Origin of the sequence: Pedobacter soli, from assembly GCF_900101435.1 — a bacterium.
Taxonomy (GTDB): Bacteria; Bacteroidota; Bacteroidia; order Sphingobacteriales; family Sphingobacteriaceae; genus Pedobacter; species Pedobacter soli.
Genome location: NZ_FMZH01000005.1, coordinates 1 through 57,671, shown reverse-complemented (window position 1 = coordinate 57,671; position 57,671 = coordinate 1). Strand labels below are relative to the sequence as shown.

The window sequence follows — 57,671 nt, the reverse complement described above, 5'->3', positions numbered from 1 at the left end:
GCCTTTCTGCAATCCGATTACATATTCATCGGCAGCAGCTTTATTTTCGGTACACTCGGTAAACAATACTTCCGAGTAATTGGTAAAACCTTCGTGCACCCACATATCGGCAATATCTTTTGAGGTAATGTTATTGCCAAACCACTCGTGACCGCTTTCGTGGATGGTGATGAAATCCCATTTTAAACCATGTCCGGTGCCGCTTAAATCCCTGCCCAGATAGCCTTGTTTAAACTGGTTACCATAAGCTACAGCACTTTGGTGTTCCATGCCCAGGTGTGGTGCCTGAACGAGCTTGTAGCCATCTTTATACCATGGGTAAGGACCAAACCAGTATTCGAAACATTTTAGCATGGGTTTAACATCGGCATCCCAGTGCGGGCGTGCTTTGGCGCTGTCGGTTTGCAGAGCCCAGTAATCGATGGTCAGCTTTCCGTTTTCACCGTTATAGCTATCTTCCCAATGGGCGTATTTGCCAATGTAAAAGCTAACATCATAGTTGTTGATCGGGTTGCCCACAAACCAGTTGTACTGCTTGTAGCCGTCAGGTTTATCAACAGTATTCCTTAACCGGCCGTTAGATATTTCCTGTAAAGTATTGGGAACAGAAATACTAATGAGCATACTGTCTACCTCATCACTCTGGTGATCTTTATTTGGCCACCAGCAGCTGGCGCCCAAACCCTGGCAGGCTACAGAAACGAAAGGATTGCTGGCGCTGTCTTTCTTGAAAATGAAACCGCCATCCCAGGGTGGTGTTTTGGCTACAACAGGGTTGCCTGAATAAAAAACGGTGAACTTATCCTTACTTCCTTTTTTTACTGCCTTAGGGAAGGTTACAAAAACCGCATTGTATTCTCTTTTAAAAGGGAGTTCGGTGCCTTTGTACACTACTTTTTCTACTTTAAGGTTATCGAAAAGATCGAACTGCAGTTTGGTGAAATCCTGTGTGGCTGTGAAAGCAAATTCATTGCTGCCGCTAACTGATTTCTGGTCGATATCAATTTTCACATCTAAATGGTAATAATTGATATCGTAACAGGTACGCAGCGGGGTGAGGGTTCCACGCAGACTGTCGGCACGCGAGTTGACCTGGTTTTTGCCCAGCATTTGCGCCTGCAAACCTGAGATGCTGCAAGCCAGGGCTAAAATGGTGAATAGTTTTTTCATTTGTTTTTTATTTGGCAGTTGGCCGCGCCCCGGTTCGTGATGACACGAACCGGGGCGCGGCCACACCTATCTATTTAATTACATCAACTTCGATAAAGCTGTCGTTAAACACGGTTTGTGTGGCTTTAATATAATCGGCTTCGGTTGCTTTATAAGGGTTATCTACAAATTTTTGTGGGTTGCGGGCAAACAAGGGGAAGGCTGTACTTTGCACCTGAATCATGATGCGGTGTCCTTTTTTAAAGGTGTGCAATACATCCTGCAGCCTGAAATTTACATCGGTTTTTTGGTTCGCTACCAAAGCTTCGGGCTTTTCGAAACTGTTACGGAAACGTGCCGGCATTACTTCCGAACGCACCATTTGCCAGTAGTTGCTTAAAATGATGTTTTTGTTCGGTATGTAAGGGTTGTTAGGCTCATCGGCAGGGTACACATCAATTAACTTCACAATGAAATCGGCATCGGTACCTGTGGTTGCAATTTTAAGGTGCGACATGATTTCGCCACCTAAAGTGATATCGTTATCCAATACATCGGTCTGGAAAACCAAAACATCAGGACGGCGGCCGGCAAAACGCTGATCTTCGCTCATGTAATTGTGCGGAGTGAAACCAAGCGTAGTAGTTAAATCTTCGGTATATGGAACTGGTTTTAGCGGATCGCTGATGTAATTAACCGAGCCTGTTGCAGCCGGAGCGGTCATGCTCAGCTTACCATCGGCACCTAAATACAGTTTTTGTTTGCTGGCTTTTTCGGTAGGCCATTTGCTAAAGGTTTCCCATTCTTTTTTACCGGTATCGAACATGTAAGCCTCAGGTAAGCCAGAATTTGGATCGCCATTGCCTTTTAAAAAGTGGTTAAAGAATTTGGCTTCGATATTTTTTTGGTAGAAGGTAGCAATGCTATCGCCAAAATACACATTGCTGTGCATGGTGTGGCCGGTTTCGCGGCTCCATCTGCCGTGGCCAAATGGTCCCATTACGATGGTGTTGTACGCATTTGGGTTTTTCTTTTCGATAGTTTTGTAAATGTTTAGCGGACCGGATAAATCTTCGGCATCGTACCAGCCACCAACTACCATTACAGCAGGCTTAACGGTACTGTAGTGCTTTAACAGACCCCGTTTTTGCCAAAACTCGTCGTAATTGGGATGATTTACAGTTTCCTGCCAGAAAAAGTTGTCTTTATAATATTTATCGGCATTGGTTAACGGGCCAAGGTCTAGCGCAAACTGGTAGCCATCTTTGGTTTTAGGGTTAATTAACTGGTGATTGTACCAGGCCTTAGAAGTAGTATCTGTTTTTTGTACCCCAAATACCGGGAAGGTAGAAAAGTAACTCTGTAAAAATGAGCCGTTGTGGTGGAAATCATCGAAAAAGAAATCAGAAATGGGTGCCTGTGGTGAAGATGCTTTTAAAGCAGGGTGATTACTTAAAATACCAGCTGCGGTGTAAAAACCAGGGTAAGAAATACCCCACTGACCAACTTTACCATTGTTGTTGGCTACATTTTTAACCAGCCAATCGACGGTGTCATAAGTATCTGAGCCTTCATCTACATCTTTTTTGGTTTTTTTATTGTCGATCACTGGTGTCATGTTGGTCCAGGTGCCTTCACTTTTCCAGCGGCCACGTACATCCTGATAAACCACAATGTAACCCTCTTTCATCATCAGTTCTGAAGGACCTAAACGTGCAGGGAATTTATCTTCGCCATAAGGTGCTACGCTGTAACAGGTACGCTGCATAATCATGGGATATTTTTTGTTCTTAGCCGCGTCTTTAGGGGTGTAAATGGCGGTAAAAAGTTTAACGCCATCGCGCATGGGAATGTAAACTTCCTTTTTGGTATAGTTAGCTTTGGGATAATTGGCATCGCTTTGCGCATAGGCAGAAGATGCCGAAAGCAGGATGATCAGGAGTTTAAAGTATTTCATTTTTTAAGAATAAGTAAGTTGGTTTGCTTTTGGTTCGTGGAGAAACCAACAAAGCGGGTTATGTTTATTTTATTGAGATTAAAGTTAGTATTAAATTTATTTATTTGGCTTCGATCCTGCGCTCCGGTTCGTGTCCGCTTCATCGGTTCGTGCGGACACGAACCGAGGGACAGACAAAATTTATTTCAACACTGAAACCGTAATAAACGAGCTATTGTGCACGTCGTGGTAAATTTTATGGGTTGCTTTCTGGAAATCGCCAGGCTCTGCCTGGTAAATATCCATAAACTTTTGCGGGTTGCGATCGGCCAGTGGGAACCATGAGTTCTGAATTTGGATCATGATTTTATGTCCTTTTTTAAAGGTGTGGGCCACATCAGGCAAAGGATAGTTTACCTTGGTGATTGCTCCGGGTACGAAAGGCTCGGGTTTTTCAAAGCTGTTGCGGTATTTGCCGCGCATAATTTCACCACGTACCAGCATTTCGTAACCACCCATAATCAGGTTTTTAGGGTTAGGTACGGGGTTTGGCGCATCTTCGGGGTACACATCAATCAGTTTTACCACATAATCGGCATCAGTTCCGGTAGTAGAAACAACTAAGTTGGCCAAAACAGGGCCGGTTAACGTAATATCTTCGGTTAAAACGTCGGTTTGGTAAGTTTTTACATCGGGTCTGCGGGCGGCAAAGCGCTGATCATCGATCATATACTCGCGGGTACGTTTGGCCTGAATACCATCCTGATAAGGTACGGGATTATTCGGATCACTTACATATTCGTCCCAGCTATCGGTACGACCAACTTTTTCAAAAGCCAGTTTTCCGTTAGGTTGTAAATACAGGTTTTTAGTTTCTACTTCCTGAGGTGGCCAGGTGCTGAATTTCTTCCAATCGTTGCTTCCTGTTACAAAGATATTGGCTTCGGCAGGGTTAAAATCGCCTTCGCCTTTTAAGTAATGTTTAAAGAAAGGTAATTCGAACTGTTGCTGGTAATCGACACTGGTGGTTTTGCCAAAATTAATATCGCCCAGGTAAGAGCCATCGCTGCGTACCCAACCGCCGTGAAACCACGGACCTGCTACCAGAATATTATTGGCATTGGGGTTTTGTTTCTCAATGGCTTTGTAAGTGGCAAAAGTTCCGTAAGCATCTTCGGCATCGAAGAAACCACCAACTACCATCACAGCAGGTTTAACGTTGGTTAAATGAGGGGTAATTAAGCGGGCTTTCCAGAAGGTATCGAGGTTGGAATGTTTAAACAAATCGTTCCAGAATTTAATGCTGTCGGCAAAGTAACGGTCTTTTAAATTTTTAACCGAACCGGCTTCTAAATAAAAACGGTAGTTATCCTGAATGGGGAACTGAAAACCTTTAGGGCCTTTATCAGGTGTAATGGGTTTAGGACGTGGAACCCCAAAGCTACTCATAAAGCTGAAGGCATCCATTAGAAACAGTGTGCCGCGGTGGTGAAAATCATCGCCCACAAACCAATCGGTAACGGGTGCCTGTGGCGAAACGGCTTTCAGTGCCGGGTGGGCATTGGGCAATGAAGTAGTTGAATAAAAGCCCGGATAAGAAATGCCGTAAATGCCGGCATTACCATTATTGCCTTTTATGTTTTTAACCAGCCAGTCAATGGTATCGTAGGTGTCGGTGCTTTCATCAATCGCGGTTTTGGTTTTTTTACCTGTAACCTGCGGGCGGATGTCGGCAAAGGTACCTTCACTCATCCAGCGACCGCGTACATCCTGATAAACAAAGATGAAACCTTCGCGCATCATGGCCGGGAAATTACCCAAACTCAACTTGTACTGGTCTGCGCCATAAGGTGCAACGGTGTAAGGTGTGCGGTTAATTAAAAACGGATATTTTTTGGATTGATTTTTGGGTATATAAATGGAGGTGAATAGTTTAACCCCGTCACGCATGGGGATCTGGCGTTCTATTTTGGTGTAATTTTCTCTAACATACGCCGAATCGCTCTGCTGGGCCAACAATTCATTTGAAATAAACAAACAGACAAGGAGACTGAAAATTCTGGAAAAGCTCATTTAAGTTTAGTTTTTAGGAATAAAATTTAAAGATAGCAGATTAGTGTACGATTCTGAAAAAACATCCCGTAAAAGGTTTGTAGCAAAGAAAAGTGCATTCGTCATCGCCATATCAAAATTTAGTTAAATATTGTTAAGGGATAATCTTTTGAGAATTTTCATCGTCATATACATAATCGAATTAAACACAAAGTAATGAACAGGTTATTAAATAAAGGATTGGTTGTTTTCGCTGCAGCAGCGATGATTACAACTTTAAGTGTAGGAAGTGTTTCTGCCCAAAGGCCAAGCAGGAGTGGTGGTTCTGGTGGTGGCCATTCGGGTTCAATCGGACCTTCGAGAGGAGGAGGTTCCATTTCCCGTCAGCCATCTATGCAGGCGCCAGGCCGTGGTAGCTTTTCACCAGGCAGGGTAGGTGTTCGGCCAGAACGTCCGGGATATAGCTACAACAGGCCGGGGTATCGCCCAGGGGTTGGCTATCGTCCGGGTTACAGATCAGGTTATGGTTACCGCCCAGGCTTTGGCAGACCTTATTACAGGCCATATTATAGCTATTATAATTTTTACCGTCCGTTTTTAGGTTTCAGAATTGGTGTACTGCCTTATGGCTATTATCCGTTTTGGTTTGGTGCCAATCAGTTTTATTATTCTGGCGGATTGTTTTACCAACAAAATAATAGTCAATACGAAGTGGTAACCCCACCGGTTGGTGCCGAGGTGCCAAATTTACCATCAGATGCCAATCAGGTGACTATTAATGGTGTAGATTATTATGAGTACAAAGGGGTGTATTATACCCAGAAAGAAAATGCTGATGGTAAAACCGTATATGTGGTAGCAGGAAAAGATGGTATTTTAAACACCACTGATGGTCCGGTTGATACGCACCAGATTGGGGATATTATTAATCAATTGCCTGAAGGTTGTCGTGAAGTAACCATTAAAAACGAAAAGTATTTTGTTTCGCCCGATGATGTGTATTACGAAGAGGTAGTAGATGGCAATAACATCAGTTACCGGGTAATTGGCAAGTTGTTTTAGGTATTTTTTATCATTTATATTGTGCAGCCAGATGGTAACATCTGGCTGTTTTTGTTTGCTGAATATATTAGTTTATGGATCAGTGTCGGATGGAAACATCCGACACCACTGAAAATAAATTCAGGGTGACGCATATTACAGGCGCTCAAAAATCGATACTTTTACAGCCTAAATATTCGGATTTGAAACCTGTATCTCAACTGCTTATTGTTTATGCTTTTTTGGCTGTTGTGCTCTCTTCCTGCTCGGCGACAAGATATGCCGCAAAGCAAAAGGAAACCAGCATTTCATCAATTAATTTTTTAGATGAATATGTAATGCCGTTAAACCAAAGCTTTCAGCAAACAGTTGTTGGCGGTTTATCCGGGATTGATTATGATCCGGCCAATAATCAATATTATCTCATTAGCGATGATCCTTCGCAGTTAAGCCCGGCGAGGATTTATACTGCTCAGATCGGCATTAAAGATAATAAGATTGATACGGTGCAGGTAACGGGTGTAACTTTCATGCTTCAGCAAAATGGAAAACAATATCCGCAATATCGCTCAGATAAAACATTAAAGGCAGATGGGGAGTCGGTTCGCTACAATCCCAGATTGAAAAATCTTATCTGGAGCAATGAAGGCGAGCGCTTATTGAAAAACGGCGATACGATTATTGTTCAGCCGGCTTTAACTTTTATTTCTACAACCGGAAAGTTTTTAGATACCATACCCATGCCTGCTGGCTTTCACTTTACAAAAACCGAAAGCGGGCCACGTAAAAATGCTTTGTTTGAAGGCTTAACCTATGCCGATAATTACCAAACCATTTATGCAAGTTTAGAAGAACCACTTTACCAAGACGGCCCGCAGGCAGCTTTCGAATTTGATAAAGCACTTACCCGCATTTTAAAGTTTGATGCGGTAACGAAGCAAAACACAGCGCAGTATGCCTACAATCTAGGCGCTATGCCGGTTAAACCAACGGTAGAAAACGATTGGAATGTAAATGGTATTTCAGAAATATTAGCCGTAAACAACCATACCTTGCTGGTAATGGAGCGCGCCTGGGCTAAAGGGCATGACGACCATACGTTTATTAAATTATTTCTGGTTGATTTGAATGGTGCGGAAAATGAAATCAATAACCAGGGTTTTATCCAAAACCCACCTAAGCCTTTAAAAAAGAAATTACTTTTTGATTTTGATACGCTCAACAGGCACATCGATAATTTTGAAGGCATCACCTTCGGCCCGAAATTACCAAACGGCCACCAGTCGCTTATTTTCTGTGTGGATAATAATTTCGGTAAAACACAAACCCAGCAGTTTTTCCTGTTCGAGGTTATTCCTTAGTTACAATTTATAATGAGTAAAATAAAAGCATTGCTGTTTGATTTAGACGGTACGTTGATTGATTCGGAGAAATTTCATTTCGATTGCTGGAATACATTTTTATGCCCGTACAATGTTCAAATTGATTTTAAAGACTGGTTGAGCAATTATGCGGGAATTCCGCTGCCAAAAAATGCAAAAACGATAATAGACCGTTACAAAATTGATGAAGACCTGGATGGCTTTATTGATAGAAGGGAGAAAGTAACCTTTGAGGGTTTTAGAACTACCGATATCCTGTTAATGCCACATGCCTTAGATTTTGTACAGTTTGCTTACGAAAAAGGACTTACGCTTGCAGTGGTTACAGCCAGCCCGAAATTGGATGTCGAAGCTGTTTTTGCACGCAATGGTCTGGCAAAGTATTTCAGTTTGTTTATCACACGGAGTGATGTAAGTAAATCAAAACCTGATCCGGAAAGTTATAACCTGTGTGTGGAGCGCCTGGGTTTGCAAAAGGACGAATGCCTGGTTTTTGAAGACACCATTAACGGTGTAAAATCGGCTATGGCTGCGGGTATTACCTGTTTTGCAGTACAGGCCAATGTGCGGGCGCACCAAAAGTTGAGGGTAGCTGATGAACTTTTCCTGAGTTTTGCTAATGCAAAGGAATTTATGCTGCAAAAGGAGTTGATTTAAAGATTGATCAGTTAAGCGCTGCTGATCGGTTTTCTTTTAACGTTTTTTATCTAAGCCACTGGCATATTGGTAAACTGCATTATAAATATCGAAAAACCTGGATTCTTCTTTATCGCTGAGAGAAGTATTGAAAAATAAGATCACACCTATTTTTTTGGATAGATCAGCAAGCATAAAAACCCTTACCCCCGGGTCCGATCCATTGTGCCCAATCCTGGTGGCTCCCAATTTGGTAGCCCAAAAAATCCCTGAATTGAGTTTGTTTAACAATATGTTCTCGGGTTTATTTTGTGCATTAAACTGAAAACGTAACATTTCATCCACACTTTTTTTCTGCAATAACTTTGCATGGCCGTAGGCTCCGTTGTTTAGCAAAGCAATAAAAAAGTGTGATAGTTCTTCAACAGAAGTGCGAATGCCACCATCGGGATAAGTTGTTCCTTCGTACCAGGGGATCTGATTGATGGTATCGCCTTGTTTTTGATACAACCTGGCATGTTTGTTCGTGTCGATTTCTGCCAGCGACCAACCTGAATGGCTCATCTTTAATGGATCGAAAATGTGTTTTTTACCATAATCGCTCAATTTTTCTCCTGTTCTTATTTCTAAGATATAACCTGCCAAACCAGTGGCGATGTTAGAATAATTGTATTCACTTCCGGGTTTGGATTTTAAAAAATTTTCCTTTGAATAGTATTTGCCGTCTTTTGAAAAATAATTTTTTATAAAGGTTGCGAGGGCTTCTGGCTTCGATCCATTATAAAAATATGTGCTATCCATATAAAAAGGATAACGGTCGTTTAAACTGGAGGTGTGGGTTGCCAATTGTCTTAAGGTTATTTTTTCACCCGGATAATCAGGGTTAATGATTTTAAACGGTAAATAGGTGTTGATATCCTCATCTAAGGAAACTTTTCCCTGTTCAACAGCTTTCATCAGGCATACACCTGTAAAGGTTTTACTTACGGAGGCAATATTCATCACTGTTGATGAGGTAAAAGGGACTTTATTTTTTTTATCGGCATAACCGTAACTTTTCATCCAATCAACTTTTTTATTGAGAATGATGGCTGCAGACATGCCAACTATCCCTGCATCGCTCATTTTTTTTTCCAATAAACTGTCTATGTTAATTTTTGCAGAAGATTTGTTAGTCTCCTGGGCAAGCAAATTTTGATAGCTTAGTAAAGCTAAACCGAAAAGGGCAATGAGGGTTTTGGTTTTCATATTTGGTTCTTTAGGTTATTCGCCGAGTAATCCCTGTGCAGTTGCGTTGCTGATTAATTCGGCAACATTTTTAGCGTGCAATTTTTGTAACAGGTTTTTCTTATGGTTATCGACGGTAAACTTACTCAGGAACAGCTTTTCAGCAATTTTTGATGCAGTTAAGCCTTGTGCAACCAGTTTCAGGATTTCGCTTTCTCTTGATGTGAGTTTTGCAAAGCCCCACCTTGTTTTTATAGGCGATTTTGATATCACCTCTGCAACTCCTTTACTAAATGTTATTTTGCCCGAAAATGCTTCATTAATGCAATTACTAATCTCGTCTATCGATGCATTTTTAAGGATATAACCATTTGCCCCATTTTCTAAAATTTTGGCAATGGCACTCCGTTCCTGATGGTTACTTAAGGCAATTACAATGGTATCTGGAGCTATTCTTTTAATTTCCTTACACAATATCATGCCGTTAATATCGGGTAGTATAATATCGATCAGAATAACATCAACATGATTGTTTTTAATGTAAGTAAGTAGCTCCTGTCCGGTTGTAAAGCTTGCAATAATGTCAAATCCACTATTTTTACCCAATAATTTCGTTAATCCCTCTATAATAATAGGGTGATCATCTACAAGCACGAGTGTTGGTTTATGCATTAACATTGAGTTCTATATTTATGGATGTACCGGATTGATTGATACGGGGACCGATTTCTATTTTTCCATTTAAATAAGCCACGCGGCTTTTAATATTTCCCAACCCGATACCTGTTTGCTCTTTTTGTAGGTTAGGGTTAAATCCTTTGCCATCATCGTCAAGGGTAATAAAAAATATATTTTTGTTTTGGGTGCATTGCAGGAGTACATTTTTGGCTTCCGCATGTTTTACCACATTGGTTAATAGTTCTTGTACAATACGGTAAATGGCCAGTTGTGTTTGTTGCGGTATGGCATTTTCAATTTTGATGAAATGATAATCAACGGTTAATTTCTGTGAGGTAAGCGATTCGCATAAATCTTTAAGAGCTGCTTCAAGGCCTATACTTATCAGCATTTCGGGCATCATGTCGTGTGCTATGCGCCTAAGCTCACTAATGGAGTGGTCTAATTGCTGTATAACATGCGCTAGTTCTTCAGTCTGGTTTTCGATAACCAGATCGCTAAGGTTAAATTTTACAACGGCCAGGATATTGCCTAAACCATCATGCAGTTCTCTGGCTATCCGGTAGCGCTCGGTTTCCTGTCCTGTAATCATGGCCTTACTTAGTCTGATTGCTTCGGTTTGTTCTGCCCGTTTTTTCTGATTACGGTAGTAATAAATGCCAAAGAAAAGGATGGATAAGATAAATAATATCGTGGTTCCGAACAACCAGTTCAGCAGCCGGCTATTTTTGGCCGATAAATTTGCCTTTTGATTGGCTGTGTTCAGTTCTGCAATTTTCTTTTGGTTTTCTGCTGTTCTGAATTTTATTTCCAGTGTATTTATTTCTTCTTTTAACTTTGATTTATTTACGCTATCTCTTAAAAGGGCATACTTTTTTAACCATTTAAAAGCTTCTGGTAAATTATTAAGTAGTTCAAAGCTTTCGTAGGCTTGCTTGTAATGATCTACTTTGTTTTCGGTAAATGTCTTGTCGTCACTTTTTATGATTTCTAAAATAATATCTTTAGCCTCTTGATAGTTTCTTTGTGCAATGAGCAGGTTGTATTTCTGGTTCAAAAGATCGGTACGTTCCTTATCAAGATTTAATGCTTTTGCAATTTTCAAGCCTTCATCCAAAGCTTTTAACGACTTGTTATATTGTTTTACTTTTAATAGGTAAAAACTTTCAAATGCACATAAGTAAATATAGGATGGGGTGTTGGTATGAGCTTTCAATAATAACTTAGCTTTGTTGATCAACAATCTTGCTTCATCGAATTTATCTCTTGTCATACTGTTTCGTGCACTATTATTGTACACCCTGGCCATGTGTATGTCATCTGTTTTAGTGCTTTCCAATAGGCTTATGCTTTTCTTGTAATAAGTTGATGCTTTTTCACTCTGCGCACTATGGTCAAAAAAAACAGCAACAGCGTGGTAGGCTAGCCCTTCCATTGAAGGATCCCCTGCCGCTCTGGCCAAGGGAATTACCTTATTCAAAATTAATTTTACTGATTCTTGCTCCTTATTTTCCCTTGATAAAAGAATAGAATAGTTATTCCACAACTTGGCTCTTATAAGATTGCTTTCTTTCGTTTTGATATATTCGAAAATACGATCTGCTTTTAATAAATATTTTTTTGCATCTGTAGTGCGGTTATTCTGATATGCGACATTTGTACCCGCAGAATATAAGTACAAGGCATAGAGGTAGTGAGAGTTTTTAATGTGTTTTTTTCCCTGGGCAAGAAAATAACTTGCCTTTAAAGTATCTCTTTCTCCTGCCCAATACCTGGATAAGCTAAAATTAGCTATAGCCTTCACACTATCAGTACCCGCATGTTGAGCTAGATTCTGTAAACTGTCTGGATATCTTTTATCACTAACCTGTAGCTGGCCGAACACCGGTACACATCTAAATAGGAAAAGCAAACCAAATAATAATAACTTTCTCATCTGATAACATTATAATATCAATTATGTGGTTAAGGGGATGAGCACGAATGCCGTAACCGTAATTTAATTTATTGTACAGTCTAATTTATGTGAAAAGAAGCACAAAATATAGCTATAAATCACTATACAGAAAAATGGCTATTTGTGGTTATTAATGACGCTAATCTGAAATTTAACTTTGATACAGATAATCAGGGATGCCGAAAACTGTTGATAAGAGTAGGCCTGTTGAAAAAACAAATATCTATGAAAAAGTTAAGTTTAATCATATGCTTATTAGCATTTAGTGCCGTGGTTTTTAGTGGTTGTAAGAAAAAAGATGGTACAGGTTCAGGAACAGACCTTAATAAACCCTATAAGGTAAAATTTGTCGGTACAGTAAGTGCCGGATCAAAAATTAGCTCTGCGGTAGTTGTATGGGGCGTAAATAATACTGCTTTTAGCTCATTATCTGGCACTAGCTGGACTAAAGAATATGATTTAACTGAAAAGGATTTAAGAGCATTTACAGATAACCCAACAAAAAACATTGGTTTTAGTATTCAGGCTGATGGTAAAGATGCCAACGCTACAGCAAAAGTCGAAATCTTCGTAAACGGCACTTCAGTTAAAGTGGCCAATGGTTCAGGTGCCACCCTTTCTCCAGATGCTACTTACATTTTTGACTAATTAACAAAAGGTATTTATTCGCTTCAAAGGTTGTAGCGCTGACCTGGCGCTTCAACCTGGTTTTTTTTGCTTAATTCATTATCATAACTTATGAAAAAACAATTACTTTTTATTGCACTTTTCCTTTTTACAGCCATAGCAAGTATGGCCCAGTCTAAATCTGCTTTCAACAAAGGCGATAACCTATTTAATGTTGGCGTAGGGATCGGTAGTCCGTTTTTTGGAACGGGTTATTCCTCGTCTTTACCGGTTAATCCATCAGTGAGTTACGAAATTGGGGTGTCTGATGCCATTAGCGTTGGCGGACAGGTATCTTATGCAAGTTCTAAATACGATGGCTATAACTATACTTTTAAAGAAAGTGCCATTTTCTTCGGGGCAAGGGGTTCGTATCACTTTAATGAGCTGCTTAAGCTTAACCCAAAATTCGACCTGTATGGTGGTGCCAGCTTGGGTTATGTTACAGTAAGTATAAGCGATAATCAAAGCACTATTACCGGTACAGCAAGTGGTTTTGGTTTCGGATTGTACGCCGGCGGAAAATATTACCTGGGAAAAGGTACAGGCATTTATTCAGAACTGGGTTATCAGAGTCTTTCCTTTTTAAATGTGGGTATTGCATTTAAATTTTAAGGCAAACAACTGCCTTTACCAATAGGCCAATGTAAAAATAAAAGTTACGGTCACTTTTATTAAAGGGGTACGGGTTTTCTAAACCTGAAAAAAGTTGCAGGAGAAGTAAAAGCTGAATTGGAGAAGTAGTGCTTCAGTGATTTCAATAAAGGGATTATTGATCAAATAAGCAGATGAGTAATACCTTATTAAACTGTTTTTATTGTCAAAATGATGAATAGGTTAATATTTTTAAGTTCCATGTTATTCTTCTCTGTTTTAATATCCCATGGCCAGGAAAAAATAAAGTTACAGGGCTTAGTTAAAGACAGTGTAACCCAGGAAATAATTACCTATGCAACAGTGAGCCTGTTTAAAAAGGAAGATCCGAAATCGGTGGTTATCAATACATTTTCAGATAGTAAGGGGCAGTTTGTGCTGAACAGCGATACCGGAAACTATGTTCTCGCTATAGATGTGATGGGCTATAATAGGTTGACCAGAAATATTAAGGCTTACATGGGAATGTTGGCCGAACTGGGTGCTTTTTTGTTAAAACCATCTGCCAATCAATTACAGCAGGTAACCATTACGGGCCAAAAACCATTGATAGAGCAAGACAGGGATAAACTGATTTATAATGTGGAGCAGGATCCGGCAGCCAAGGGAGAAAGCCTGACTGAAGTTTTTAGGAAAATACCTATGCTTAGTGTGGATGGGGAAGGTAATGTGCGGTTAAACGGGCAGGGTAATTTTAAGGTATTATTGAACGGACGCGAAACGGCAATGTTTGCCCAAAGTGTAAAAGACGCACTTAATGGATTTCCGGGTGCTGTAGTATCAAAAATCGAGGTCATTACCTCACCCTCTGCCAAATATGATGCCGAAGGTATTGGCGGGCTGATCAATATTATTACCAAAAAAGCAATATTCGGGTATAATGGTTACCTGGGGCTGCATTACTCTAGTATAAATTATTCTGCCAATACTAATTTGAGTTTCAGGAAAGGGAAATTCGCCGTTACTGCTACCTATTTTCTTAGCGGAAACCATAACAATAAGGCGCAGGTAACCAGCGAAACTTTACCCTTACAAGCGGCTGCTTACAAAAGAAGATTTCTTGAAGGCGAGCGTATTACGAACCGTTTCTCGAACAGCGGGATTTTCGAAATGAGCTACAACATCGATACATTGCAAACCATTGTGCTTTATGCCAATGTAGATGGAGGTAACAACAAGAACAGGTTTACACAAAATATTACCACCAGTTTTGTAGATAAGCTGGAACAGGTGGATTTTTTTACACAAAATGTAAGGAATAATTTTCCTTCATACGGGCTTGGAAGCGATTTTATCAGAAAATTTAAAGGAAATCCGGATACAGAACTAAGCTTTAGGTTTAATGGTCAGTTTAATAGGAATGATGGATTAAATACGAGTAAACTCGATATGGCCAGCGCCGATTTATTCAGGCAGAACGATAGTTATTCTAAAAACAGGGAGTATACACTGCAAACAGATTTTATACAACCTTTTACTAAAGCACTTAAATTGGAAACCGGTGCGAAATTTATTTTCAGGGATGCAGATGCCGACTATTTAAGTTTGAGCAGAACAGATGAAAGTTTGCCTTTCGAACCTGATTACTCAAATTCGGATAGTTTTGCTTATAAACAGCAGGTATACAGTGGTTATAGTTCTTTATCATTTGCCCTGCATAAAGTTAATTTCCGTACAGGTTTGCGTTTGGAGTATACTACAGTTGAGTGTGATTTTTTTAGTTCGAAAACTACGGTAAAAAAGGATTACACCATACTCATTCCCGATTTTTCGATGAATACCAAAATATCCAAAAATTACACAATCATTTTTGGATACAATAAGCGTTTACAAAGGCCATATATTAATGCACTCAATCCATTTATCAATAATAACGATCCGCTGAATATTTCTTTTGGTAACCCCGATCTGGATGCACAGACCATCCATAATTTATCTTTCCAGAACAGGTTGGCTAGCGGGAATAATTTTATTGCATTGGCTTTAAATGCCTCTTATTCAGGAAATATGATTGTACAATACACCACTTTTAATGAAAACAACGGTGTAAGTACTACTCAATATGGAAATACGGGAAGAAACAGGGAGCTAAGCGCAATGTTTACATCTGCTATTTCGTTAAAAAAGCTTAATTGTGGCGTATATACCACTGTGCGTTATAATAAAATTGAGAATACGGTAATTTTAACACAGCATGAGGAAGGCTTTAGCGGCCAGGTGGGAGGATTTTTCTTTTATAAGCCGGTTAAATCATTTTCATTAAGCGGAAGCGGAGGCATCTCCAGATTGCCACCTAGTTTAATTAATACCTTAAAGGCAAATCCTTATTATCAGGTGAATGTGGGCTATAAATTCTTTAATGATAAATTAAGTACAACAGTTAATTTCAATAATTTTTTCAGTAAGTCGCTTACCAACAGGTCGTACACCGAAGATGTTAACTTCACAACCAATTCTACAACCACCATTCCATTCAGGGTTGTTTTTGTTGGAGCTACCTATAATTTTGGCAAACTCAAAGAAAACCTGTCGAAGAAAAAAGGCGTTAATAATGATGATTTGATAAACAATTAATTTTTTGAGATGCACTTCAATGTTTGGTCGTGATTGGAGGGCTGGTAGAAATACCAGCCTTTTTTATGCAAATAAGGTAATGCTATTTCGTTTAGTTTTTAACAGGTTGCAAGCTTTAATCATTTTGGGGTAAAGCATTTACTGTTGGCTAATAGCACTTTCAGCTTTTAACCTTTTTTCCCTACATTTGACCAATCAAAATTCTCAAGAAATTATGCAATACGATGTCGTTGTTATCGGTTCAGGACCGGGCGGTTATGTAGGCGCAATCCGTTGTGCTCAGTTAGGTTTAAAAACTGCAGTTGTAGAAAAATATAAAACTTTTGGAGGTACTTGCTTAAACGTAGGTTGTATTCCATCAAAAGCTTTATTAGATTCTTCAGAGCACTACCACAATGCTGCTCATACTTTTACTACCCATGGTATCAACTTAAAAGATTTAAAGGTTGATATGAAACAAATGATCGCCCGTAAAGACGATGTTGTTGCTCAAAATACAGCCGGTATCACTTATTTATTCAAGAAAAACAAAATCGATTCTTTCGAGGGAGTAGGTTCTTTTGTAGATAAAAATACCATTCTGGTAACCAAAGCTGATGGAACTACCGAAACCTTATCGGCTAAAAATGTAATTATTGCTACTGGTTCAAAACCAACCGCTTTACCGTTTTTACCAATCGATAAAAAACGCATCATTACCTCAACTGAGGCTTTAACCTTAAAAGAGGTGCCTAAAAGCATGGTTGTTATTGGTGGTGGTGTTATTGGTTTAGAATTGGGTTCGGTATATGCTCGTTTAGGTACCAAAGTTTCGGTAGTTGAATTTTTACCTTCAATTATCGGTACCATGGATGCTGGTTTAGGTAAAGAACTTCAACGTGTGTTAAAGAAAACTTTAGGCATGGAGTTTTACATGGGCCACAAAGTTACCGGTGCTACTACTAAAGGTAAAACAGTTACTGTTACTGCCGATAGCCCTAAAGGCGAAAGCATTTCTTTAGAAGCAGATTACTGTATTGTGGCTGTTGGCCGTACCGCTTATACAGAAGGTTTAGGTTTAGATAAGATCGGTATCACTGTTGAAGAAAGAGGTAAAAAAATCCCGGTAAATGAGCATTTAGAAACTTCAGTTAAAGGTGTTTACGCTATTGGCGACGTAATTACAGGCGCAATGTTAGCCCATAAAGCCGAAGATGAAGGTACTTATGTGGCCGAAACTATTGCCGGACAAAAACCGCATATCAATTATAACCTAATCCCTGGTGTGGTGTATACCTGGCCAGAAGTAGCTTCTGTTGGTTTAACCGAAGAGCAGTTAAAAGAAAAAGGAATTAAATACAAAGCAGGTTCGTTCCCTTTCAAAGCCAGCGGGCGTGCGAAAGCGAGTATGGATACCGATGGTTTCATTAAAGTATTGGCCGATGCCGCTACTGATGAAGTTTTAGGTGTACACATGATTGGTCCGCGTGCTGCAGATATGATTGCTGAAGCCGTTATTGCAATGGAATTCCGTGCATCTGCAGAGGATATTGCACGTACCTGCCATGCACACCCAACCTATACCGAAGCGTTAAAAGAAGCTGCTTTAGCCGCAACTGATAACAGGGCTATACACATTTAATCAAAAAGCATCATACTGAAATTGCTTCAGTATCTGGTTAATAAATCTTAAAATCCCGGTATTTATATCGGGATTTTTTGTTTAGTTTTTTATCCGTCATCCCAAGGTAGATCTCTCCCCTGCCCGAGACAGGCGGGCGCTCCACTACATTCCGGTCGAGATTCTGCTTTAGCTTTAGTCTTTCCGCTTTAGTCTTTTTACTTTGGTCTTTATTCTTTCAGCTTTCCACTTTCTTCGGGCATGCCCCAAGCTGCGCAAGGGTCGGGCTATCCGTTCCAATCTTTTGTTTGGCTTTCGGCTGCGCTCAAGCTTGCAACAAAAGGATTTACACTGCTATCCCTCATGCAAAAAACCAGCGCAACTAATAAACTGCCGGCTCCATGCTCTTTGCTTTAGTCTTTCAGCTTTGCTTTGGTCTTTATTCTTTCAGCTTTCCGCCTTTACACATTCTTAACCAAATGATAACCTACACTGCTTGAAAAACAGCGTTATACAAATTTATTTTGCGGTTCAGATAATAAACAAACCATGAACTGTAAAAAACTATTTGGTGCGATCCTGATTGCATCACTGGCATTTGCCGCCTGTAAGAAAAATCCAACCGACGAACCGATTATAGATCCGCCAACTGAAGCGGTAGTTCCCGAAAAAATCGACAGCTTTAAAGAAATTGCTTCAATTGATCTGGGTGGAGAATTTGCTTCAGAAATTTCTGCCTACGATCCGTTAACCAAACAATTGTTCGTAGTAAGTAACGATGGCGGAACCAAGGTAGATGTGGTGGATATGAGCAAATACCCTACAGTTACCAAATTAAAAACCCTTACTTATCCAAATAACGCCGGTATTAACAGTGTGGCGGTAAGCAACGGTTTATTGGCAATTGCTTTAGATGGAGCCGATAAGCAGGGAAATGGCGATGTAGTAGTGTTAAAAACCTCCGATTTATCAGAAGTTAAAAAGATTACCGTAGGTGCTATGCCTGATATGGTAACTTTTAGCCCTGATGGGAATTACATTTTATCTGCCAACGAAGGCGAACCAAATCTGGCTTACACCGTTGATCCTAAAGGAAGTATTTCAATTATCAATGTCAAAGATAATTATTCGGTAAAAACGGTAGATTTCTCAGCTTTCGAATCGCAAAAAGCTACATTACTTGCCGGTGGTTTCAGAATTTATGGCTACAACGCAAGCTTTACCCAGGATATCGAGCCTGAATATATTGCCGTAAGCAGCGATTCTAAAAAAGCTTATGTTACGCTTCAGGAAAACAATGGTGTTGCCGAAATTGATGTTGTTGCCGGAACCATTACCAAAATTACCCCATTGGGTACCAGAGATATCAGTTTGGCAGAAAATGCCTTTGACGTAAGCGATAAAGACAATAAAAAAGAGTTGGGTACATGGCCAATCAAGGCTTATTATTTGCCAGATGCAATCTCTTATTTTACTACTGGTGGCACTGCTTATCTGGCCCTGGCCAACGAAGGTGATACCAGACAGGATTATACCCCGAAAGATGCTAAGGAAGAAGTACGCGTAAAAGATCTGACTTTAGATCCTGTTAAGTTCCCTAACGCCGCAACCTTACAGTTAGACGCTAATCTGGGCAGGCTTACGGTAACCAATACCGCTGGTTTTACCATGGTGGGTACAAATAAAGTATATCAGGAGTTATTCTCAACCGGTGGAAGAAGCGTAAGTATTCTGAACGCCAGTACCGGAGCTTTGGTGGCCAATATCGGTAAAGATCTGGAGCAACATGTAATTGATGCCGGTAAATATGACGATGATCGTTCGGATAATAAAGGTGTAGAAGTAGAAAGTGTAACCGTTGCACAGGTAAATGGACAAACCCTCGCTTTTATTGGCATGGAGCGTGCAGATGCAATTGCCATTTACAATGTAACTAATCCTGCTGCACCAAAATTTGTTCAGTTATTCTCAACCGGCGATGCGCCCGAAGGTCTTTTATTTGTTAAACCGAAAGACAGCCCGAATGGCAGAAGTTTATTAATTGTATCAAACGAAGCAGACGGAACAGTTAGGTTCTATCAGCCCGATAAAATATAGTCGACTCTCTTATTAATTATTATGTTTTAGGCCCCGGTTTTACATCGGGGCTTTTTGTTTTATTGCCATTCCACTCCAAAACCGTCATTCCCACGAAAGTGGGAATCTTAATGCATTAGTTCAGCTGTATAATCCATTGAGTTGTGCAGCTCTTGCATCATAATACCGCGCTTTACCCTTTAAGCTTCCAAATTTAAACCCTATATTGCAGCACAAAATAAAACTTTAGGGGTGCCTTCAATTCTGTAGGCTGAGAATATACCCATTGACATTAAATAACCAAATCAAAATATTCAATTTTCAAAAGTTTGAACATTGGAGTTTGATTATTGGAATTTTAAGGTCATGAACCTGATCCGGATAATGCCGGCGTAGGAAATTAGTTTGTCTGCTGCATACAATGCATTTCTGCATTATTGAAGACTCCTGAAGTGTTATGAACAAAGATGAAGTCTAAAACCATGAATTATATTAATGTTTTAACCATTGCAGGTTCTGATAGTGGTGGTGGTGCAGGTATTCAGGCCGATTTAAAGACCTTTTCGGCACTGGGTTGTTTTGGTACTTCGGTAATTACGGCCGTAACCGCACAAAATACAATGGGGGTAAAATCGGTACATGGCATTCCTCCCGAATTTATTAGCGACCAGTTGCAGGCGGTACTCGAAGATATACCACCAGTAGCCATTAAAATCGGCATGATTAACCGTGCAGAAGTAGTCGCGGTAATTGAAATGGCACTTAATCATTATGCTCAGGAGGTTCCGGTAATTTTAGATCCGGTGATGGTAGCTACCAGCGGCCATAAACTGATCGCGCCCGATACGGTTACGCAGCTAATTGATAAGCTGTTTCCACTTGTAACCCTGGTTACACCAAATATAGATGAGGCCATTATCCTTACCGAACAACCCATTAACAATCTGGATGATATGGTTACCGCCGGCCGCAAAATTATCGGAAAAGGAGCAAAGGCCGTTTTGGTAAAAGGGGGGCACCTGGCCGGCCCGATTATTTACGATGTGTTGATCGCAGGTAATGAGTTGCCGGTAATTTTGGAAAGCGCTTTTATTGCTTCTAAAAACCTGCATGGTACTGGCTGCACGCTCTCTTCAGCAATTGCGGCCGAAATGGGTAAAGGTAACGACCTGCTTAGAGCCATTAAAAATGCTAAAAAATACATTGCTGCAGCTTTACAGGAAGGGAGTCAGGTTACTACAGGTGCAGGTAATGGGCCGCTGAATCATTTTTTTAACCCTTTAAAATTAATTATCCAATGAAATGGAGCGAACAAGCCTGGGAATTGGTGAAACCCATTTACGATAAGATTTTAACCATGTCCTTTAACCAGGAGCTAAGTGATGGTACTTTGCCCAAAGAAAAATTTATTTTTTATCTGGCACAAGATGCTTACTACTTATTGGAATTTGGGAGAACGCTAAGTACCATTAGCGGTAGGGTACAGGATGCAGAACTGGTGATGGCTTACGCCGGATTTTCTACCGGAGCTATTTTTGCCGAACGTAGCCTGCACGAAAGTTATTTCGTAGAATTTGGTTTGGATAGTCAGGTGAAACCATCGCCGGCTACACTTTTGTATACCAATTATATTTTAAACCAGGCGGCCTATGCCAGTGTCGAAGTAGCAGCAGCGGCAGTTTTACCTTGTTTCTGGATTTACAAAGCAGTAGGTGATCATATTTTTGCCCGGCAGGAGGGAGATCAGAATGTTTATAAAAGGTGGATTGATATGTATGCAGGAGCCGAATTTGCCGAGGCTGTAGCGAAAGCTATCCAAATAACCGATAACATGGCAGAAGAGGCGAATGCTGCAACCCGGCAAAAAATGCTCGATGCTTTTGAAATGGCTACACGACTCGAGTGGATGTTTTGGGATAGTGCGTATTCCCTTGAAGAGTGGAAAATATAGTCTGATTATAACATTTTCTGCAAATATTTTGATATAAACTTAAAAAAGTGTCGGTATTTTCAATTGATTTAAGGAACTTTGCAGCTTAATCTTATTACTCATACATCAGTTTTGGAAGAAAGCACGCAAGATCAGGCCCTATTAAATACACCCGAAAATAAACCTGTATTAGCTTCCAGCTCTCCGAAACAAGTACGCTTTGCCATATCTGCTTTTTATTTTATGCAAGGGGTTTGCTTTGCAAGCTGGGCCAGTCGCATTCCGACATTTAAAGCTGCAATGGGTTTAAATGATGCAGAATTGGGCTCCATTCTTTTTGCATTACCTGCAGGGCAGATTATGACGATGTTTTTTTCGGCAAAATTAACCACACACTTCGGGAGCAAGAAAATGCTCAAAACTACGGCGCCTATGTATGCCATTGCGCTAACCTTTTTGGCCTTAGCCACCGCCGGCTGGCAGCTAGCTGCTTTTTTGGTGCTGTTTGGTATAACGGGTAACCTTTGCAACATTGCATTAAATACACAAGGTGTAGCCGGCGAAAATTATTACGGTAAGCCCATTATGAGCTCTTTCCATGGGGCCTGGAGCATTGGAAATTTAACCGGGGCATTAATTGCATTGGGGCTGGTTAACTTAAAATTAGGGATGTATGCGCATTTCTGGATTGTTGCTGCGCTATCGTTAACCAATGTGGTGTTTAACTCCCGAAAATTACTCAACTACAATAAACCCGATACGGTGGCCGAAAAGACTAAGTTTTTTACCATGCCGCAGGGTATTCTGGTACTACTCGGACTCATTGCATTTTGCAGTATGGCCACCGAAGGAACGATGTTCGATTGGAGTGCTATTTATTTCGAAGATGTGGTAAAGTTACCACACAACAGGGCAATTATTGGCTATGCTTCTTTTATGTTTATGATGGCAAGCGGTCGGTTTTTAGGGGTTTACCTGATTGGTAAATTCGGCCGGAAAAATCTTTTACAAATCAGTGGTGCCATTATATCGATAGGTATGGGGCTGGCAGTAGTATTCCCGAATATTTTTGTGGCTATTATAGGCTTTATGCTCATTGGTTTAGGGGTTTCGAGTATTGTGCCTATGGTGTACAGTATTGCCGGTAATAACAAAAAAGTACCTGCTGGTAAGGCTATAACCATGGTTTCGAGTATTGGTTATTTTGCTTTTCTGTTTGGCCCGCCATTAATCGGTTACATTTCGCAATTATCGAGCCTGCGCTACTCTTTCGGCATTATATCTGTTTTTGGTTTGTTAATCACTTTTGTGATCACCAAAATAAAGGAGATAAACTAGTCAAGGTATTCTGTATTAGCTTTTAGCGTGTAAAAGGCCGTCTGCTCGAATGTCTAACCCGAAGAATTCTGATTTCTTTATTAATTTTTCTGAATGATATTCTATATCGATCGATTTCAAAGGCAAAGAAACTTCCATCATTGTTCTTTTTTAAACGATCTATTTGAAAGGTATTTAAATGGTTTGGAAGGGAATTGATTTTGGATAAAATTCTAATTTCTATTTTTTCGGCATAATTGACGAGGTCATTATCCTCAAGGTACTGAATAATTTCGAGGAGTTGTTTTACTGCAAGTTTATTCCATTAAATTTTCATCCATTTCAGATGTTATAGTTAGCTTGCCAGATTCATAAAATTATATTAAATGGCCTTAGGTCTTTTCTGGAAAAGCTGTTCTACATCTTCGTGAGCAATATAATTTCCTGCTTCTATTTCGTTATCCGCTTGCTCCAGTTCCTGATTATATTGATTTAGAAATGCTGCTGCAACTTCAGCTGGCTCATCACTAATATCCGATTGATATTTATAATCTAAACTATCTAAAAAAGCAATTAACACTTTTTCTTCTTGTTCATTCTTGGTATTTACGAATATGCTCATATTCAAATTAAACGAATTTTATGATAATAATTATAAGCTATTAATTACTCCTTCTTCAACCATCCATGCTCTTTTAATGCGGCAATGGCGAGTTCAATTAGCCTGAGGTTTTCATCCTGATGGCCATGTTGTACCTCCACATTGATATATGGAATATGGTTCTGCATGGCGTAAACCGAGAGTGAACCATCGTTAGAAACAAATTTGGATTGAAGAATTACGTTTACATTCGCCTTTTTTAAGGTAGAAAATAACTTGGGTTCGGTTACATATAACAGGTCATCATTATCCATTTGGAAATTGATGTAAACAGAATCGGCAGTACTCGATAAATCATATCCTGGCAGGTAAGAGGAAATGCCGAAGCCTCCATCAGCATTGTTGTGTAGGGTTAAGAAGTAGCCTGTTGATTTCGGATCGTAAAAATCGACAATCTGTTTGCCAGCATTTAATATCGCTTTCTCTACTTCGTTCGAGCTGTAAGCATCTTTCTTTAGGCGTGTATTTACGCCAACTTCAGTATAAATGGCATTTGGATCAATGCGGTACCGATCATCCATATAAGTGAAGTTATAATCGCGTACACCACCGTATTGACAATCTATAAGCTCACCACCACTCCAGCGGATGTAATCGAAACCAGCTTTAACACCCGTATCTTCGTTATCGTGAACCACTAAAAAACGAATCCCGTTAGGTTTATAGCTGTATTTTACGAGGTTAATGTTCAGGTCGGCTACTTTGACAAATACCGAATCGGTGGTCATTGCCGCGAAAACCGGTGGATGCTGGGCTTTTGCAAAGAGGGCAGGGAAGATAAGGAACAGGCTAAAAATGATTTTAAACATAATCACTAATATACAATGTTGATTCACAATTTGTTTGGATACAGTATTGTAGGATTATCTCCGCGTAAAATTTTAATGGTTCGTGGCGACACGAACCAAGGCGTTCGCATGGTGTGCAATTTTTCCGTGTTATCCGTGTGCTCCGTGGCAAAAAAAGTGATTTGTAGCGACATAAACCATGGCGTTCGGATAAACTTCTCGCCCAGCAGGGCTGTAAAACAAAAAAGCCTTACAATATTGTTGTAAGGCTTTTGATCTGCTCCTTCTGCTGGGCTCCCTTCGGCTACGCTCAGGGTAAACTTCTCGCCCTGCCCCAAACGCAAAAAACCCACAACTTTCGTTGCGGGTTTCGCTCCTTCTGCTGGGCTCGAACCAGCGACCCTCTGATTAACAGTCAGATGCTCTAACCGGCTGAGCTAAGAAGGAATCCGGCTATCCAAAAAAACAAGTTTCTTTAAGCTTTTAAGCGAAATACCCGCTTGTTCGTTTTGGGAATGCAATATTAGGGCTTTTAAATTATTTATGCAATATTTGCAGTGAAAAAAAATTAAAAAAAAACTAATACATAGATATGAGCCTGATAATCATAGGTACTGTAGCTTTCGATGCTATTGAAACGCCTTTTGGCAAAACAGACAAAATTGTAGGTGGAGCAGCAACTTATGCCAGTTTAGCGGCATCTTACTTTTATAATAAAGCAAAAATTGTTGCAGTTGTAGGTGATGATTTCCCTCAATCGGATATCGACACCTTTATAAAACACGGTATCGATACTGAAGGATTGCAGATTAAAGCAGGCGAAAAATCATTTTTCTGGTCGGGAAAATACCACAACGACATGAATAGCCGCGATACTTTAATTACCGAATTAAATGTATTGGAAAACTTCGACCCGATTATCCCGGAAAGCTACCAGGACTGCGAATACCTGATGTTGGGTAACTTAACCCCACAGGTACAGCAAACCGTAATTAAGCGTCTTAAAAACCGTCCGAAATTAATCGTAATGGACACTATGAATTTCTGGATGGACATCATGATGGACGATTTACTGGAAACGATTAAAATGGTAGATGTTTTAACCATTAACGATGCCGAAGCACGTCAGTTATCAGGCGAGTACTCGTTGGTTAAAGCTGCTCAAAAAATCCTTGCAATGGGACCAAAATATTTAATCATTAAAAAAGGCGAGCATGGCGCTTTGTTATTCCACGAAGATCAGATTTTCTCTGCTCCGGCATTGCCTTTGGCAGAGGTATTCGATCCAACCGGTGCCGGAGATACTTTTGCAGGTGGTTTTATTGGCTATTTGGCTAAAGTAGGTACCGTTAACTTTAACAACATGAAAAATGCCATTATTTATGGCTCAGCATTGGCTTCTTTCTGTGTAGAGAAATTCGGAAATGAAAAATTGTTAAACTTAACCGAAGCTGAAGTTGCGGCACGTATCCAGCAATTTGTAAACCTGAGTGCGTTTACTATAGAGCAATAAAAATTATTTGTCATCCTGAGCCTGTCGAAGGAATTAGTAAACCTGTTTCGACAGGCTCAACATGACATCCCCAATTGTAAATCGCCAACTGCCAACTGTTAACTACCAACTGTTAATTGTAAACTGCGTACCGATCTAAAATCCGGCAGCGGCAGGTTGTTTATTCCTCAAATTAATTACTGTACGACTAATTACCGGCTGCAAAGCAATCAGCAAAATGCTAAACAGGCAAAGCACCGCAACCCAATCGTAATAGCTTACACAAAATTGTAAAAAGGTCTGTTTCTGCACGGCCTTGTTCAACAAACCCACTGCAGCTTTCGATGCTTCATCGCGCAACATCCCCCTGCTGGCCAATGCAGACTGGTAAATTTTCAACCTTTCGGTCAGATTAAAATCCAACAGGGAAAGATTCCCCCTTAAATCATCGTTATGCTTCCCTTTAAAATACAACTGGAAGAAATTAATAAAAGCCAGGCTTAAGCTAAAAGTAGAAAAGCGCACAAAAACACCCACAGAAGCTGCCGACTGGCTCATGTGATCGGGAACAGACGACATGATAAACATTACAATGGGCGACATGACCATTCCTGCCCCCAGCCCCTGCAAAAATAAAGGCAGATAAAAGTTAACTGTACCAGCCTCGCTGGCGAACAATTGCCCCATCCACAGGAAAAATACAAACAGACACACAAAACCACTTATCCACAATACGCGGAGGTGTTTCTGGCGCGTGAGAAAACGAATGGCGATTAACGATCCGGCTATTACACCGGCAATATTCAGGATCATAATCTCATTGGCATGCAAGGAATCCATCCCCAATACGCTGATAAAATAAGAAGAAGTTAAACCAAAAGCACCACGAATAAGGTACAGGATAACCAGAAAAACGATACCAATGGCAAAATTCTTCGATTTGAATATAGCCAGATCAACTGCAGGTCTTTTCAAGCTTCGCTGCCTGGCAACCGAAACCATAAACAGCAGTAAAATAGCTAATATATCGACAACAATGGTTTGGTCTTCTAGCCAATCGTACTGCTGCCCGTAAATGAGCACGTAAGCAATGAGCACCAGCATGGTTGCAAAGAGCACGAAACTGAGCCAGTCTATTTTAAACAAATGGGTTTTAGGCAAAATATGCACCCGGTTTAACAGGCTAAAAAGCAGTGCAGCACTCGGTAAAAAACAAAATATCATGGCTTTATACACCACGTTATACTCGTAATTTTCGACTATCGGCACCGAAAATAAAGCCGTAAGCGGCGAAACACACAAAATCATCCCGTAAAAAATGGTATAACCCGTTTCTTTGGCATGCTCTGACTTTAAGCGATTAAACAACAGGTTGAGCGAAATACTGGTTAAACCACAGTTTACAATGCCCTGCAAAAAGCGAAGGGCAAAAATCAGCCCTATTTCGCGGGTATGGTAACAGCAATAGGTAATCAGTATTTCTAAAACAATACAAATCAACAGGTAATCTTTGGTAACCACGCGGGCAAAAAAACGGCGTTCTACCACTGCAAAACTGGCCACGGCCGCATAAAACATCAGCAAAGAAAATTGAACATCAGCGGCAGTAGCACCATAATAACCGGCGGCCGCCATCCCATCAGCAGTCGATAAGGCAAAGAGCAGCACCGATGACAAAAGCACCGCAAAAATGCTGACGATGACCAGCCACTCGGGCACCCCTGTTTTAAATATAGTCTTATTATTAATCATGGCCCTGAGCCCTTTTCACTTTTACACTTGCACTCATCCCTGCGCTTAACAGGTCAATACCTTTATCTTGCTTGTTGATGCGGATACGCACGGGTATGCGCTGGGCAATTTTAACAAAGTTTCCGGTCGAGTTATCAGGAGGCAATAAGGAGAACCTTGATCCCGTTGCGGCAGAAAGCGATTCGATTTCGCCAGCAAAGGCCTGATCAGGAAAAGCATCGACCGCTACACTTACCGGTTCGCCCACATACATTTTCGCAATCTGTGTTTCCTTAAAATTAGCGACCACCCACTTACCTGCACTGCGATCAACAATATAAGCAATGGTTTGGCCGGTTTGCACCAGCTGCCCTTCCTGAATAGTTCTTCGGCCCATTTTACCATCGTAAGGGGCCAGAATAACCGTATAAGAAGTATTAAGCTTATTTCTTTGCACTACTGCTGTCCTTCTTTTTATTTCAGAAGCCAGTACTTCGCTTTGTGCTTTAATATCGTTTGTTTTAGAAAGCGCTGCCGCATAATCTTCTTTAGCCGCCAGGTATTCTGCCTGTGCCACCTGCAATAAACTTTCTACTGTTTCGAGTTGCTGGCGTGTTGCCGATTCGGCAGCAAACAGTTTTTGGTAACGGTTATATTCTGTTTGTTGTTTCCAGAGTTTGGCTTTGGCAGCCGCAATTTTGGCCTGCATTACTGCAGCATTACTTTGGGCAGTTTTAATATTACTTTGCTGTACCGAAACCTGGGCCTGGGCATTCAGCAAAGAAGCCGAAGCCTCATCCTGCTGCACAGTGTAATCATCATCATCAATCAGCACCAGCGTATCACCTTTTTTCACTTCCTGGTTTTCTTCAAACTTAACAGCTTTAATATAACCGCTTACCCTGGCCGTAACCGGGTTAATGTATTCATCAACCTGCGCATCGTTAGTTTCTTCGTAACGCATATAACCCAGCAATGTTTTACCACCCCAAACCAGCAATACCACCAGTACAATCAGCGCTATGATAGTGGTTATCCTGCTTATTATTTTATCGGCTTTATTTTGTTTCTGTATGTTCATGTTATAAATTTCCTATGGCTTTTTGTAATTGATAGTATTGTATTTTGGCGTTCACCTTTGCAGTAGTCAGCTCAAAACGCGACTGCAACAACTGGGTTTCGGCATCAAGCAAATCGGTAAGCAACGACAACTGGTTGAAGTAGGTATTCTGCACAATGCGGTAACTTTCTGCGGCTTGTTTAATATTTTCTTCGGCTACACTTATGCGTTGCACCGATTCTTTATAACGGATGTAATTTTCCTGCACTTCCTGGCGGATGTTATCTTTTACATCCTCATCTTCTACCTCTTGCTGGTGCAGCTTAATTTGCGCCTCTTTAACCTTATGCTGATTGGTGTACCACGAAGAAATCGGGATTTTGAGCTTTAAACCTACCATTCCGGTGCTATAAAGCGAAAGCGCATAAGGGTAAAACTGAATTTGCGGGTAAGCAAAAGCATATTCGCCAAAGAAACCCAGCGAAGGCATTACATTAGACCTGATATTTTTCAGTTTTAACTCTGCCAGTGCCTGCTCTTTTTCCGAAATCCTGATTTTATAGGCTGAGGTTTTGGCATCGTTAAAATATTCATCCACCTGTTTTAAGGCAATGGCATCTGTTTCATTCGCTGTTATCTGCGGGTTTAGCGGTGCATCATCCGGCCTGCCAATCAGGATATTCAGTTTCTGTTTGGCAATTTTAATGCTGTTTTCAATCTCGCTTAGCAACATGCGTTGTTTAGATAAACGCAGTTCTGCGCGCAACACATCACTTTTTAATATCGTACCGTTTTTGTACAAATGGTTAATCTCTGCCAATTGTTTCTCCCGATCCCTGATATCCTGTTCCAACAAACCACGGTAGGAGATATTGCGGAAAACATCGTAAAAATAAACCGCCGCTACATAGTGGATTTCCTGTTTATTTTGGCTGCTTTGAATATGTTTAAGCTCACTTTCTACTTTTGAGGCATTAATTTCGGTATTGGTTTTGCCACCATTATAAATGTTAAAATAAGTATCGGCACTGGCTTTATAATAGGTTGGCACCACCGGAAACTGTGCTGGCGTATGAAAAAGGCCATTTTCGTAAATAGGCAGCGGAAAAACATGGGCATAAATCCCTTCGGCTGCAATTTCCGGTAAACGCTCGGCCTGGCTCACTTTAATATGGGCATCGGCTGCTTCGGCACCCAGATGCTGTACTTTAATTTTTTTGCTGTTACTATCGGCCATCGCCCAGATCTGGCTAATGCTAAAGTTATTTTGCAATGTAACTTCCTGTGCACGAACAAAAACCGGCAACAAAAGAAAGCCTAAAAAACAGCTTATCCAGTTTTTATTTTCTCTAAAATTCATATTCGTTAATTAATTGATGCAAATTTCGACACAGATTTGTTACTTTGTTTTATCTAAACCGACAGATATTTGTTTAAACCAGCCAAATGATAAAAGTTAGCAACGAAGACCTTTTATTTGCAATCGACGAAAAACCAGAAACCATGTATGTTTGGCACAGCAGGTTCGAAGACCGATTTCAAGACCATGCTCATTTAAAGGGGCAGTTAACCTATGTAGAGGGTGGCATTATTTTTTTATACACCAAAGAGAAATCTTATTTCCTCCCCGCGCGGCATTACGTGTGGATTCCGGCAGGGGTAGAACACCATTTGCAGCACCGTTACCAGGCCGCAGTGGTGCGTAATATTTATTTCGATACCACTACCGACCACGAAAACCCGTTTTACAATCAGATAGGTATTTACCCTGTAAATAACCTGTTGCTCGAAATGTTTTTATTTTCTGAGCGCTGGAATGGCAACATTACCCCCAACACCAAAGAGTACGATTTTTTAAATACACTAAAAAATATTTTGCCTGTAGTAAGTGAGCACCCCTTGCCAATTGCCCTGCCCACTACCGAAAACCAGCGTTTAAGACCGGTGTTAAAATACATTATCGATAATCTGGCCAACGACCGGTTGAGTTTGGAAAGTGTAGGTAAAGCTACAGGCTTTAGTGCGCGAACGCTCTCGCGTTTGTTTCAGGCGGCTATGGATACCTCTTTTTTCCAATACCTGAAACTGGCCAGAATGATAAAAGCCATGGAAAAACTGCTCGAAACCGATTTAACGATCAGCGAAATTGCTTACGGTGTGGGCTACAACAGCATTTCGTCTTTCAGCAATACTTTTGATAAAATGGTGGGCAAAAGGCCTTCAGAATTTAAAGCCTTAAAGCAGGCTACCTTAGGCAAAATTAATTTGGTTTAGCCAGCTGTGCAATGGGCGTAAACTTTTCAAAAACCGCTTCGGTGTGCGGGGCATCGGGCAGCTCGTCGGTTAAATCCTGACCGGCCCAGTGCTCATAATGCTTACCGTTACGCCAAAGCCTGCTTTCGGTCATATCGTAAATCAGGCCCTTGTAAGCCACCCAAATTTGTGGTTTATCCGCTCCGTTGCGTAAAGCCAACTGCTGTTTGGTATAAACTGGTAAATCCATCTAAATTAATTCAGCGTTGAAGATAGAGAAAAAAGATTGTCATTCGACTACACTATTATTGACAGACCGCAGAAAAATCGTCATTTCGACTGTAGCCGGCCGGTTTTTCACCGGCGGCGGAATGGAGAAATCTACAACAGAAAACCACTTTGAAGCGCAAAATCAGTGCAAAACAGCAAATTCCCTCCCGTTTTTCGCTTGTACGCTTCGCGGCCTCGTACCTCGTTGCTGCAGGGTATCGCTCCAACCGCGGCTAATTGGCCAAAACAGTATTTCATTTTCAAGTTTACATGGTGCAGAAGCCACTGTTAATAAACCTGATTGCAATGGAAAGCCCGAAGCGAAGCATGAGCGAGGACTTGGAATGTAAAGCAGGACTAGCCGCAGCCAAAAGCCACTGCCCGTTCATTTTCTAATTTTTACAAAAAAAATCTGCAGGGAAAAGATACCGTTAAGCGGGGTTATACCTATTTTCTATTTTTCGTTTAATAAGGCTCTACTTTCTGCCCTGCTCTTAAATTTTTCGTAAAAGTAAATATTAAGCAGCAGCAAAGACATGAGGTAAAAATGATCTTCGAAAGGAATGGTACCTACCCTAAAGCCCATGTTCTCTTTATCGTTATACATCACCACCGGAATAGCCGTTAAAAAGCCATTTACGATATAAAAAGGGATAAGCGATACCAGATAAGCCCTGAAAAACCGGTACATAAACCTGAGCTTTACATTTACATATTCTACAAAATAGAGCACCACCAACAGAAAGCCGAAATTAATAAGCGTGTACCATTTGGTATAACCAAAAAACAAAATGGCAATGCATATCCCCAAAATTAAATTACTAAGGGCGAAGCTGTATTTTTGCAGTGCATTTTTAGGAAAATACACATTAAGGCACTCGTAAATAAAAATGCAGGCGTAAGGCACAGTTAAAAAGAAAAGGATTTCTTCTAAAGGCAGTCCGTAAAGATTAATACCAACAACGTAGTCAGGGTTAAACGACCAGACATTTAGCCGGGTAAACAGCATATCCCAAATCAGGAATAGCAGTCCGGTAAGCAGAATGGCCGGAAATACAAACCTCCATTTGCTAAAAAAATGCACCTTTTTATCGAACGATAAAACTAAGGGAAAAAAAATGACGGCGATGTTAATGAGCAGGTAGGTGTAGTTCATTTAGAGGTGTTTTTTTAAAACATTAATTTCGGCGGCAGTGCATCTTTTACTATCGATCATAAACTTAGCTACATTACGCACCAGCTCCCGATCGGCCATACCAAAATTTTCGTTTTGGTAATGCTTTACAATTTCTTTTTTATCTGTTGCCAGGTCTTTGCTAAAACCTAAAAATGATGGCGTATAAAACTCGATAGAAAACCGCATAAACCTGATTTCCATATTTTCTTTATCCATATCGATGGCTTTCTGCATGGTTTTGAGCGAACGGCTTACAAATTTGATTTTGTTGTAGGGGTTCCAGGAGTGTTTCGCTTTTAATGCCTGTAAAGTACCGGTATAACCAGTAATAAGCGCCGTTTTATTGGGCAACTTATCCAGCGATTTAAACAAGGAATCGGTAAGTTTCGAACTTTCAATCGCCTTAACCATATTGGCTTTTAACAAAGTTATTTCTTTGGGCGACAATTGTGCCTGCGCCAAACCAATACCCGAAAACAGAATGAATAATAAAATGCGTAGTTTAACCATGAGCTGGGCAAAGGTAAGAAAATCTGTTTATTGTAGGCCCCAGCTTCAATGCCATCCTCAGTGTAGTTGTCATCCTGAGCGTAATTGTCATCCTGAGCGCAGCGAAGGATCTCTAATTCGAAACTAAAGCACGTAAATCCCCATCAATACCACTGCACTCATTCAACATCAGTGCAAAACACCAACAGATTCTTCGCTGCGCTCAGAATGACAATCATAAAAAATATTTATATTTAATTATGGACCGCAACTACTTTGTTTACATATTAACCAACAAGAATAAAACTGTAGTTTACACGGGTGTAACGAATGATTTGGAAGTAAGACTGACACAACACCGGGAAAATAAAGACAACAAATTTGCTTTTACCTACAAATACAATTGCTACTACCTGGTGTATTTTGAGCATTTCCAATATATAGAGCACGCTATTGAACGCGAAAAAGAAATAAAGGGCTGGACACGGGCAAAAAAGAATGCCTTAATTGAAACCGAAAATAAAAACTGGGATTTCCTTAACGATACCATTACAGAAGAATAGGAAATAATTCACATCCTAAGCGTAATTGTTATCCTGAGCGCAGCGAAGGATCTCCAATCCAAAACTAAAGCACGTAAATTCCGACCAATACCACTGCACTCATTCGACATCGGTGCAAAACAACAACAGATTCTTCGCTGCGCTCAGAATAACAGGAAAACCCAAAAAATTGCTTTTATTTACACCATGGATAAAAAAACCAGGGTTACCGTAATTGGCGCCGGCTTTGCAGGCCTCGCGTCAGCGGCTTTACTGGCTCAGGCAGGATGCGAAGTTACTGTGATTGAAAAAAATGAAATGGCAGGTGGCAGGGCACGTACCTGGGCAAAAGATGGTTTCCTTTTTGACATGGGGCCAAGCTGGTACTGGATGCCTGATGTTTTTGAGAACTTTTACCAGCTTTTTAACCACACCACTTCTGATTTTTACGAGCTTAAAAGATTAAGTCCCTCTTACCGCATTTATTTTGGCCAAAATGATACACTCGATGTACCCGCAACGCTTGATGATTTGTATCGTTTATTTGAACAGCTTGAACCTGGCAGCAGCAAGAACCTGCAATTATTTTTAAACCAGGCACAATACAAATACGAGGTAGGCATGAACGAGTACGTTTTTAAGCCCTCGCATAGTGTAATGGAATATTTCGATCCGCGTTTAGCCATGAGCGGTATTAAACTGCAGCTTTTGGGCAATATGCGCAAACACGTTCACCACCTTTTTAAAAACGATAAATTACGGAAGTTGCTAGAATTCCCCGTATTGTTTTTAGGCGCTACGCCTCAAAATACACCCGCATTGTACAGTTTAATGAACTATGCCGATTTGGTTTTAGGCACCTGGTACCCTATGGGTGGCATGCATCAAATTGTTGCTGCTATGCAAAAAATAGCTACTGATGCCGGTGTAAAATTTAGTTTCGACACTGCAGTAAGCAAAATTGAAGTCAAAAATAACCTGGCAAAAGCTGTTATAACCGATAAAGGTCGTGTTGAAAGCGATTTTATAGTAGGCAATGCCGATTACCATCATATAGAGCAACAATTACTTGAGCCAGCTTATCGCAAATACGACGCACAATATTGGGATAAACGAACCATGGCTCCATCATGCCTGCTTTTCTACATTGGGCTGAATAAAAAACTCGATAACATTCTCCACCATAACTTATTTTTTGATGAAGCTTTTGACCAACACGCCGAAGAAATTTACACTGATCCGCAGTGGCCATCAAAACCTTTGTTTTATGCCTGCTGCCCATCGGTTACCGACCCTGGTGTAGCACCCGAGGGCTGCGAGAACCTTTTCTTTTTGATTCCGCTTGCCCCTGATTTAAAAGATAACGAAAGTAAAAGGGAAGCATACTTTAATTTATTGGTTAAACGCTTTAAAGATTTAACCGGAAACGACATTAGTGACCACATTTTGTTTAAACGCAGTTACGCCATGGATGATTTTGTGGCCGACTATAATGCTTTTAAAGGAAATGCTTACGGATTAGCAAACACTTTGAAACAGACTGCTTTCTTAAAGCCGAAAATGAAAAGCAATGTAACAAATTTTTTATATACCGGACAATTAACCGTTCCCGGCCCCGGTGTGCCCCCTGCAATCATCTCTGGACAAGTGGTAGCAAAAGAAATAATAAAAAAGTTAAAAAAAGCTTGACAAATTTAAAATTTCCCTTATCTTTATAACCACAAAACAAAAACACAGCAAAAAACCTATAAAACGCATTATTGTTCGAGGTTTTCATTTGTTTCGAAATTAGAGAGAAGGCGAATTGTTGAAAGAAAAAATAAGAATCAACTAACCAAATATATGATAAGCAAAAAGGCCTGGATTTTTCCGGGCCTTTTGCTTTTAACACTTTTAACGAACATGATCGTCATGCTGATCCGATAGCTATCGGATTTATTTCAGCATCTTTCCCGCAAAATACCAAGTGCGATAACAGTCTAATTCTTCCCGCAGATTTAAAAAGATAAAAACGCTGATCAAAAGCTATTGGAAAGTCGGATGAAGCATTTCGGAGATAGGTTTAAAGACTACCTTACACCCACACGAATGATGACACCTTGAAATGAGCTAAAATAAAAAAGGGCCCAGATAAATCTGAGCCCCTGGTTTTTCAATTGATGTATTTTAAGCCATTTCTGTGCTGGCAATATCTTTTGAGTAGGTTTTAAGGTATTTTTTTAGAATACCTCTTGCTACGTGGATACGGGTTTTTACTGTTCCGATTGGAATTTCTAACATATCGGCAATTTCATGGTATTTATAACCTTCGAAATAACGGATAAATGGCACGTAATATTCTTCAGGTAACTGCGATAAGGCTTTATCGATATCGCCAAGTACAAATTTACTTTCTGCCTGGTTTTTAGTTGCACTGTAAGAAAGGTTTGCCGAAGAAATATCTTCGCTCTGTGTAATTAAGGTATTTGTTTTTACCAAACGGCGGTAATTGTTAATAAAGGTATTTTTCATGATGGTAAATAACCAGCCTTTCAAATTCGTACCTTCTTTAAACTTATTGTAGTAAGTAATCGCCTTCAACATGGTATCCTGAACCAGATCATTTGCATCTTCTGCGTCTTTTGTAAAATTTAAAGCGTAAGATCTAAGCGATACGGAGTGATGATTAACGAGGTGATTGAATTCGAATTTTGTCATGATATTTAAGCTTTAGGTAGATTAAAAAAAACAAATGAATTAATGTCCATTCGCAATTATCTAAACAAACTTAGTACCAAAAATTTCTGGCACGGCGCTAAAACCACTGGCTTAGGCTTATCCGCGTATTCGTCACAGAATATTTACCTCTCGCTCAAGCTCAACACCAAAGGTGGCCTTTACACTGTCTATAATCTGTTCAGAAAAACTATACACTTCTGTACCAGTAGCATAGCCATGGTTAACCAAAACCAAAGCCTGGTTTTTCCAGGTACCTGTTTGTCCTATCACTTTACCTTTCCAGCCGCACTGCTCAATTAACCAGCCTGCCGCCAGCTTAACTTTGTCATCGGCTGTCGTATAGTGCACCACATCGGGGTGTTTTGCTACAATATCGGCAAATTCATGTTTTTCGATCACCGGATTTTTGAAGAAACTCCCGGCATTACCAATGGTTGAGGGATCGGGTAATTTGCTCACCCGAATGTGTGATACCGCTGCAGAAACATCAGCAATATTTGGTTTTTCTATTCCTCTGTTGTGCAATTCAGCTTCGATAGCCCCATAAGAAGTGTTAATTTTTGGCACAGCCGATAAACGGAAAGTAACCGAAGTAATGATAAACTGTCCTTTTAAAGCTCCTTTAAAAATACTCTCGCGATAACCAAAGTGGCAATCTGCATAATTAAATGTGCTAACCTTTCCGGTTTTGATCTCAAATGCAGTGCAGCTTTCAAAAACATCTTTCAGTTCTACCCCATAAGCACCAATGTTTTGTATAGGCGATGCACCCACCGTTCCAGGAATCAGGCTCAAATTTTCTACGCCTGCAAAACCATGCTGTACACAATAGTTTACAAAATCGTTCCACACCTCTCCGGCACCTGCTGTAACACGAACCTCATTTCCGTCAATTTCAGAGTCAATGCCTTTTATGCTGACTTTGATAACCAAACCTTCATAATCCTGCGTAAACAATACATTACTGCCGCCGCCAATAATCAGGAGTTTTTGTGTTTTTACCAGTTCCTGTTGAAACAAAGTCTTCAATTCGTCTTCCGAAAATATTTCGGCAAAGAACTTTGCCTTAACATCGATACCAAAAGAGTTGTATGGTTTTAACGAAATATTTTCCTGAATTTGAAGCATGTTGATTTTGTTATGCTGCAAAAGTAAAAGAAAAAACAATTAAGGAACGATTTTGCTAATCTCCTTATTAAATTTAAAGCTTAAACGGCCAGTTTTTTCCCCTTCAACATTTATGCCCGATAACTTCCAGCCTATAAATTTCGGTTTGGTTTTAGCAAGCTCCAGTAAACGGTACCTTTCTTTGGTCAGCTTTGCACTAATCAAGCCTACACTATCCGATTCTGCCTGACTAAAATGTTCAATTTCAGTTTCGAGTACTGCCAGGGTCGAATCGAGCTCATGGCCTTTTGCTAAACTATCGGCATAGGCTTCGGGCGATATATTATACAGGCTATCGAGCGTAGCCTGCTCAAAATCCAGCTTTTGGTTACTATTTTCGTATTGCTTTTCCACAAGAGCAATGGCGCGTTCTTTATCTGTTTTTTTGCCGCAAGAATAAAAAATAACAGAGATAGTTGCCAAAAAAATAGTAATGAAGTGTTTTTTTATCATATCCTTTTAGTTTAATAAATCTTTCCTTACAAACAACAATCCAAAAGCTTTTCCCTTTTCTTTACCCCTGTTTTTATGATGGATTTTATGGGCCTTACGCACAGCCAGCAAATAGGCATTAGTGCTTTTAAAAGTTTTAAAGCGCCTATGGACAAACCAGTCATGTACAACGAAATAAATCAAGCCGTACAGGCTAATGCCCAAACCAATAAAAAAGCGGTAATCAAAATCCTTGCTACCGGCATACATTAGGAGCAACGAAAGGCCGGCAAACAATAGCGCAAAAAGATCGTTCCATTCGAAAAATGTTTTAGCCTTTTGATGGTGGCTTTTATGCATAAACCACAATGGACCATGAAATAAATACTTGTGTATAAACCACGACAAGCATTCCATCCCAGCTATGGTAAACAGGACAGTGAATATGTTAATTACTACGGACAAAATTTCTAAACAACTGGTTTGTAAAGATATATAACAGTTAAAATCGTATATTTATGTCATGAAATTGTAAGCTTAGCTTTGGTTTAGCCAAACATTTCATGACAAATCATTTTTTAGCACTATTTTTGACTAAAATATTAAAAAAGTCAGAAAGTAGAAAAGTAAAATGATTGTAGCCGATAAAAAGAGAGAGCAAATTATTGATGGTGCTATAAAACGCTTTATCCATTTTGGTATTGGTAAAACCACAATGAACGATATTGCCGAAGATTTATCCGTATCCAAACCATCTCTTTATTATTATTTCCCGGATAAAAAACATTTGATTGTGGGGGTGATTGAAAGAGTGTTTAACGATTTTTTCGAGCTGATTAAAAAGAAATACAACCCTGATCTGCCGGTACAGGAAATTCTTTTTAATACCATTGATGTCCGGAACACTTTTTTCCAAAAATATTACATGCTCCGCATTACAGAGGGCATTCCGGATTTACTGAACGATGAGGTAATTAAAGGCAAACTACATAGCCTGAAAGAATCGGAAAAGGATTTTTTCGCAGAGATTTTTAGTCAGGCTAAAGCAAAAGGAGAAATTGAACATGATGATACCGCACATGTGGCCGAATTATACCTTGAAAGTTTGATGGGCCTTTGTACCATGTGTATTATGGAAACCGGCAAAGACCTTTTCCCTGATAAAAAAGCTTTAAATAAAATGACGATGAAGCAAAAAAACCTGACCACCATATTTGTAAGAGGTTTAAGGTGTGTAGACTAAAAGCTTAACGTTAGCATAAACAAACAGCCACTGCTTAAGGGCTGAAAATATAGAGAAGAACCCAAAAACAAAAAAACAATACATTATGCTTAGAATAAAAATGGTAAGATTAATGCTCATCGCCATTATCGGCTCGGTTTTACCGCAGCTGGCAATTGCACAGCAGCAAATTACCTTAAAAGATGCGCTCACCTTTGCGCTCCAAAACAATACAAAAGTGCGAAATGCCAAATTGGATATTGAAGGCGGAAGATATAAGGTAGAGGAAGTAAGGGCACAGGCCTTACCGCAAATTACCGGAAACGTAGGCTTAACTTACAATCCTATTATTGGTCAGCTGGTTGCTAATTTCGGCGGACAAACACAGGCGATTAAATTAGGCCAGAACTGGAATTCAACTGCAGGCGTTCAGCTTTCGCAACAATTGTTTAACCAGCAGGTTTTTACTGGCTTGCAGGCTGCACGATCAAGTGAAGAATACTACAACCTTACTTCGCAGTTAACAGAAGAGCAGATTATCGAGCTGGTAGCCAACAATTACTACCAGGTTTTGGTAAACAGGCAACAGCTTAACGTAATCGACACCAACATTAAAAATGTTAAGGTGGTTGAAAAAATCGTAGGTAACCAGTACAAAAATGGTTTAGCGAGAAAAATTGATGTAGACCGGATTAGTGTAAACTTAACCAACCTGAATACGCAGCGCGAACAAACCATCAACGCGATTACCCAATTGGAAAACCAGTTGAAGTTTTCGATGGGGATGCCTGTGGCTACACCAATCAGCCTGCCAGCTACCGAGTTAACTGAAGTAACTACCCTGCCGGTATTTACAGATTCTATCGATTTGGCTAACAGAACAGAGGTTAAACTTTTAAACAACCAGGATAAATTGCTATCGCTGCAAAGAAAAGCCTATGTAGCTGAATATTATCCATCGTTGGCTTTAACAGGTAACTATACTTATTCGAGCCAGAGTGATGGTTTCGATTTCCTGAAATCTAATGCTGCAGCCATCGGCTATGGCGCATCGGCAGTAGGCCTGACTTTAAAAGTACCTATTTTTAACGGTTTCTTAACCCGTTCTAAAATCCGCCAGGCTGATGTAAATATTAAAAAAGCTCAGGAAAGCAGAAAAGAAACGAACAACTCTTTAAACCTGGCTTACGAAAATGCTAAGATACAGTTGCGCAACAACTTAAACACCATTAAATCGCAACGTAAAAATGCCGATCTGGCACAAGAGATTTACAGAAGTACCCAAAATAACTATAATAACGGCTTAGCTTCGTTAACTGATCTTTTGGATACCGAAAATGCACTTACCTCGGCACAAAACAGTTATACACAGGCATTATTAAATTATAAAATTGCCGAAATACAATTAATCAAATCAAACGGAAATATTAAATCGCTAGTACAATAGAAATGAAAAGAGTAATTACCATAATCATCGTAGTTGTTGTTGCCCTTGGTGCAATAGCTTATGTCTTAAAAAACAACAAAAAGAAGAACGAAGAAAAAACTGCTTTCATTGCTAAAGGTGGCGGTGCAGTTGCCGTTCGGGTTGCTGAAGTACAGAAAAAAGTTGTGGATTTAGATTTCAGTGCAAACGGAAATTTTATCCCTAAACAAGAATTAAACTTCTTATCAGAAAATGCAGGTCGTGTTACCGCGATTTATGTTGATGAAGGTGACCGCGTAAGCAAAGGTCAGGTTTTAGCACGTATTGATGCCGAAATTATCAATACAGACAGGGAAACTGCTGAAGCAAACTACCAGAATGCTGTACGCGACGAAGCCAGATACCAAAGCTCGTTTCAGACTGGTGGTGTTACGCAGCAACAGTTAGACCAGGCTAAACTGGCTACCAGAAATGCAAAACTGCGTTTACAGGCTTCGCAACGTAAATTAAGCGATGCCAATATCAAATCGCCAATTAACGGTATCGTAAACAAAAGATACATTGAGGTTGGTGCTTTTGTAAATACACAAGGCACGCAAATGTTCGAACTGGTTGATGTTTCTAAATTAAAACTGAAAGTTAATGTAAACGAATCGCAGGTAGCTAACCTTAAAATCGGCGATCAGATTACAATCAAATCTTCTGTTTTCCCAACTGATAATTTTACTGGTAAGGTAACTTTTATTGCAGCTAAAGCCGATGCAACTTTAAACTTCCCAATCGAAATTGAAGTAGAAAACAGCCATAAGAACACCTTAAAAGCTGGTATGTACGGAACCGCTGTATTTAAATTTCCTAAACAAGCGCCAAGCATCCTTATTCCACGTACCTCTTTTGTGGGTAGTGTAAGCAGCAACCAGGTTTTCTTACTGGATAAAGCCAGCAATACTTCAAAAATCCGCAATGTGGTTTCTGGCCGCATTTTAGGAGATAATGTGGAAATTTTGGATGGCTTAAAAGAAGGCGAAACAGTAATTACCAGCGGACAGATTAACCTGGCTGACGGAACTGCTGTTACTATCGTAAAATAGTTCAATAGGCAGTTATCAGTTTACAGTTTGTCATCCTGAGCCTGTCGAAGGACGACATTATTTCAATTGCAATAAAAATTTAAAATGAAGATAACAGATATATCTATAAAAAGGCCTTCGTTGGTTATTGTGGTATTTACCGCACTAACCTTACTTGGGCTACTCAGTTACTTTTCGTTGGGCTATGAGTTACTTCCAAAATTCTCGAACAACGTAGTATCTATTTCGACCATTTACCCTGGTGCATCGCCAAATGAGGTTGAAAATACCGTAACCAAAAAAATCGAGGATGCGGTATCATCGATGGAGAACATCAAAAAAATCAACTCGGTATCTTTCGAGAGTTTATCTACCGTAACCATTACTTTAACAGACGCAGCTAACATCGACATCTCGTTAAATGATGCGCAACGTAAGGTAAACGCCATCCTGGCCGAGTTACCTGAAGATGTAAAAACACCTTCGTTAAGTAAATTCTCACTTGACGATTTACCGGTAATTACCATGTCGGCCTCTGCCAACATGGACGACGTAAGTTTTTACGATTTAATTGACAAACGTATTGCCCCGGTAATTTCGAGGGTTAATGGTATTGCACAGGTAAACTTAGTGGGTGGTTCTGAGCGCGAGATTCAGGTTTCGCTCGATGCCAATAAACTACAGGGTTATGGCCTTGCTGTTCCACAGGTACAACAAATGATCCTTTCTTCGAACCTGGATTTCCCTACCGGAAGTGTAAAAACACAAAACCAGGACGTTTTGATCCGTTTATCGGGTAAATATAGGAGCATTGAAGAGTTAAGAAACCTGGTTTTAACCACTGGTAAAGATGGTGCACAAATCCGTTTAGGTGATGTGGCCGATGTTCAGGATTCGCAAAAAGAAACTGAAAAATTAGCCCGTATCGATCGTAAGGCTTCAATCGCTATCCAGATTATTAAACAAAGTGACGCGAATGCGGTAGAGGTAAGTAAAGGTGTGCACGCCATTATTGCCAAACTTAAAACAGAATATAAATCCAATAATCTCGACATCAGAATTGTTAACGACAGTTCTATTTTCACCTTAGAATCTGCTGATGCGGTAATCCACGATTTAATTTTAGCGGTAGTGTTGGTGGCATTCGTAATGCTCTTCTTCCTGCACAGCTTACGTAATGCGATCATTGTAATGGTATCGATCCCGGTATCGTTAATTGCAACCTTTATCGGTATTGGTTTATTCGGTTTTACGCTAAACTTAATGTCCTTACTAGGTCTCTCGCTCGTGGTAGGTATCCTGGTGGATGATGCAATTGTGGTATTGGAGAATATCCAGCGGCACATGGAAATGGGTAAAAACAAAGTACGTGCAGCTTCTGATGCAACACGTGAGATTGGTTTTACGGTAGTATCGATCACTTTCGTAATTGTGGTGGTATTCTTCCCGATTGCAGTAAGTACCGGTTTAGTTTCGAACATCCTGCGTCAGTTCTGTATTGTGGTAATTATTGCAACTTTGCTTTCATTAGTTGCCTCGTTTACCATTGTACCACTTATTTTCTCACGTTTCGGTAAATTAGAGCGTATTGAAGGTAAAAACCTGTTTGGCCGCTTTATCCTTTGGTTCGAAAAGCAATTGAAGAAATTCACGCTGTGGATTACCAGCATCTTAAACTGGTCATTAAATCATAAAGCGTTAACCTTGATTATCGTTGTGGTGATGTTCTTCAGTTCATGCGGATTGTTAGCCGGCGGTTTCATTGGTTCTGAGTTTTTCCCTAAATCAGATAAAGGTGAGTTTTTAGTGCAGTTAGAGTTACCAAAAGATGCTTCTTTAGAGCAAACCAACTTCCTGACTCAAAAAGCTGAGGCTTTCTTGGATAAACAACCAGAGATTACGCAGTTGATTACTACTGTAGGTCAATCGACAGGTGATTTCGGTGGTACACAGGCCACTGCTTACAAATCAGAGATCAATGTTAAGCTGGTTGAACGCGATAAAAGAGAAGGTGTTTCTTCTGATATTTTCGCGACTAAAATGAGCCGTGCATTGGCCAAAGAACTGGTAGGTGCAAAAGTAAAAACGGTGCCGATTAGTATTTTGGGTATTGCCGAAAATGCGCCAATTCAGTTGGTGGTAATGGGCTCTGATTTAGATAGCGCGTTAAAATATGCCGAAGGTGCACAAAAAGTACTGGGAGCTATTCCAGGTGCTACCGAGATTAAATTATCAGTAGAAAAAGGAACACCTGAGATTAATGTACAGGTAGACCGCGATAAAATGTCGGCAGTGGGCCTAACTTTACAAACAGTAGGTTCTACCATGCAAACAGCATTTGCGGGTAATACCGATGGTAAATACAGAAAAGGCGAATATGAATATGATATTAATATCCAGTATCAAAACTTTAACCGCCAGAATGTAGAAGACGTGCGTAACCTCATTTTTGTAAACAATGATGGCAAACAAATTAAATTATCGCAGTTTGCAACCATTACCGAAGGTTCAGGCCCAAGTCAGCTGGAGCGTTTAAATAAATCGACTTCAGTATCGGTTAAAGCACAATCAATTGGTCGCCCTACGGGTACCGTAGTTGCCGAATTCCAGGCTAAATTGGAGGAATTACAGAAAAACGGTAAATTAAAAGCTCCTGTAGGTGTGAGTTACAGCTGGGCGGGAGATCAGGAAAACCAGGCAGAAGGTTTTGGTACTTTAGGTATTGCCTTGTTAGCCTCAATCATTTTAGTTTACCTGATCATGGTAGCCCTTTACGATAGTTTTATTTATCCATTGGTGGTAATGTTCTCGCTTCCGTTAGCGGTAATCGGAGCCTTACTGGCCCTGGCCTTAACCAATAACTCTATCGGTATCTTTACCATTTTAGGTTTAATTATGTTAATGGGTCTGGTAGCGAAAAATGCGATTATCCTTGTCGATTTTACCAACCACTTAAAGGCCGAAGGTAAAGAAACCAAAGAAGCCTTAGTACTGGCCAACCATGCACGTTTACGGCCTATCTTAATGACAACCATTGCCATGGTATTTGGTATGCTTCCAATCGCGCTTGCAAGTGGTGCAGGTGCCGAATGGAAAAATGGTTTGGCATGGGTTATTGTTGGTGGATTAACCAGTTCGTTATTCTTAACCTTAATTGTGGTACCTGTAGTGTATTTAATATTTGATAGAATGTTAGAGCGTTTAGGTTTCAATAAAAAAGGAAAAACCATTGATGAATTAATGGTTGAACCATACGACCATAAAGACGTAAATGAATACGATTTAGATCACGGACATTAATACCCCTCCAAATTAACAATCAATTAGCCCCGATGAAAATCGGGGCTTTTTTTATATAGCCCTATTGGGCGAGAAGTTTATTCTGAGCGCAGCTGAAGAAGCTGATAAAAGGCTTTTTAGTATCCGCTATCACGTTGAGCCTGTCGAAACGCTTTGGTATATCTTTAGAGCGATTTGTCTGCGGGTACAGGATTGACAGCCTTTAATTCTGGTGATTCTTTTTTATCTCCCATCTCTTAATCCAATTAAACTTTCCGCTTTGGCCCTCGTCCAAATTATACACACAGCATAAAGCTTGATTTATTGTTTATTTAAAATTTAGGTTATGAAAAAGATTGTAAATGCATTGCTCTTATTGGTTATGGCTGTAAATTTTAGTGCCTGCGTGGTGCATACCCGTGCACCAAGGGGCGAGTGGGTTCGCGGACATTATGTTATCGGCCCACACGGTGGTCGCCATTGGGTGCCGGGCCATTATCGTTAACGCTGGACCGGAGGATTGAATGTTGACTATTCAAACATTCAATCCTTTTTTATTTACCATACATCTTAATGTCAAGAAAGTAATTCATCATTAAGGAATTAAGGGTATTAAGTGTTTTTGCTTTTGTTGCATATCACCATCATAATTCAAGTATCTTATTTCTGTTGAAAAACGTTTACGTAACGATTGTAATTTTTGGTATAGATTACAGGAATAAAATAATACATTAGTGGCATCAATACCATTTAGGATATGCAGGAAGAAATTCTTTTACAGATTAGCGGAAAAATTAAAGAGCGTAGAAAAGAACTTGGGATAACCGTTCAGGAACTTGCCGATAAGGCATCGGTAAGTAAAGGGCTTATTTCACAAATCGAAAACAGCCGTACCATACCATCGCTCATGGTGTTGATGGATATTATCAAAAGCTTGCAAATTGACTTAAACAGCTTTTTTAAGGATATTAACTTCCATAAAAAGGATGCGCCTGTGTTGGTTAAGCGAAAGGACCAATATCAAAAATTTGAAAAGGAACAGGCCATGGGTTTTAATTACTCAAGGATCCTGACTAAAAACATTAAATTTTCAACTGCCGATTTTGTATTACTGGAGCTGGAAGTGAATGCGCATCGTCCTATGGTTAAAACTGAAGCTTTCGAGTTTAAATATATGATTGAAGGTAAGGTTGAATACCAGTTTTCTAAAAAGAAAATCGTGCTCGAAAAAGGCGATTCGATGCTTTTTGATGGCCGGCTTTCACACACACCGGTTAATATCGGCGATACCAAAGCCCTGATGCTGGTGATTTATTTCTTTGAATAATATTTTAAACTTTGTTTATTAATACTTAACAAAATAACTACCTTCATATTCATAAATCACCATTCATACAGGATGGTAAACACACAAATGAATATGAAGAAAATTTTATTGGGCGCACTCTTGTCGCTCGCCGTAGGCCTGACATCGCAGGCTCAGTCTAAAAAAATCAAACACGTAGTATTAATTGGCTGCGATGGTTTCGGTGCTTATGCGCTGCAGGAAGCCAAAATGCCAAACCTTAAGGCTCTAATGAGTAATGGCTCTTGGACGGATAAGGCACGTTGTGTACTGCCTTCTTCGAGCGCTGTAAACTGGGCTTCGCTGTTAATGGGGGCTGGCCCAACTGAGCATGGTTATACCGAATGGGATAGCAAAGTTCCCGAAATCCCTTCGGCCACCAAAACGGCTTACGGCATATTCCCTACCATTTTTAGTGTAATCAGAGATCAGAAGAAGGATGCTAAAACAGCCGTAGTTTATAGCTGGGGAGGTATTGGTTATCTTTTTGAAAAACAAGCTGTTAATATTGTGATTGACGGAAAAGATAAAGACGATTTTTGTGCCGATACCACTGCAGCCATCATCAAAAAGGAAAAACCCTACTTTACTTTTGTGCATTTCGATGAACCCGATCACACCGGGCATGCCATCGGGCACCGTACACCAGAATATTATAAACAACTCGAATCGGTAGATCAGCGCATTGGTAAGGTTGTGCTGGCGGTTAAAGATGCAGGTATAGCAGATGAAACGATTGTTTTAGTAACGGCCGATCATGGTGGTACTGGTAAAGGGCATGGAGGTAAATCTTTAGATGAGATTCAGATTCCATGGATTATTGCAGGTCCTGGCGTGCGTAAAAACCATGAGCTTAAAGATGTAATCATTACTTACGATACCGCTGCTACCTTAGCCTGGGTAATGGGCTTGCAGCAACCTCAGAGCTGGCGGGGTAAACCGGTTCAGGAAGCTTTTGCAAAATAACATTAGTTTACCTGGACTAAACTTAACAATTTGATAACTTAATTTTTGTTTACAAATAATAAACTCTGTTTACTATTGCATTATTGAAGTAAGAGTTTATGGAAGTCAAGATCAAAGCGTTCTGTAAAACAGACGTAGCCGTTAAGTGTCAGTATTGTTGGGGTAATGTTTTTCAGCAGGTTCAGCTTAATTTATTTTGTTGTTAAGATGAGTCTGCTGAATGTAACCCGTAAAAGAGCCCTTAACTGGCCATATTGGTTAATTACGGTGCTCGGTGGTATTGCTGCTTTCGGCTGCTATACCAGTATGTATGCTTTCAGGAAAGCCTTTGCTTCGGCTACTTTCGAGCATCAGGAATTTCTGCATGTCGATTATAAAGTTTGGCTGGTAGTTGCGCAAATGGTAGGTTATACCCTCAGCAAATTTTATGGTATCCGGTTTATCTCCGAATCGGGTAAAAGTAACCGTGCGCGGAGCATTATGCTGCTGATTGGTTTTTCGTGGCTGGCCTTACTTGGTTTTGCCCTGGTGCCTGCGCCTTATAATATTGTTTTCCTTTTCCTGAATGGTTTTCCACTGGGGATGATCTGGGGTTTGGTGTTCAGTTATTTGGAAGGCCGTAAAACAACCGAATTTATGGGGGCACTCATGTCTATCAGTTTAATATTTGCTTCGGGTTTTGTTAAAACGGTTGCGCGTACCCTAATGTCGGTGGCGGCGGTAAGCGATTACTGGATGCCATTTTTAACCGGACTTATTTTTCTACTCCCGCTTTGTTTTTTTGTTTTTTGCCTGGAAGTAATGCCTCCGCCTTCAAAAGAAGACCGGCAACTGCGTACCGAACGGGTGCCTATGGATGGAAAACAGCGCAGGCAGTTTATTGCAGCCTTTTTACCGGGCATTGTGCTTACCATAGTCATTTATGTGTTGCTTACCTGCATCCGCGATATGCGCGACAATTTCGAAGTAGAAATATGGAATGGTTTGGGCATTCACGATAACCACATTTACACGCAGATTGATACGCTGATCTCGGTGGTGGTGTTGGTGATGATCGGCCTGTTAATCCTGATTAAAGATAACCTCAAAGCATTTACCGTGATTCATATCATGATTATAGCTGGTTGTTTATTAATTGGGTTCAGTACATTTCTTTTTGATAGGGGCTATGTAGGTGCTGTAAGCTGGATGGCGCTTTTAGGTATGGGGCTTTATATGGCTTATATTCCTTACAATGCCATATTCTTCGAACGGATGATTGCCAATTTCCATTATAAAAGCAATATCGGCTTTATCATGTACCTGGCCGATTCTATTGGTTATGTAGGTAGTTTCTCGGTACTAATGCTGCACGAATTTGGTGAAACCAATGTAAGCTGGATGCATTTCTTTAAGCAATGCTTAATTGCCGTGCCGCTTATTGGTGGTTTGTGCAGTGTGCTTTCACTGATTTATTTCAGACGGAAAACCCTTTTAACACATAAAAAACAGCAAGCGCTTCAAGCTAAACAGATGTGGAGTGCTGCTTCAGAATAATAATAAAAAATAAATTTGTGCTGGCCGGAAAATTAAACCGGTGGGCACCAGAATAAAAATTCCATGACAAATAAACATTTCGATCTTATTGTAATTGGCGGAGGTATATTGGGTACTTTCCATGCCTATCATGCCTTGCTTGCCGGTAAAACTGTATTGCAGTTAGAAAAAGATAACTTTCCGGTAGGAGCTACTGTGCGTAACTTTGGCCAGGTGGTGCCTTCGGGTATGGAAGCCGAGTGGTTTGAGTATGGTGTAGCCGGATTGGAAATCTACAAATCTATCCAACAGGAATTTGATATTTCGGTGCGTAACAACGGTAGTGTTTACATTGCATCAGATGATGATGAGCAAACTTTAATACACGAGCTAAAAGCACATTATGATACTTTAGGTTACGAAACCGAGCTGCTTGGACAGGCAGCTATTCTGAATAAATATCCTGCTATAAAAGCCTCGTACGCAAAAGAGGCAATATTCTTTCCGCAAGAAATTAGCGTAGAACCCGAATTGATGATTTACCGTCTGCAGCAGTATATGCAGGCTAAATTTAATGGTTATACCTTGCAGTACAACAGTCCTGTAACTGCCTGCACACGTAAAGGCAATGGCGTAGAAGTTGGCTTAAGAAACAACAGTGTGGTTTTTACTGCAGAGAAAGCCATTATTTGTAACGGTTACGAATTTAAACTGCTTTACCCCGAACTGTTTAGCGAAAGCGGTATTGTGGTAAGTAAGTTGCAGATGATGCGCACGGTGCCCATGACTGATGTAGCTTTGTCTGGTAATATTTTAACCGGTTTAACCACGCGCCGTTATGAAAGTTTTGAGCATTATTGTCCTTCTTTTAAATCGGTAAAAACCCCTGAACATTATGATGAATTGAAGAAGTGGGGGATTCATATCCTGTTTAAGCAAGCTGCAGATAATAGCATTATCATTGGCGATTCGCACGTATATGCAGATGTAAACCATTTCGATGATCTTGGTTTTGATTTAAGTCATCACATTAATCAGCTGATGCTGGATGAGGCTGCGCGTATTGTAGATTTTGATGTAAACAAATTGCAAAGTACCTGGGCAGGGTTTTATCCGCAACATCCTACCAAACACATTGTAACCTACGATCTGGACGATTGTATCCACATCCGTACTGCTATTGGTGGCAAAGGAATGACGGCTAGCGCGGGTTATGCAGCACAGAGCATTAAAGATATATTTAGTTAACAAATGCTAAACAAAAACACGTTGTTTTGTTAACTGAAACTTCGTATTAGGCTAACATTCATGACCTAATATTGCATCAGATTAAACCCTAACGTTTACGTATTTATGAAACATTTTTACAAGATGACATTGGGCATCATGGCTTTGCTATGCCTAATGCTCGGGCCCGAAATTACCTCGGCGCAAACCAAAATCAGTGGTATTGTTAAAGACGATGCCCAGCAGCCAATTCCGGGTGTTAGTGTGTTGGTAAAAGGTACGAAAAAAGCCATTTCTACCGATTTATCAGGCCGCTTTACCATAGATGCCAAAACAGGCGAGACCCTGTTGCTCAGTTCTATCGGTTTTATTAGTCAGGAAGTGCAGGTTTCGGGAAATACCCTGACCATTATTTTAAAAACAGATTCAAAAAACCTGAATGAGGTAGTGGTTACCGCATTGGGTATCCGCAAAGAAAAACGGAACCTGGGATACGCCATTCAGGAGGTAAAAGGAGCAGATTTGGTAAAAGCCAGAGAAGCCAACCCGGTAAACGGTTTGGTGGGTAAAGTTGCCGGTTTAACTGTAGGTGTTTCTTCTGAGCTTTTAGGGCGTTCATCGCTTTACCTGCGTGGTAATAACGTAAACCTGGTGGTGGTAGATGGGGTGCCGATCAATTCGGATACCTGGAACATCAACCCCGATGATATTGATACCTATACCGTGCTTAAAGGCCCTGCTGCCGCTGCGCTTTACGGCTATCAGGCTTACAATGGTGCGTTACTAATTACCACCAAAAAAGGAAAGCTTAGCGATAAGGGTTTTGTAGTTGAATTAAACTCGAGCACACAATTTAATAAAGGTTTTATTGCCCTGCCTAAAAGCCAGGATGAATACGGACCGGGCGAACACAGTGCCTATGCTTTTGGCGATGGTAAAGGTGGAGGTTTAAATGATGGCGATTACGATATCTGGGGGCCAAAATTTGAAGGACAGTTAATTCCGCAATACGATAGTCCGGTTGATGCAAATGGCGTGCGCCAGGGAACACCCTGGGTGGCCCGTGGAAAAGACAATTTAAAGCGTTTTATCCAAACTGGTTTACTTTCGGCTAATAACATTGCGCTATCATCTGCTACAGATAAGTACAATTTAAGGGTGTCGGTTTCTAATAATTACCAAAAAGGAATTATCCCGAATACCCAGCTTAACATCAATAACTTTAATGTAAGTGGTAGCTATAATATCAGTCCTAAATTAAAGGCCGAAGCTTATATCAACTACAGCCGCCAGTTTTCTGATAATATACCGGATGTAAACTATGGCCCTAACAGTGTAATTTATAACATGACACTTTGGGGTGGTGCAGACTGGAATATAGATGATATGAAAAATTACTGGCAAGCGGGTAAAGAAGGTATTCAATCTATTTATGCCGAATATCAGCGTTATCATAACCCGTATTTTATGTCGTACGAGTGGTTACGTGGTCATAAAAAGAACGATATTAACGGTTATGCCTCGCTAAACTATAACCTGACCAAAGGTTTAGATGTGATGTTAAAAACACAAATTTCCACTTACGATCAGTTAAGGACAGAAAAAATGCCTTTTTCGGCACATCCTTATGGCAGGGAAGAAGGACTGGGTGATTACCGCGAAGATCGCCGCAGCATGTTCGAAAACAATACGCAGTTGTTGTTAAAGTATAATAAAAATGTTGGCGATTTGTTCGAAATCAGTGCATTTGGCGGTGGTAACGCGCGTAATTTCAGTTATAACTCCAGCTTTACCACAACCGATTACCTGAATGTGCCAAATGTGTACAATTTCTCTAACTCGAAAAATCCGGTAAAAGCTTTCAACTTCAATTCGAATATGTTGGTGCTGAGTGCTTTTTACTCAGTCGATATCAGCTTTAAAAAATACCTGAATATCAATACCACTGGCCGTGTGGATAAAAACTCAGCGCTATCACCAAGCAATAACTCAGCTTTCTACCCATCGGTTTCGTTAAGTTCGGTAGTATCTGATTATGTGAAAATGCCTGCCTTTATTTCCTTTGCAAAAGTTCGTGCATCGTATGCCAACGTTAAAGATCCGGGTTTAGGTACTTTGGAGTATATTGGTGCCACACCTTTGCAAACTTATCCTTTGGGTTATGGAGCTGAATATACCTCTTCTTATGGTGGTCCGGGTTATGGTCTTTCTTCTCCTTATAGTGTAAGGCCGACTTATAACAACCAAACCGGTGCGTATTATACCGATAACCTGATCGATTTAAATGCAGTTAAAGCGCAAAGCCGTACCAATTACGAAGGTGGTATCGATCTTAAGTTCTTAAAGAACAGGTTAGGCTTTGAGGCTACTTACTTCCGTTACATCGATGGTCCTAAAATCATTAAACAGAATATTTCGCCGGCTACCGGCTATCAAACCAATACCATTAATGGCCGTAAAACGCAAAACAGCGGGGTAGAGTTAAGCTTATCGGGTACGCCGGTGCTTACCGATAAATTTGGCTGGGATGTGATGGTAAACTGGTCTACCTACAAGCAAATTTATAAAGAGCTGGCTCCGGGCGAAACCTCAGTTGATCAGTTCTTCAAAGCTGGCGACAGGATCGATAATATTTATGGCTCGGTATTGGCAAAGTCGCCAAGCGGACAGGTTATTCATACTTCGAGCGGTACGCCGATTTCACTGCCGGTTAACCAGCTGTTGGGGCATGCCGATCCAAACTGGGTGTGGAGCATTAGCAATAAGTTCAGGTATCAGAACTTCTCGTTTAGCTTTCAGTTAGATGGAAAAGTAGGTGGGGTAATGCAGGATTATGTACGTTTGAAGTCGTTTCAGGGCGGTCGCCAGATCGAAACCATTCAGGGTAAAATGGGCGAAGCCCGCTACCAGGATTATGTACACGTAAACGATCCCAATTACAAAGGTACCTGGGTAGGCGATGGTGTGGTGCTTACTAATAGCGGTAAACTAAATTTCGATCCGGTTACCGGCGTAATTACCAATTACGATCAGCTTACTTTTGCGCCCAATACTACACCGGTATTATTGCAGGATTATTTAGGTGTGTTTTATGGCGCCAAAGAAAATACCATGATGAGCCGTACCTATGCCAAACTGCGCGAAGTAACTTTTGGGTATCAGTTGCCTAAAAAGTTATTAGAGGGCACCTTTATCCGTTCGGCCAATTTCTCAGTAGTAGGCCGTAACCTGCTTTATTTTATCAATTCTACCTATAACGATGTGGATGTAGACCAGTATTCGGGCAGGGAGGGTACTTCTACGCTGCAAACGCCAACTACACGAAGTGTTGGTTTTAACCTGAATGTTACTTTCTAAGCCATTAAAAAAAACAAAGATCATGAAATCAATATATCGCATGCTATTTTTCTTCATCGCACTGGCTGTAGCAACCGGATGTAAGAAAACCTTCGAAGAAAATTTCCATAATCCCAATCAGGCCGAACACGTTCCGCCAAACCTGCTTATTAATGGTATTTTGTACGATATGTACGAGGCGCCTTTCTCGAGCACCGAGCGCTGGAACCAATATACAGCCGCCAATTATTTTTACTACGCTACCAATAATTACGACTGGACAGGGGCCTCGCTTGACTATACGACCTTAAAAAACGTAAGTAAAATGGAAGAAGAAGCTACCCGTTTAGGTGGCGAGGTAGCCAAGCCATACCTGGCATTAGCCAAATTCTTTAAAGCTTATTTCTTTATTAAAATGAGTTTAAAGGTAGGCGATTTGCCAATGTCTGATGCCTTAAAAGGTTTTGCCAACCTGACCCCAAAGTACGATACCCAGAAAGACATCTTCAAGCAATCGTTAACCTGGTTAGATCAGGCCAATACCGATTTAACGGCATTGATTGCTGCGGGTAACAAAGAACTTAAGGGCGACATTTACCTTAAAAACGATTTGCCGGCCTGGCAAAAGGTGGTTAATACTTTCAGGTTAAGGGCGTTGATTCACCTGAGCAGCCGTGTAGATGATGCCGATCTGCAGGTAAAACAACAGTTTGCCACTATTTTGGGTAATGCTGCCAAATATCCGGTAATGGAGAGTATGGCTGATAACCTGCAATTTGTGTATAATGAAAATTTTAACAAATACCCTAACAATAAAGATAACTTTGGTAACGACGCGCTGCGTTATAACATGGCTGGTACTTATTTAAATACCCTTTCGCAACTGAAAGACCCACGCGCCTATATGGTGGCTGAACCTGCCAGGGGTATTGCCGAAGCCAATGGTTATGCCCTTACCGATTACCGTAATTTCGTGGGTGCCAGCACCGGCGAAGATCAGGGGGTAATGCTGGATAAAGTGCAGAAAGGTTTATACTCGTTAATTGGCCGTTACCGTTATTATAGTGGTTATACTGCCGAAAATACTTTCATTATTTCTTACCCTGAATTGTGTTTCATTAAAGCCGAAGGGATTAACCGCGGTTGGGTTAGCGGCGATGCTGAAAGCTGGTACAAAAAAGGAATTCAGGCGTCTATTGCTTTTTATGGCATACACGATGGCAGCAATACGGTTACCTTTTTGAAAAAAGACGGTAAACTGGGAGAATTTGAAACTTACACGGTTAATTTTACTTTCGAAAGCGATTATTATGCACAAGCCGCTGTTAAATATGATGGCAATACCGCAAAAGGTTTAACGCAAATCCTGACACAGAAATACCTTGCTTATTTCCGCAACTCGGGTTTCGAAGCTTATTATCAGTACCGCAGAACGGGTGTACCTGCATTTCAGGTTGGGCCAGGTACAGGTAACAGTCAGCGTATACCGAAACGTTTTCAGTATCCCAATATTGAGCGTACCACCAATGGCGAAAACCTAAACCAGGCTTTAATGCGACAGTATAATGGTGTTGATGATATTAATTTAGCACCGTGGATTGTAAAGTAGTTTGCAATAACTATTTGGTAATCAGTTTGAAATGAGTAAAATGGCCTTTCTTTATTTAAGGAAGGCCATTTTGTTTGATAAAATTTTAAATATTTGTTGCATAAATCAGATTAAAGCGCTAATATTGCACTCCCAAAACAAGCAAGCGGATATTGGCTGCAAAGCTTAAAGAAACTTGTTTTTTGGATAGCCGGATTCCTTCTTAGCTCAGCCGGTTAGAGCATCTGACTGTTAATCAGAGGGTCGCTGGTTCGAGCCCAGCAGAAGGAGCACAAAGCCAACTTTCGAGTTGGCTTTTTTTGTTTACAGCTGGGCGAGAAGTTTATCCTGAACGCAGCCGAAGGGAGCCCGGCAGAAGGAGCACAAAGCCAAATTCGAGTTGGCTTTTTTCGTTTACAGCTGGGCGAGAAATTTACCCTGAGCGCCGCAGGAAAGCAGTTGTTTGTTAGTTTGATAAAAGCCGAATAGTTACTGTTTTGCTTCTTTATTTATCCTCAAATCCGTAGAATTCCTGCAGTTCACTTCAGATAGGTGCGATCATTCCATGTGGGGGTTACTAAATTTTAAAAAAAGCATGTCTTTTTTATCCAATTTTATTTATATTTAATCCATGATCACCTGTATCGGCTAACCATTGCCCCGCAAGCCCATCTTTGGCTAAATGGTTAACATATCCCATATTTTTTATAAAAATGTAGCGTAAACAGCTCATGAATGCGTGTACCGCAATTGACGTTGCTTATACGCTTGAAAAGGATTTGTTAATTAAATTTTAAATTAAAAGCCATTTACCATGAATTTAAGCAAGCGGATTTCGATCGAAATCACACCATACAAACCAGCGGTTATCGCCATTATATCTGAAAAGTTGAAAACAGTCCATTTGCCAAACTAAACACGCGTTTTTATGATAGTATCTTCAATGGCTTTAATTGAAATTCACAACGAACTATTTAAAGACCTGGCAACGCTCACGAATAAAATAATGAATTGCCATAAAGAATTCAGGCGTAGGGTTTTAAAGGCCAGCCGGTATCCGTTTAGCTATTCTTACGAGTGTTACAGCAGGTTAAATAAAAATCGCTTTATCCTAACATTTATGGCTATGAAAAGGAGCGATTATCATAACCCAACTATTGGTGTGCGTTGTTTATACAATCGGGCGGAGGGTCTGTACGCTGCCGTGATATCGATGGAAAATGGCACTACGACAATATTTCCGCCTCATTTTTTTAAGCGATACCGCGAACGGATTGTAAAAGATTTTTCGGCTTCCAGCGACGATATTATAAAACGTTATTTTTCCGGAATCTGGGGTTTTACCTTTACTGTTTTAAATAATGATATCCGATCGCTTTACCATGGCTTTGAAAATGAAATGCAAGGTGGTGGAGAGCGTTTTGTGTGTGCAATGACTGATGGATATTGTTTTGGAGAGCGATATGGCAAGATTCACCTTATGAAAACCATTATATCTGAAGAGATGCTTTTTGAAAGCCAGAAAGAGGTTTTAAGCAACCTTCGAAAAGATTTTGTTAAAGTGAACGCAGCAATGTATGGAAATAAAAACGGCTAACGCTTAAAAATTAAAATAAAGTCAGGAGGGCAGCATTTATTACGAACTCCCCCTTGGTTGGGCTTTCAAAATCCGGAGTCTTACGTAATGGAATTATCCACTCCTTAAATTTACTTACATATCTTGGGTGAAAAAAAATAAAATCAGCCGGTAAAAGCTGGCATCACTCAAATCTTAAAGATAATCCTTCAACTACCTGTCCCAGTTCAGGAGGCTGGGTATGATAACCTATATGATGAGTGCCCGACCACTCGTTAGCCGGGGCTTGTATCCCCCAGCTGCATTACATTTTTCATTTCAACAACCAAGCTCAAACGCCATAATTTTTCGATAAAAATCACCTGTATTCTTTTACGCAAACACACGCATTTGGTAAAATTCGTATATTTTATTTTTTGTAGTCTTAAGTTTACGCATTTCAAAACGAATTGTTATTAATCAGAAAATAACAATTTCACCAGCTTTTCACTTGCTTTATCCTATCTGAAGGCAGGCTGTTTTGGTGTTATCTATTTGTTTGTCAGTGTTTTACTTTAGGTAAGTATATGTGCGTATTTATAAATTTCTGTATGTTTTTTCATAATTATTTCTTTGTAACCGGAAAATAAAACGATTTATTTTTCAAAACCGTCCCATCCTCAACATCCCATAAGTAGCTAACTGTCGGGCACGCCGTTTGGTTATTTTATGTAATGCTGAAACTACAGGAATTGCAAATTTTTAAAGCAACAGATCCTTGATCTATGCTGAACAGAACAATAACGTATAACAAATGAAAAAACGCTTACTCCTTAGCTTAGGTTTGTCATTAAGTGGCTATGCTGCACTAGCCCAGCAAAAAATAACGGATGGCACAATAACGGATAAAAAACTACCTAACAAAGACGCCATATTCGAACTCGAAAGCTCAAATAAAGGCTTGTTGCATACAAGAGTCGCATTAAGAACCACTACCGACGCTTTTCCACTATCGGCACATGTGGCTGGTATGATGGTTTACAACACGGCTACCAATAATGATGTTGTTCCGGGCATTTATTACAACGATGGAACAAAATGGAATTTAGTTAAAGGATCGAAAGGAGATTCAGGTTTTATCCTGGTTGAATCGCAGCCTGATAAAGATGGTATACCTGGCACGCCTGGTCAGCCTGGTGGGCCGGGGACGGGTGTTACTATCGTAATCAATCGTACTGGTACCTGGGTGTATAACCCTACTACTAATACCTGGACGAATATTAAAGGGCCAAAAGGTGACAAAGGTGATGCAGGCGTAGTTGGTGTTCAGGGGATGCCGGGTACCAGTGGCGTACCAGGTACTCCGGGATCTGGTACTGCAGGTGCTCCGGGTACAGGCGTTACCATTGTAACCAACGATAGTGGTACCTGGGTATACAACCCTACTACCAACACCTGGACAAATATTAATGGGCCCAAAGGTGACA

Annotated in this window: 47 protein-coding genes, 2 tRNA genes and 1 pseudogene (1 of these 50 running past the window's edge); 30 read left to right on the top strand and 20 right to left on the bottom strand. The window is 40.3% G+C overall.

Annotated features, from left to right (window positions below; translation table 11 throughout):
• The 3 genes from BLR37_RS12080 to BLR37_RS12070 all read right to left on the bottom strand — a co-directional run.
• Window positions 1-1,170, bottom strand: the 5' portion of a protein-coding gene (locus BLR37_RS12080) for a M1 family metallopeptidase (RefSeq protein WP_090769535.1). Its footprint begins 483 nt before the window's first position; 1,170 of the gene's 1,653 nt are visible here — the first part of the coding sequence; it begins with the start codon at window positions 1,168-1,170; the stop codon falls past the left edge of the window.
• Window positions 1,171-1,240: 70 nt separating this feature from the next.
• Window positions 1,241-3,106 carry a CocE/NonD family hydrolase gene (locus BLR37_RS12075; protein ID WP_090768924.1) on the bottom strand — a complete coding sequence of 622 codons (1,866 nt, stop codon included), beginning with the start codon at window positions 3,104-3,106 and terminating at the stop codon, window positions 1,241-1,243.
• 180 nt (window positions 3,107-3,286) lie between these two features.
• The gene (locus BLR37_RS12070; protein ID WP_090768922.1) at window positions 3,287-5,158 is read right to left on the bottom strand and encodes a CocE/NonD family hydrolase; all 1,872 of its coding nucleotides are present in this window, start codon (window positions 5,156-5,158) and stop codon (window positions 3,287-3,289) included.
• Between the two features lie 195 nt (window positions 5,159-5,353).
• Between BLR37_RS12070 and BLR37_RS12065 the strand changes: the two genes are divergently transcribed.
• The 3 genes from BLR37_RS12065 (at window position 5,354) to BLR37_RS12055 (ending at window position 8,217) form a co-directional block, all read left to right on the top strand.
• On the top strand, window positions 5,354-6,199 hold the full coding sequence (locus BLR37_RS12065) for a DUF6515 family protein (protein WP_090768920.1): 846 nt from the start codon (window positions 5,354-5,356) through the stop codon (window positions 6,197-6,199).
• 182 nt (window positions 6,200-6,381) lie between these two features.
• Window positions 6,382-7,539 carry an esterase-like activity of phytase family protein gene (locus BLR37_RS12060; protein WP_167356599.1) on the top strand — a complete coding sequence of 386 codons (1,158 nt, stop codon included), beginning with the start codon at window positions 6,382-6,384 and terminating at the stop codon, window positions 7,537-7,539.
• 12 nt (window positions 7,540-7,551) lie between these two features.
• Window positions 7,552-8,217, top strand: a complete 666-nt coding sequence (locus BLR37_RS12055; RefSeq protein WP_090768917.1) for an HAD family hydrolase — start codon at window positions 7,552-7,554, stop codon at window positions 8,215-8,217.
• A 36-nt stretch (window positions 8,218-8,253) separates the two neighbouring features.
• Here BLR37_RS12055 and BLR37_RS12050 read toward each other — a convergent pair whose 3' ends face one another.
• The 3 genes from BLR37_RS12050 to BLR37_RS12040 are packed head-to-tail and all read right to left on the bottom strand — an operon-like array spanning window position 8,254 to window position 12,037.
• The gene (locus tag BLR37_RS12050) at window positions 8,254-9,444 is read right to left on the bottom strand and encodes a serine hydrolase domain-containing protein (RefSeq protein WP_090768915.1); all 1,191 of its coding nucleotides are present in this window, start codon (window positions 9,442-9,444) and stop codon (window positions 8,254-8,256) included.
• A 15-nt stretch (window positions 9,445-9,459) separates the two neighbouring features.
• Window positions 9,460-10,095 (bottom strand): response regulator, encoded by a 636-nt coding sequence (locus BLR37_RS12045; protein ID WP_208599650.1) that lies wholly within the window; start codon window positions 10,093-10,095, stop codon window positions 9,460-9,462.
• Entirely contained in the window at window positions 10,088-12,037 is a 1,950-nt protein-coding gene (locus BLR37_RS12040) for an ATP-binding protein (RefSeq protein WP_090768911.1), read from the bottom strand. Before BLR37_RS12040 ends, BLR37_RS12045 begins: the two co-directional genes overlap by 8 nt.
• Before the next feature lie 246 nt (window positions 12,038-12,283).
• On the opposite strand from BLR37_RS12040, the gene BLR37_RS12035 reads away from it, so the two are divergent.
• From BLR37_RS12035 to BLR37_RS12000, 8 genes are all read left to right on the top strand, one after another.
• Window positions 12,284-12,706: a hypothetical protein gene (locus BLR37_RS12035; protein WP_143009570.1), complete on the top strand. Its 423-nt coding sequence runs from the start codon at window positions 12,284-12,286 to the stop codon at window positions 12,704-12,706.
• Between the two features lie 90 nt (window positions 12,707-12,796).
• Entirely contained in the window at window positions 12,797-13,339 is a 543-nt protein-coding gene (locus BLR37_RS12030) for an outer membrane beta-barrel protein (RefSeq protein ID WP_090768907.1), read from the top strand.
• A 240-nt stretch (window positions 13,340-13,579) separates the two neighbouring features.
• Window positions 13,580-15,952, top strand: a complete 2,373-nt coding sequence (locus tag BLR37_RS12025) for an outer membrane beta-barrel protein (protein ID WP_167356598.1) — start codon at window positions 13,580-13,582, stop codon at window positions 15,950-15,952.
• A 214-nt stretch (window positions 15,953-16,166) separates the two neighbouring features.
• Window positions 16,167-17,573, top strand: a complete 1,407-nt coding sequence (gene lpdA / locus BLR37_RS12020; protein ID WP_039473305.1) for a dihydrolipoyl dehydrogenase — start codon at window positions 16,167-16,169, stop codon at window positions 17,571-17,573.
• Window positions 17,574-18,101: 528 nt separating this feature from the next.
• A complete protein-coding gene (locus tag BLR37_RS12015; RefSeq protein WP_090768901.1) occupies window positions 18,102-19,649 on the top strand; it encodes a choice-of-anchor I family protein in 1,548 nt (515 codons plus the stop codon).
• Between the two features lie 461 nt (window positions 19,650-20,110).
• Window positions 20,111-20,929, top strand: a complete 819-nt coding sequence (gene thiD / locus BLR37_RS12010) for a bifunctional hydroxymethylpyrimidine kinase/phosphomethylpyrimidine kinase (protein WP_090769533.1) — start codon at window positions 20,111-20,113, stop codon at window positions 20,927-20,929.
• The gene (locus BLR37_RS12005) at window positions 20,926-21,579 is read left to right on the top strand and encodes a TenA family protein (RefSeq protein WP_090768899.1); all 654 of its coding nucleotides are present in this window, start codon (window positions 20,926-20,928) and stop codon (window positions 21,577-21,579) included. The genes thiD and BLR37_RS12005 overlap by 4 nt, the downstream gene beginning before the upstream one ends.
• 111 nt (window positions 21,580-21,690) lie before the next feature.
• A complete protein-coding gene (locus BLR37_RS12000; RefSeq protein WP_090768897.1) occupies window positions 21,691-22,896 on the top strand; it encodes an MFS transporter in 1,206 nt (401 codons plus the stop codon).
• Window positions 22,897-22,918: 22 nt separating this feature from the next.
• Here BLR37_RS12000 and BLR37_RS25745 read toward each other — a convergent pair.
• The 4 genes and pseudogenes from BLR37_RS25745 to BLR37_RS11975 all read right to left on the bottom strand — a co-directional run.
• Window positions 22,919-23,188 (bottom strand): annotated as a pseudogene (locus BLR37_RS25745) (type II toxin-antitoxin system RelE/ParE family toxin); the annotation flags it as partial.
• A 69-nt stretch (window positions 23,189-23,257) separates the two neighbouring features.
• Window positions 23,258-23,497: a hypothetical protein gene (locus BLR37_RS11990; protein ID WP_090768895.1), complete on the bottom strand. Its 240-nt coding sequence runs from the start codon at window positions 23,495-23,497 to the stop codon at window positions 23,258-23,260.
• Window positions 23,498-23,541: 44 nt separating this feature from the next.
• Window positions 23,542-24,345, bottom strand: coding sequence for a hypothetical protein (locus BLR37_RS11985; RefSeq protein WP_090768893.1), 804 nt, complete (start codon window positions 24,343-24,345; stop codon window positions 23,542-23,544).
• A 352-nt stretch (window positions 24,346-24,697) separates the two neighbouring features.
• Window positions 24,698-24,771: transfer RNA gene (locus tag BLR37_RS11975), tRNA-Asn, on the bottom strand.
• Window positions 24,772-24,916: 145 nt separating this feature from the next.
• On the opposite strand from BLR37_RS11975, the gene BLR37_RS11970 reads away from it, so the two are divergent.
• Window positions 24,917-25,837 (top strand): PfkB family carbohydrate kinase, encoded by a 921-nt coding sequence (locus tag BLR37_RS11970; protein WP_090768888.1) that lies wholly within the window; start codon window positions 24,917-24,919, stop codon window positions 25,835-25,837.
• 135 nt (window positions 25,838-25,972) lie between these two features.
• Here BLR37_RS11970 and BLR37_RS11965 read toward each other — a convergent pair whose 3' ends face one another.
• The 3 genes from BLR37_RS11965 to BLR37_RS11955 are packed head-to-tail and all read right to left on the bottom strand — an operon-like array spanning window position 25,973 to window position 29,967.
• On the bottom strand, window positions 25,973-27,568 hold the full coding sequence (locus BLR37_RS11965; RefSeq protein WP_090768886.1) for an MFS transporter: 1,596 nt from the start codon (window positions 27,566-27,568) through the stop codon (window positions 25,973-25,975).
• On the bottom strand, window positions 27,561-28,628 hold the full coding sequence (locus BLR37_RS11960; protein WP_090768884.1) for an HlyD family secretion protein: 1,068 nt from the start codon (window positions 28,626-28,628) through the stop codon (window positions 27,561-27,563). The genes BLR37_RS11965 and BLR37_RS11960 overlap by 8 nt, the downstream gene beginning before the upstream one ends.
• A 1-nt stretch (window position 28,629) precedes the next feature.
• Entirely contained in the window at window positions 28,630-29,967 is a 1,338-nt protein-coding gene (locus tag BLR37_RS11955) for a TolC family protein (RefSeq protein ID WP_090768882.1), read from the bottom strand.
• An 86-nt stretch (window positions 29,968-30,053) separates the two neighbouring features.
• Between BLR37_RS11955 and BLR37_RS11950 the strand changes: the two genes are divergently transcribed.
• On the top strand, window positions 30,054-30,881 hold the full coding sequence (locus BLR37_RS11950) for a helix-turn-helix domain-containing protein (RefSeq protein ID WP_090768880.1): 828 nt from the start codon (window positions 30,054-30,056) through the stop codon (window positions 30,879-30,881).
• Here BLR37_RS11950 and BLR37_RS11945 read toward each other — a convergent pair.
• Window positions 30,868-31,110, bottom strand: a complete 243-nt coding sequence (locus BLR37_RS11945; protein WP_090768878.1) for a cytochrome b5 domain-containing protein — start codon at window positions 31,108-31,110, stop codon at window positions 30,868-30,870. The two genes, BLR37_RS11950 and BLR37_RS11945, sit on opposite strands and share 14 nt — an antisense overlap.
• Before the next feature lie 16 nt (window positions 31,111-31,126).
• Here BLR37_RS11945 and BLR37_RS25110 point away from each other — a divergent pair, with 16 nt between their 5' ends.
• Window positions 31,127-31,480, top strand: a complete 354-nt coding sequence (locus BLR37_RS25110; protein ID WP_143009569.1) for a hypothetical protein — start codon at window positions 31,127-31,129, stop codon at window positions 31,478-31,480.
• Between the two features lie 104 nt (window positions 31,481-31,584).
• Here the strand turns inward: BLR37_RS25110 and BLR37_RS11940 are convergent, their stop codons facing one another.
• On the bottom strand, window positions 31,585-32,286 hold the full coding sequence (locus BLR37_RS11940; RefSeq protein ID WP_090768876.1) for a lycopene cyclase domain-containing protein: 702 nt from the start codon (window positions 32,284-32,286) through the stop codon (window positions 31,585-31,587).
• Entirely contained in the window at window positions 32,287-32,817 is a 531-nt protein-coding gene (locus tag BLR37_RS11935) for a hypothetical protein (protein WP_090768874.1), read from the bottom strand.
• Window positions 32,818-33,056: 239 nt separating this feature from the next.
• Here BLR37_RS11935 and BLR37_RS11930 point away from each other — a divergent pair, with 239 nt between their 5' ends.
• Window positions 33,057-33,359 carry a GIY-YIG nuclease family protein gene (locus tag BLR37_RS11930; protein WP_090768872.1) on the top strand — a complete coding sequence of 101 codons (303 nt, stop codon included), beginning with the start codon at window positions 33,057-33,059 and terminating at the stop codon, window positions 33,357-33,359.
• Window positions 33,360-33,545: 186 nt separating this feature from the next.
• The gene (locus BLR37_RS11925; protein ID WP_090768870.1) at window positions 33,546-35,027 is read left to right on the top strand and encodes a phytoene desaturase family protein; all 1,482 of its coding nucleotides are present in this window, start codon (window positions 33,546-33,548) and stop codon (window positions 35,025-35,027) included.
• Window positions 35,028-35,504: 477 nt separating this feature from the next.
• On the opposite strand, the gene BLR37_RS11920 is transcribed toward BLR37_RS11925, so the two are convergent.
• The 4 genes from BLR37_RS11920 to BLR37_RS11905 all read right to left on the bottom strand — a co-directional run bounded on the left by BLR37_RS11920 (window position 35,505) and on the right by BLR37_RS11905 (window position 38,120).
• Window positions 35,505-36,035, bottom strand: coding sequence for an RNA polymerase sigma factor (locus tag BLR37_RS11920; RefSeq protein ID WP_039482988.1), 531 nt, complete (start codon window positions 36,033-36,035; stop codon window positions 35,505-35,507).
• Between the two features lie 132 nt (window positions 36,036-36,167).
• Window positions 36,168-37,184: a UDP-N-acetylmuramate dehydrogenase gene (gene murB / locus BLR37_RS11915; protein WP_090769529.1), complete on the bottom strand. Its 1,017-nt coding sequence runs from the start codon at window positions 37,182-37,184 to the stop codon at window positions 36,168-36,170.
• 39 nt (window positions 37,185-37,223) lie between these two features.
• Window positions 37,224-37,676 (bottom strand): hypothetical protein, encoded by a 453-nt coding sequence (locus BLR37_RS11910; protein ID WP_090768868.1) that lies wholly within the window; start codon window positions 37,674-37,676, stop codon window positions 37,224-37,226.
• A gap of 6 nt (window positions 37,677-37,682) precedes the next feature.
• Window positions 37,683-38,120: a sterol desaturase family protein gene (locus tag BLR37_RS11905; RefSeq protein ID WP_090768866.1), complete on the bottom strand. Its 438-nt coding sequence runs from the start codon at window positions 38,118-38,120 to the stop codon at window positions 37,683-37,685.
• A 166-nt stretch (window positions 38,121-38,286) separates the two neighbouring features.
• Here BLR37_RS11905 and BLR37_RS11900 point away from each other — a divergent pair, with 166 nt between their 5' ends.
• The 14 genes from BLR37_RS11900 to BLR37_RS25510 form a co-directional block, all read left to right on the top strand.
• Complete coding sequence (locus BLR37_RS11900; protein WP_090768864.1) at window positions 38,287-38,898, top strand: TetR/AcrR family transcriptional regulator; 612 nt, start codon at window positions 38,287-38,289, stop codon at window positions 38,896-38,898.
• Between the two features lie 85 nt (window positions 38,899-38,983).
• Window positions 38,984-40,324, top strand: a complete 1,341-nt coding sequence (locus tag BLR37_RS11895) for a TolC family protein (RefSeq protein ID WP_039483011.1) — start codon at window positions 38,984-38,986, stop codon at window positions 40,322-40,324.
• 2 nt (window positions 40,325-40,326) lie between these two features.
• On the top strand, window positions 40,327-41,394 hold the full coding sequence (locus tag BLR37_RS11890; RefSeq protein ID WP_090768862.1) for an efflux RND transporter periplasmic adaptor subunit: 1,068 nt from the start codon (window positions 40,327-40,329) through the stop codon (window positions 41,392-41,394).
• A gap of 84 nt (window positions 41,395-41,478) precedes the next feature.
• Window positions 41,479-44,673, top strand: a complete 3,195-nt coding sequence (locus BLR37_RS11885; RefSeq protein WP_090768860.1) for an efflux RND transporter permease subunit — start codon at window positions 41,479-41,481, stop codon at window positions 44,671-44,673.
• A gap of 325 nt (window positions 44,674-44,998) precedes the next feature.
• Complete coding sequence (locus tag BLR37_RS25345; RefSeq protein ID WP_167356597.1) at window positions 44,999-45,157, top strand: hypothetical protein; 159 nt, start codon at window positions 44,999-45,001, stop codon at window positions 45,155-45,157.
• A gap of 252 nt (window positions 45,158-45,409) precedes the next feature.
• Window positions 45,410-45,979 carry a helix-turn-helix domain-containing protein gene (locus BLR37_RS11880; RefSeq protein WP_039479337.1) on the top strand — a complete coding sequence of 190 codons (570 nt, stop codon included), beginning with the start codon at window positions 45,410-45,412 and terminating at the stop codon, window positions 45,977-45,979.
• A gap of 93 nt (window positions 45,980-46,072) precedes the next feature.
• Window positions 46,073-46,963 carry an alkaline phosphatase family protein gene (locus BLR37_RS11875; protein WP_090769527.1) on the top strand — a complete coding sequence of 297 codons (891 nt, stop codon included), beginning with the start codon at window positions 46,073-46,075 and terminating at the stop codon, window positions 46,961-46,963.
• Window positions 46,964-47,170: 207 nt separating this feature from the next.
• Window positions 47,171-48,499 carry a DUF5690 family protein gene (locus BLR37_RS11870; RefSeq protein WP_143009568.1) on the top strand — a complete coding sequence of 443 codons (1,329 nt, stop codon included), beginning with the start codon at window positions 47,171-47,173 and terminating at the stop codon, window positions 48,497-48,499.
• Window positions 48,500-48,562: 63 nt separating this feature from the next.
• Window positions 48,563-49,726, top strand: a complete 1,164-nt coding sequence (locus tag BLR37_RS11865) for a TIGR03364 family FAD-dependent oxidoreductase (RefSeq protein ID WP_090768856.1) — start codon at window positions 48,563-48,565, stop codon at window positions 49,724-49,726.
• 105 nt (window positions 49,727-49,831) lie between these two features.
• On the top strand, window positions 49,832-53,062 hold the full coding sequence (locus tag BLR37_RS11860) for a SusC/RagA family TonB-linked outer membrane protein (RefSeq protein ID WP_090768853.1): 3,231 nt from the start codon (window positions 49,832-49,834) through the stop codon (window positions 53,060-53,062).
• Window positions 53,063-53,084: 22 nt separating this feature from the next.
• A complete protein-coding gene (locus BLR37_RS11855; RefSeq protein WP_090769525.1) occupies window positions 53,085-54,650 on the top strand; it encodes a SusD/RagB family nutrient-binding outer membrane lipoprotein in 1,566 nt (521 codons plus the stop codon).
• Window positions 54,651-54,846: 196 nt separating this feature from the next.
• A tRNA-Asn gene (locus tag BLR37_RS11850) sits at window positions 54,847-54,920 on the top strand.
• A 637-nt stretch (window positions 54,921-55,557) separates the two neighbouring features.
• Window positions 55,558-56,226 (top strand): hypothetical protein, encoded by a 669-nt coding sequence (locus BLR37_RS11845; RefSeq protein WP_090768851.1) that lies wholly within the window; start codon window positions 55,558-55,560, stop codon window positions 56,224-56,226.
• Between the two features lie 772 nt (window positions 56,227-56,998).
• Window positions 56,999-57,671 (top strand): collagen-like triple helix repeat-containing protein (locus BLR37_RS25510; RefSeq protein ID WP_208599648.1); only part of this gene is annotated, 673 nt, incomplete at its 3' end.

Coding starts and splice junctions, on each gene's coding strand:
- BLR37_RS12075 (WP_090768924.1), bottom strand. CDS start 3,106: ATGAAATACTTTAAACTCCTGATCATCCTGCTTTCGGCATCTTCTGCC.
- BLR37_RS12070 (WP_090768922.1), bottom strand. CDS start 5,158: ATGAGCTTTTCCAGAATTTTCAGTCTCCTTGTCTGTTTGTTTATTTCA.
- BLR37_RS12065 (WP_090768920.1), top strand. CDS start 5,354: ATGAACAGGTTATTAAATAAAGGATTGGTTGTTTTCGCTGCAGCAGCG.
- BLR37_RS12055 (WP_090768917.1), top strand. CDS start 7,552: ATGAGTAAAATAAAAGCATTGCTGTTTGATTTAGACGGTACGTTGATT.
- BLR37_RS12050 (WP_090768915.1), bottom strand. CDS start 9,444: ATGAAAACCAAAACCCTCATTGCCCTTTTCGGTTTAGCTTTACTAAGC.
- BLR37_RS12045 (WP_208599650.1), bottom strand. CDS start 10,095: ATGCATAAACCAACACTCGTGCTTGTAGATGATCACCCTATTATTATA.
- BLR37_RS12040 (WP_090768911.1), bottom strand. CDS start 12,037: ATGAGAAAGTTATTATTATTTGGTTTGCTTTTCCTATTTAGATGTGTA.
- BLR37_RS12035 (WP_143009570.1), top strand. CDS start 12,284: ATGAAAAAGTTAAGTTTAATCATATGCTTATTAGCATTTAGTGCCGTG.
- BLR37_RS12030 (WP_090768907.1), top strand. CDS start 12,797: ATGAAAAAACAATTACTTTTTATTGCACTTTTCCTTTTTACAGCCATA.
- BLR37_RS12025 (WP_167356598.1), top strand. CDS start 13,580: ATGTTATTCTTCTCTGTTTTAATATCCCATGGCCAGGAAAAAATAAAG.
- lpdA (WP_039473305.1), top strand. CDS start 16,167: ATGCAATACGATGTCGTTGTTATCGGTTCAGGACCGGGCGGTTATGTA.
- BLR37_RS12015 (WP_090768901.1), top strand. CDS start 18,102: ATGAACTGTAAAAAACTATTTGGTGCGATCCTGATTGCATCACTGGCA.
- thiD (WP_090769533.1), top strand. CDS start 20,111: ATGAATTATATTAATGTTTTAACCATTGCAGGTTCTGATAGTGGTGGT.
- BLR37_RS12005 (WP_090768899.1), top strand. CDS start 20,926: ATGAAATGGAGCGAACAAGCCTGGGAATTGGTGAAACCCATTTACGAT.
- BLR37_RS11990 (WP_090768895.1), bottom strand. CDS start 23,497: ATGAGCATATTCGTAAATACCAAGAATGAACAAGAAGAAAAAGTGTTA.
- BLR37_RS11985 (WP_090768893.1), bottom strand. CDS start 24,345: ATGTTTAAAATCATTTTTAGCCTGTTCCTTATCTTCCCTGCCCTCTTT.
- BLR37_RS11970 (WP_090768888.1), top strand. CDS start 24,917: ATGAGCCTGATAATCATAGGTACTGTAGCTTTCGATGCTATTGAAACG.
- BLR37_RS11965 (WP_090768886.1), bottom strand. CDS start 27,568: ATGATTAATAATAAGACTATATTTAAAACAGGGGTGCCCGAGTGGCTG.
- BLR37_RS11960 (WP_090768884.1), bottom strand. CDS start 28,628: ATGAACATACAGAAACAAAATAAAGCCGATAAAATAATAAGCAGGATA.
- BLR37_RS11955 (WP_090768882.1), bottom strand. CDS start 29,967: ATGAATTTTAGAGAAAATAAAAACTGGATAAGCTGTTTTTTAGGCTTT.
- BLR37_RS11950 (WP_090768880.1), top strand. CDS start 30,054: ATGATAAAAGTTAGCAACGAAGACCTTTTATTTGCAATCGACGAAAAA.
- BLR37_RS11945 (WP_090768878.1), bottom strand. CDS start 31,110: ATGGATTTACCAGTTTATACCAAACAGCAGTTGGCTTTACGCAACGGA.
- BLR37_RS11940 (WP_090768876.1), bottom strand. CDS start 32,286: ATGAACTACACCTACCTGCTCATTAACATCGCCGTCATTTTTTTTCCC.
- BLR37_RS11935 (WP_090768874.1), bottom strand. CDS start 32,817: ATGGTTAAACTACGCATTTTATTATTCATTCTGTTTTCGGGTATTGGT.
- BLR37_RS11930 (WP_090768872.1), top strand. CDS start 33,057: ATGGACCGCAACTACTTTGTTTACATATTAACCAACAAGAATAAAACT.
- BLR37_RS11925 (WP_090768870.1), top strand. CDS start 33,546: ATGGATAAAAAAACCAGGGTTACCGTAATTGGCGCCGGCTTTGCAGGC.
- BLR37_RS11920 (WP_039482988.1), bottom strand. CDS start 36,035: ATGACAAAATTCGAATTCAATCACCTCGTTAATCATCACTCCGTATCG.
- murB (WP_090769529.1), bottom strand. CDS start 37,184: ATGCTTCAAATTCAGGAAAATATTTCGTTAAAACCATACAACTCTTTT.
- BLR37_RS11910 (WP_090768868.1), bottom strand. CDS start 37,676: ATGATAAAAAAACACTTCATTACTATTTTTTTGGCAACTATCTCTGTT.
- BLR37_RS11900 (WP_090768864.1), top strand. CDS start 38,287: ATGATTGTAGCCGATAAAAAGAGAGAGCAAATTATTGATGGTGCTATA.
- BLR37_RS11895 (WP_039483011.1), top strand. CDS start 38,984: ATGCTTAGAATAAAAATGGTAAGATTAATGCTCATCGCCATTATCGGC.
- BLR37_RS11890 (WP_090768862.1), top strand. CDS start 40,327: ATGAAAAGAGTAATTACCATAATCATCGTAGTTGTTGTTGCCCTTGGT.
- BLR37_RS11885 (WP_090768860.1), top strand. CDS start 41,479: ATGAAGATAACAGATATATCTATAAAAAGGCCTTCGTTGGTTATTGTG.
- BLR37_RS25345 (WP_167356597.1), top strand. CDS start 44,999: ATGAAAAAGATTGTAAATGCATTGCTCTTATTGGTTATGGCTGTAAAT.
- BLR37_RS11880 (WP_039479337.1), top strand. CDS start 45,410: ATGCAGGAAGAAATTCTTTTACAGATTAGCGGAAAAATTAAAGAGCGT.
- BLR37_RS11875 (WP_090769527.1), top strand. CDS start 46,073: ATGAAGAAAATTTTATTGGGCGCACTCTTGTCGCTCGCCGTAGGCCTG.
- BLR37_RS11870 (WP_143009568.1), top strand. CDS start 47,171: ATGAGTCTGCTGAATGTAACCCGTAAAAGAGCCCTTAACTGGCCATAT.
- BLR37_RS11865 (WP_090768856.1), top strand. CDS start 48,563: ATGACAAATAAACATTTCGATCTTATTGTAATTGGCGGAGGTATATTG.
- BLR37_RS11860 (WP_090768853.1), top strand. CDS start 49,832: ATGAAACATTTTTACAAGATGACATTGGGCATCATGGCTTTGCTATGC.
- BLR37_RS11855 (WP_090769525.1), top strand. CDS start 53,085: ATGAAATCAATATATCGCATGCTATTTTTCTTCATCGCACTGGCTGTA.
- BLR37_RS11845 (WP_090768851.1), top strand. CDS start 55,558: ATGATAGTATCTTCAATGGCTTTAATTGAAATTCACAACGAACTATTT.